This window comes from Citrobacter sp. C6_1 (genome assembly GCF_014596835.2).
Lineage (GTDB): Bacteria > Pseudomonadota > Gammaproteobacteria > Enterobacterales > Enterobacteriaceae > Citrobacter > Citrobacter pasteurii.
Genome location: NZ_CP115031.1, coordinates 4,027,996 through 4,085,666, shown reverse-complemented (window position 1 = coordinate 4,085,666; position 57,671 = coordinate 4,027,996). Strand labels below are relative to the sequence as shown.

General features: G+C 53.0%; 49 protein-coding genes, 1 tRNA gene and 3 pseudogenes (1 of these 53 running past the window's edge). 21 read left to right on the top strand and 32 right to left on the bottom strand.

What is annotated here, in order from left to right; genetic code table 11:
- Window positions 1-19: 19 nt before the first annotated feature.
- From nrdD to treR, 4 genes are all read right to left on the bottom strand, one after another.
- Window positions 20-2,158 carry an anaerobic ribonucleoside-triphosphate reductase gene (gene nrdD / locus IB196_RS19590; RefSeq protein ID WP_005134198.1) on the bottom strand — a complete coding sequence of 713 codons (2,139 nt, stop codon included), beginning with the start codon at window positions 2,156-2,158 and terminating at the stop codon, window positions 20-22.
- Window positions 2,159-2,566: 408 nt separating this feature from the next.
- Window positions 2,567-4,219 carry an alpha,alpha-phosphotrehalase gene (gene treC, locus IB196_RS19585; RefSeq protein WP_188232404.1) on the bottom strand — a complete coding sequence of 551 codons (1,653 nt, stop codon included), beginning with the start codon at window positions 4,217-4,219 and terminating at the stop codon, window positions 2,567-2,569.
- A 49-nt stretch (window positions 4,220-4,268) separates the two neighbouring features.
- Window positions 4,269-5,687, bottom strand: a complete 1,419-nt coding sequence (treB, locus tag IB196_RS19580; protein WP_005134195.1) for a PTS trehalose transporter subunit IIBC — start codon at window positions 5,685-5,687, stop codon at window positions 4,269-4,271.
- 156 nt (window positions 5,688-5,843) lie between these two features.
- Window positions 5,844-6,791, bottom strand: a complete 948-nt coding sequence (gene treR, locus IB196_RS19575; RefSeq protein ID WP_005134192.1) for a trehalose operon repressor TreR — start codon at window positions 6,789-6,791, stop codon at window positions 5,844-5,846.
- A gap of 401 nt (window positions 6,792-7,192) precedes the next feature.
- Between treR and mgtA the strand changes: the two genes are divergently transcribed.
- Complete coding sequence (mgtA, locus tag IB196_RS19570; protein WP_188092808.1) at window positions 7,193-9,889, top strand: magnesium-translocating P-type ATPase; 2,697 nt, start codon at window positions 7,193-7,195, stop codon at window positions 9,887-9,889.
- 217 nt (window positions 9,890-10,106) lie between these two features.
- Here mgtA and IB196_RS19565 read toward each other — a convergent pair whose 3' ends face one another.
- The 6 genes and pseudogenes from IB196_RS19565 to pyrL form a co-directional block, all read right to left on the bottom strand.
- Window positions 10,107-10,646, bottom strand: a complete 540-nt coding sequence (locus IB196_RS19565) for a DUF5384 family protein (protein WP_188232405.1) — start codon at window positions 10,644-10,646, stop codon at window positions 10,107-10,109.
- 15 nt (window positions 10,647-10,661) lie between these two features.
- Window positions 10,662-11,177: a YMGG-like glycine zipper-containing protein gene (locus IB196_RS19560; RefSeq protein WP_188232406.1), complete on the bottom strand. Its 516-nt coding sequence runs from the start codon at window positions 11,175-11,177 to the stop codon at window positions 10,662-10,664.
- Between the two features lie 395 nt (window positions 11,178-11,572).
- Window positions 11,573-11,959 (bottom strand): 2-iminobutanoate/2-iminopropanoate deaminase, encoded by a 387-nt coding sequence (ridA, locus tag IB196_RS19555; protein ID WP_000047544.1) that lies wholly within the window; start codon window positions 11,957-11,959, stop codon window positions 11,573-11,575.
- A 76-nt stretch (window positions 11,960-12,035) separates the two neighbouring features.
- Window positions 12,036-12,497, bottom strand: a complete 462-nt coding sequence (gene pyrI / locus IB196_RS19550; RefSeq protein WP_003025816.1) for an aspartate carbamoyltransferase regulatory subunit — start codon at window positions 12,495-12,497, stop codon at window positions 12,036-12,038.
- 13 nt (window positions 12,498-12,510) lie between these two features.
- Window positions 12,511-13,446: an aspartate carbamoyltransferase gene (pyrB, locus tag IB196_RS19545; protein WP_003025818.1), complete on the bottom strand. Its 936-nt coding sequence runs from the start codon at window positions 13,444-13,446 to the stop codon at window positions 12,511-12,513.
- A gap of 2 nt (window positions 13,447-13,448) precedes the next feature.
- Window positions 13,449-13,585: pseudogene (gene pyrL, locus IB196_RS19540) on the bottom strand (pyr operon leader peptide).
- Between pyrL and IB196_RS19535 the strand changes: the two are divergent.
- On the top strand, window positions 13,565-13,687 hold the full coding sequence (locus IB196_RS19535; RefSeq protein ID WP_085951582.1) for a hypothetical protein: 123 nt from the start codon (window positions 13,565-13,567) through the stop codon (window positions 13,685-13,687). The pseudogene pyrL and the gene IB196_RS19535 overlap by 21 nt on opposite strands.
- Here IB196_RS19535 and IB196_RS19530 read toward each other — a convergent pair.
- From IB196_RS19530 to arcA, 5 genes and pseudogenes are all read right to left on the bottom strand, one after another.
- The gene (locus IB196_RS19530) at window positions 13,684-14,163 is read right to left on the bottom strand and encodes an arginine repressor (RefSeq protein ID WP_003839609.1); all 480 of its coding nucleotides are present in this window, start codon (window positions 14,161-14,163) and stop codon (window positions 13,684-13,686) included. The genes IB196_RS19535 and IB196_RS19530 overlap by 4 nt on opposite strands.
- Before the next feature lie 144 nt (window positions 14,164-14,307).
- Window positions 14,308-15,711: a YfcC family protein gene (locus IB196_RS19525; RefSeq protein WP_005134184.1), complete on the bottom strand. Its 1,404-nt coding sequence runs from the start codon at window positions 15,709-15,711 to the stop codon at window positions 14,308-14,310.
- Between the two features lie 55 nt (window positions 15,712-15,766).
- A pseudogene (argF, locus tag IB196_RS19520) lies at window positions 15,767-16,767 on the bottom strand (ornithine carbamoyltransferase).
- A 59-nt stretch (window positions 16,768-16,826) separates the two neighbouring features.
- The gene (gene arcC, locus IB196_RS19515; protein ID WP_005134182.1) at window positions 16,827-17,759 is read right to left on the bottom strand and encodes a carbamate kinase; all 933 of its coding nucleotides are present in this window, start codon (window positions 17,757-17,759) and stop codon (window positions 16,827-16,829) included.
- Window positions 17,760-17,768: 9 nt separating this feature from the next.
- Window positions 17,769-18,989 carry an arginine deiminase gene (arcA, locus tag IB196_RS19510; protein ID WP_003025834.1) on the bottom strand — a complete coding sequence of 407 codons (1,221 nt, stop codon included), beginning with the start codon at window positions 18,987-18,989 and terminating at the stop codon, window positions 17,769-17,771.
- Between the two features lie 672 nt (window positions 18,990-19,661).
- On the opposite strand from arcA, the gene IB196_RS19505 reads away from it, so the two are divergent.
- Complete coding sequence (locus IB196_RS19505) at window positions 19,662-20,114, top strand: YhcH/YjgK/YiaL family protein (RefSeq protein ID WP_188232408.1); 453 nt, start codon at window positions 19,662-19,664, stop codon at window positions 20,112-20,114.
- Window positions 20,115-20,220: 106 nt separating this feature from the next.
- Here IB196_RS19505 and argF (IB196_RS19500) read toward each other — a convergent pair whose 3' ends face one another.
- Window positions 20,221-21,225, bottom strand: coding sequence for an ornithine carbamoyltransferase (gene argF / locus IB196_RS19500; protein WP_040230337.1), 1,005 nt, complete (start codon window positions 21,223-21,225; stop codon window positions 20,221-20,223).
- Between the two features lie 163 nt (window positions 21,226-21,388).
- Here argF (IB196_RS19500) and rraB point away from each other — a divergent pair, with 163 nt between their 5' ends.
- The 3 genes from rraB to IB196_RS19485 all read left to right on the top strand — a co-directional run bounded on the left by rraB (window position 21,389) and on the right by IB196_RS19485 (window position 23,619).
- The gene (gene rraB / locus IB196_RS19495) at window positions 21,389-21,814 is read left to right on the top strand and encodes a ribonuclease E inhibitor RraB (protein WP_005134179.1); all 426 of its coding nucleotides are present in this window, start codon (window positions 21,389-21,391) and stop codon (window positions 21,812-21,814) included.
- 51 nt (window positions 21,815-21,865) lie between these two features.
- A complete protein-coding gene (miaE, locus tag IB196_RS19490) occupies window positions 21,866-22,624 on the top strand; it encodes a tRNA isopentenyl-2-thiomethyl-A-37 hydroxylase MiaE (RefSeq protein ID WP_040230336.1) in 759 nt (252 codons plus the stop codon).
- 164 nt (window positions 22,625-22,788) lie between these two features.
- Window positions 22,789-23,619 (top strand): hypothetical protein, encoded by an 831-nt coding sequence (locus IB196_RS19485; protein ID WP_040230335.1) that lies wholly within the window; start codon window positions 22,789-22,791, stop codon window positions 23,617-23,619.
- Window positions 23,620-23,645: 26 nt separating this feature from the next.
- Here the strand turns inward: IB196_RS19485 and IB196_RS19480 are convergent, their stop codons facing one another.
- The 4 genes from IB196_RS19480 to pepA all read right to left on the bottom strand — a co-directional run bounded on the left by IB196_RS19480 (window position 23,646) and on the right by pepA (window position 29,338).
- On the bottom strand, window positions 23,646-24,149 hold the full coding sequence (locus tag IB196_RS19480; RefSeq protein ID WP_003025856.1) for a GNAT family N-acetyltransferase: 504 nt from the start codon (window positions 24,147-24,149) through the stop codon (window positions 23,646-23,648).
- A gap of 208 nt (window positions 24,150-24,357) precedes the next feature.
- Window positions 24,358-27,213 (bottom strand): valine--tRNA ligase, encoded by a 2,856-nt coding sequence (locus tag IB196_RS19475; RefSeq protein ID WP_188232409.1) that lies wholly within the window; start codon window positions 27,211-27,213, stop codon window positions 24,358-24,360.
- Window positions 27,213-27,656: a DNA polymerase III subunit chi gene (holC, locus tag IB196_RS19470; protein WP_005134173.1), complete on the bottom strand. Its 444-nt coding sequence runs from the start codon at window positions 27,654-27,656 to the stop codon at window positions 27,213-27,215. The genes IB196_RS19475 and holC overlap by 1 nt, the downstream gene beginning before the upstream one ends.
- 170 nt (window positions 27,657-27,826) lie before the next feature.
- Complete coding sequence (gene pepA / locus IB196_RS19465) at window positions 27,827-29,338, bottom strand: leucyl aminopeptidase (RefSeq protein WP_005134172.1); 1,512 nt, start codon at window positions 29,336-29,338, stop codon at window positions 27,827-27,829.
- Between the two features lie 153 nt (window positions 29,339-29,491).
- Here pepA and IB196_RS19460 point away from each other — a divergent pair, with 153 nt between their 5' ends.
- The 3 genes from IB196_RS19460 (at window position 29,492) to lptG (ending at window position 31,787) form a co-directional block, all read left to right on the top strand.
- A complete protein-coding gene (locus IB196_RS19460) occupies window positions 29,492-29,542 on the top strand; it encodes a hypothetical protein (protein ID WP_212723231.1) in 51 nt (16 codons plus the stop codon).
- Window positions 29,543-29,604: 62 nt separating this feature from the next.
- Entirely contained in the window at window positions 29,605-30,705 is a 1,101-nt protein-coding gene (lptF, locus tag IB196_RS19455) for an LPS export ABC transporter permease LptF (protein ID WP_182291079.1), read from the top strand.
- Entirely contained in the window at window positions 30,705-31,787 is a 1,083-nt protein-coding gene (gene lptG / locus IB196_RS19450) for an LPS export ABC transporter permease LptG (protein ID WP_005134170.1), read from the top strand. Before lptF ends, lptG begins: the two co-directional genes overlap by 1 nt.
- 104 nt (window positions 31,788-31,891) lie before the next feature.
- Here lptG and IB196_RS19445 read toward each other — a convergent pair whose 3' ends face one another.
- The 5 genes from IB196_RS19445 to idnD all read right to left on the bottom strand — a co-directional run bounded on the left by IB196_RS19445 (window position 31,892) and on the right by idnD (window position 37,767).
- The gene (locus tag IB196_RS19445; protein WP_188232410.1) at window positions 31,892-33,394 is read right to left on the bottom strand and encodes a helicase HerA-like C-terminal domain-containing protein; all 1,503 of its coding nucleotides are present in this window, start codon (window positions 33,392-33,394) and stop codon (window positions 31,892-31,894) included.
- A gap of 79 nt (window positions 33,395-33,473) precedes the next feature.
- A complete protein-coding gene (locus IB196_RS19440) occupies window positions 33,474-34,472 on the bottom strand; it encodes a LacI family DNA-binding transcriptional regulator (protein ID WP_040230325.1) in 999 nt (332 codons plus the stop codon).
- A gap of 51 nt (window positions 34,473-34,523) precedes the next feature.
- The gene (gene idnT / locus IB196_RS19435; protein ID WP_016155581.1) at window positions 34,524-35,843 is read right to left on the bottom strand and encodes a gnt-II system L-idonate transporter; all 1,320 of its coding nucleotides are present in this window, start codon (window positions 35,841-35,843) and stop codon (window positions 34,524-34,526) included.
- Between the two features lie 104 nt (window positions 35,844-35,947).
- Entirely contained in the window at window positions 35,948-36,712 is a 765-nt protein-coding gene (gene idnO, locus IB196_RS19430; protein ID WP_040230320.1) for a gluconate 5-dehydrogenase, read from the bottom strand.
- 11 nt (window positions 36,713-36,723) lie between these two features.
- Window positions 36,724-37,767: an L-idonate 5-dehydrogenase gene (idnD, locus tag IB196_RS19425; RefSeq protein WP_149691098.1), complete on the bottom strand. Its 1,044-nt coding sequence runs from the start codon at window positions 37,765-37,767 to the stop codon at window positions 36,724-36,726.
- 217 nt (window positions 37,768-37,984) lie between these two features.
- Here idnD and idnK point away from each other — a divergent pair, with 217 nt between their 5' ends.
- A complete protein-coding gene (idnK, locus tag IB196_RS19420; protein WP_040230318.1) occupies window positions 37,985-38,506 on the top strand; it encodes a gluconokinase in 522 nt (173 codons plus the stop codon).
- A 30-nt stretch (window positions 38,507-38,536) separates the two neighbouring features.
- Here the strand turns inward: idnK and IB196_RS19415 are convergent, their stop codons facing one another.
- Entirely contained in the window at window positions 38,537-39,556 is a 1,020-nt protein-coding gene (locus tag IB196_RS19415) for an NAD(P)-dependent alcohol dehydrogenase (RefSeq protein WP_188232411.1), read from the bottom strand.
- 230 nt (window positions 39,557-39,786) lie between these two features.
- Between IB196_RS19415 and IB196_RS19410 the strand changes: the two genes are divergently transcribed.
- A tRNA-Leu gene (locus IB196_RS19410) sits at window positions 39,787-39,871 on the top strand.
- 151 nt (window positions 39,872-40,022) lie between these two features.
- Window positions 40,023-40,394 (top strand): annotated as a pseudogene (locus IB196_RS19405) (Arm DNA-binding domain-containing protein); the annotation flags it as partial.
- A 126-nt stretch (window positions 40,395-40,520) separates the two neighbouring features.
- On the opposite strand, the gene dcm reads toward IB196_RS19405, so the two are convergent.
- From dcm to IB196_RS19390, 3 genes are all read right to left on the bottom strand, one after another.
- Window positions 40,521-41,753, bottom strand: coding sequence for a DNA (cytosine-5-)-methyltransferase (dcm, locus tag IB196_RS19400; RefSeq protein ID WP_188232412.1), 1,233 nt, complete (start codon window positions 41,751-41,753; stop codon window positions 40,521-40,523).
- Between the two features lie 80 nt (window positions 41,754-41,833).
- Window positions 41,834-42,553: an Eco47II family restriction endonuclease gene (locus tag IB196_RS19395; RefSeq protein WP_188232413.1), complete on the bottom strand. Its 720-nt coding sequence runs from the start codon at window positions 42,551-42,553 to the stop codon at window positions 41,834-41,836.
- Between the two features lie 98 nt (window positions 42,554-42,651).
- A complete protein-coding gene (locus IB196_RS19390; RefSeq protein WP_188232414.1) occupies window positions 42,652-43,524 on the bottom strand; it encodes a phosphorothioated DNA-binding restriction endonuclease in 873 nt (290 codons plus the stop codon).
- 140 nt (window positions 43,525-43,664) lie between these two features.
- Here IB196_RS19390 and IB196_RS19385 point away from each other — a divergent pair, with 140 nt between their 5' ends.
- Window positions 43,665-44,300, top strand: a complete 636-nt coding sequence (locus IB196_RS19385) for an HNH endonuclease (protein ID WP_188232415.1) — start codon at window positions 43,665-43,667, stop codon at window positions 44,298-44,300.
- Between the two features lie 51 nt (window positions 44,301-44,351).
- Here the strand turns inward: IB196_RS19385 and symE are convergent, their stop codons facing one another.
- Window positions 44,352-44,714, bottom strand: a complete 363-nt coding sequence (symE, locus tag IB196_RS19380) for an endoribonuclease SymE (RefSeq protein WP_005134143.1) — start codon at window positions 44,712-44,714, stop codon at window positions 44,352-44,354.
- A 779-nt stretch (window positions 44,715-45,493) separates the two neighbouring features.
- Here symE and IB196_RS19375 point away from each other — a divergent pair.
- The 3 genes from IB196_RS19375 to pdxY all read left to right on the top strand — a co-directional run bounded on the left by IB196_RS19375 (window position 45,494) and on the right by pdxY (window position 49,189).
- On the top strand, window positions 45,494-46,864 hold the full coding sequence (locus IB196_RS19375; RefSeq protein ID WP_003837154.1) for a tyrosine phenol-lyase: 1,371 nt from the start codon (window positions 45,494-45,496) through the stop codon (window positions 46,862-46,864).
- Between the two features lie 190 nt (window positions 46,865-47,054).
- Window positions 47,055-48,320: an aromatic amino acid transporter gene (locus IB196_RS19370; protein WP_155021491.1), complete on the top strand. Its 1,266-nt coding sequence runs from the start codon at window positions 47,055-47,057 to the stop codon at window positions 48,318-48,320.
- A gap of 11 nt (window positions 48,321-48,331) precedes the next feature.
- Window positions 48,332-49,189, top strand: a complete 858-nt coding sequence (gene pdxY, locus IB196_RS19365; protein ID WP_188232416.1) for a pyridoxal kinase PdxY — start codon at window positions 48,332-48,334, stop codon at window positions 49,187-49,189.
- A gap of 494 nt (window positions 49,190-49,683) precedes the next feature.
- Here pdxY and IB196_RS19360 read toward each other — a convergent pair whose 3' ends face one another.
- A complete protein-coding gene (locus IB196_RS19360) occupies window positions 49,684-51,237 on the bottom strand; it encodes an L-lactate permease (protein ID WP_040230247.1) in 1,554 nt (517 codons plus the stop codon).
- 556 nt (window positions 51,238-51,793) lie between these two features.
- On the opposite strand from IB196_RS19360, the gene IB196_RS19355 reads away from it, so the two are divergent.
- From IB196_RS19355 to IB196_RS19345, 3 genes are read left to right on the top strand one after another with little or no spacing between them, the layout of a single operon-like run.
- Entirely contained in the window at window positions 51,794-52,513 is a 720-nt protein-coding gene (locus IB196_RS19355) for a (Fe-S)-binding protein (protein WP_005134137.1), read from the top strand.
- A gap of 10 nt (window positions 52,514-52,523) precedes the next feature.
- Window positions 52,524-53,951, top strand: coding sequence for a LutB/LldF family L-lactate oxidation iron-sulfur protein (locus IB196_RS19350; protein ID WP_188232417.1), 1,428 nt, complete (start codon window positions 52,524-52,526; stop codon window positions 53,949-53,951).
- Window positions 53,944-54,636 (top strand): lactate utilization protein C, encoded by a 693-nt coding sequence (locus tag IB196_RS19345; protein ID WP_005134135.1) that lies wholly within the window; start codon window positions 53,944-53,946, stop codon window positions 54,634-54,636. Before IB196_RS19350 ends, IB196_RS19345 begins: the two co-directional genes overlap by 8 nt.
- Window positions 54,637-54,685: 49 nt before the next feature.
- Here IB196_RS19345 and gntP read toward each other — a convergent pair whose 3' ends face one another.
- On the bottom strand, window positions 54,686-56,029 hold the full coding sequence (gene gntP / locus IB196_RS19340; protein WP_003033260.1) for a gluconate permease GntP: 1,344 nt from the start codon (window positions 56,027-56,029) through the stop codon (window positions 54,686-54,688).
- A 259-nt stretch (window positions 56,030-56,288) separates the two neighbouring features.
- On the opposite strand from gntP, the gene uxuA reads away from it, so the two are divergent.
- Window positions 56,289-57,473 carry a mannonate dehydratase gene (uxuA, locus tag IB196_RS19335; RefSeq protein ID WP_188232418.1) on the top strand — a complete coding sequence of 395 codons (1,185 nt, stop codon included), beginning with the start codon at window positions 56,289-56,291 and terminating at the stop codon, window positions 57,471-57,473.
- A 79-nt stretch (window positions 57,474-57,552) separates the two neighbouring features.
- Window positions 57,553-57,671, top strand: partial view of a fructuronate reductase gene (locus IB196_RS19330; RefSeq protein ID WP_188232419.1) — the 5' end (the start) only. The gene runs 1,357 nt beyond the window's last position; 119 of the gene's 1,476 nt are visible here — the first part of the coding sequence; it begins with the start codon at window positions 57,553-57,555; the stop codon falls past the right edge of the window.

Sequence of the window (57,671 nt, the reverse complement as noted above, 5' to 3'; positions counted from 1 at the left end):
GCATTAACGTGGCAGCGGATTAACCTATCTGCCCATTACCTAAATGCTTAACGCGGCGCTTCACTTCTTCCTGCTTACCGGCGTTAAACGGACGGGCGTCCGGGCTGCCTAAATAACCGCAGACGCGGCGGGTGACCGACACGCGCGCGGCGTCGTGGTTACCACATTTCGGGCAGGTGAAGCCTTTGCTGGTGCATTCGAACTCACCGGTAAAGCCGCACTCGTAGCATTCATCGATTGGCGTGTTGGTCCCGTAATACGGCACGTGCTGGTAGCTGTAATCCCAGACGTCTTCCAGCGCTTTCAGGTTGTGCTGAATATTCGGGTATTCGCCGTAGCAAATGAAGCCTCCGCTTGCCAGCGGCGGGTACGGTGCTTCGAAATCGATCTTGTCGTACGGGTTAACCTTTTTCTCCACGTCGAGGTGGAAGCTGTTGGTGTAGTAACCTTTATCGGTCACTCCTGGCACCACGCCAAATTCGGCGGTATCGAGACGGCAGAAACGGTCGCACAGGTTTTCGCTCGGCGTGCTGTACAGGCTGAAACCGTAGCCGGTCTCGTCTTTCCACTGATCAACAGCCTGACGCAGACGTTCGACAATGGCGATACCTTTGGCGCGCAGCTCTTCGCTGTCATACAGGTGCTTATCACCAAATAGCGCGTTGATGGTCTCGTGAATGCCGATGTAACCCAGCGAGATAGACGCGCGGCCATTTTTAAAGATTTCAGACACATCATCGTCCGCTTTCAGACGCACGCCGCAGGCACCTTCCATATACAGGATTGGCGCAACGCGGGCTTTCACACCTTCCAGACGTGCGATACGGGTCATCAGCGCTTTACGTGCCAGAATCAGACGGTCGTCGAGCAGTTTCCAGAAGGTGGCTTCGTCACCATGGGCTTCCAGCGCGATACGCGGCAGGTTGAGGCTGATAACGCCGAGGTTGTTACGCCCGTCGTGAATCTGTTCGCCGTTCTCGTTTTCCCAGACGCCGAGGAAGCTACGGCAGCCCATTGGGGTTTTGAACGAACCGGTGACTTTCACTACCTGATCGTAGTTCAGGATATCCGGGTACATACGCTTGCTTGCGCATTCCAGCGCCAGCTGTTTGATGTCGTAGTTTGGATCGCCAAACTTGTGGTTCAGGCCGTCGCGAATGGCGAAAACCAGTTTCGGGAAGACGGCTGTTTTACGGTTTTTACCCAGTCCCGCGATGCGGTTACGCAGAATGGATTGCTGGATCAAACGTGATTCCCAGCTGGTCCCCAGGCCAAAACCAAAGGTGACGAATGGCGTCTGACCATTAGCGGTATGCAGGGTATTCACTTCATACTCAAGGGACTGGAATGCGTCGTAGCACTCTTTCTCGGTACGGGAATGCGCATAACCGTCAGCATCCGGGATCTGCCACTCTTCAGCGGTTTTACGGTGTTTATTAAAGCTCTCGGTCACGAATGGCGCGAGGACTTCATCAATACGGTTGATCGTGGTGCCGCCATAAATGTGGCTGGCAACCTGCGCGATAATTTGCGCGGTGACGGCGGTTGCGGTCGAGATGGATTTTGGCGGCTCAATCTCCGCGTTACCCATCTTAAAGCCCTGCGTCAGCATGCCTTTCAGGTCGATCAGCATGCAGTTGAACATTGGGAAGAACGGCGAGTAATCGAGGTCGTGATAGTGAATATCACCACGCTCGTGCGCCTGAACCACATCACGCGGCAGCAGGTGCTGACGTGCATAGTGTTTGGCAACGATACCAGCCAGCAGGTCACGCTGGGTCGGGATTACTTTGCTGTCTTTGTTGGCATTTTCATTCAGCAGAGCAGAGTTGGTTTGCTCAACCAGACCACGAATTTCCTGGTTCAGACGGCCACGTTTTTCACGCTGGATATCACGGTCGTGGCGATATTCGATGTACGCACGGGCGAGTTGTTTGTACGGACCAGACATCAGTTGGTTTTCTACCGCGGTCTGGATCTCGTTGATATCGACCTGGCTGCGCTCATTCATCTGACTGCTAACGACTTCTGCGACGGTGGCACAGTAATCTGCGTCATCGACTCCCGCTGCTTTAGCTGCACGCAGAATGGCTTCTTTGATGCGCTCTGATTTAAACGGCACTTTACAGCCATCTCGTTTCATCACATGCGGTGTCATGATCACTCCATATTTATAAGAACAGGTTATCCACAGAGGTTGGGGAAGCGGCCATGGGTTTATTCATCTATCAGGCCAATGACTTCCCGCAATCCTGACCCACTTTATCCACAATTCCACCGCTAACCGGGGAAATGTCGTTGTAGCAATTGTAGTCGATTAATACAACATATTGGGTCGGCGTGCATTTTAAGTTCTATATGTAGTGATTTGCATCAAGGATGTTTACGATTTATTTGATGTAGCGCAAAGTAAAAATCGGAGCGTACAGATGACGGGCAGTACAGCGATTGTAAATTGTGGGCAGAAAAATCTGATTGATTATTCAACAAAAACAGTAGGGTAAATGCTGTGTCAGCACTGAAGCCCGGCAACGCTACACCTGCCGGGCCTGACGCCAATTGCAAGCTACTTTTGTACCCACCAGACGGCTTCGAAAGGACGTAGCGTCATGTCTGCAGGTTGGCTGGCGACCTCGGCATAGTTGTGCATCAGCACCTGCCAGTTTCCCCCGGTATGGTGCGGCTGCCAGCTCTGGAAGGTATCGCTCAGATTGGCAATGACCAGCAGCCGCTGCCCTTGCCACTCGCGTTGGTAACACCACAGATGCGGGCTGTCCGGTAACAAATCCTGATAGTCGCCCCAGGTAATAACCGGCTCCCTTTTGCGCAGTGCGATCAGTCGCTGATAAGCATAGAACACCGAGTCGGCATCGCTCAGCGCTGCCGCCACGTTGATCTCCGCCGCGTTGTCACACAGATTGATCCATGGCTCGCCCTCGGTAAAGCCCGCGTGTTGGCTGGCATCCCACTGCATCGGCGTGCGGCTGTTATCGCGGGATTTACTGGCGAGGATCGCCAGCAATTCGTTGGCATCTCGCCCCTGACCGTTCAGTTCGGCAAACATATTATGGCTTTCCACATCGCGATAATCGGTAATCTGGCTGAAGTGCGGGTTGGTCATGCCGATCTCTTCACCCTGGTAGATATAGGGCGTGCCCTGCATACCGTGCAGCACCATCGCCAGCATTTTAGCGGCTGGAACGCGGTATTTACCTTCATCGCCAAAACGCGACACGATGCGCGGCTGGTCGTGGTTACACCAGAACAACGCGTTCCAGGCCTGATTATGCATGCCCTGCTGCCAGTGGCGGAACAGGGTTTTCAGCGCCACATAATCCGGTTTGGCTAATGTCCACTTCTCACCGTTGGGGTAATCCACTTTCAGGTGGTGAAAGTTAAAGGTCATCGACAGTTCGCTGCCATCGAGCGCGGCGTACTGCTGGCAGTTTTCCAGCGTGGTGGAAGACATCTCGCCGACCGTCATCAGGCCGCGTGGCGTGAAGACGTCGCGGTTCATCTCGCGCAAAAATTCATGTGCGCGCGGGCCGTCGGTATAAAAACGCCGCCCATCGCCGTCGGGATCGTTCGGGAAGTCCTGATCTTTAGAGATCAGATTCACCACGTCGAGACGCAGACCGTCCACGCCGCGATCGGCCCAGAACTCGCACACTTTTTTCAGCTCGGCGCGGACCGCCGGGTTCTCCCAGTTCAGGTCTGCCTGCTCCGGAGCGAAGAGGTGCAGATAGTACTGCTCGCTTGCGGCGTGCCAGCCCCAGGCGCTACCGCCAAATTTGGAGCGCCAGTTGTTCGGCGTGCTGTCTGGTGTGCCGTCGCGCCAGAGATAAAACTGACGATACGGACTGTCTTTATCCAGCGCCTCACGAAACCACGCGTGCTGGGTTGAGGTGTGATTAAACACCATATCGAGAATAATACGGATACCGCGCGCTTTTGCCTGCGCGACCAGTTCGTCAAAATCTTCCAGCGTACCGTAGGTCGGATCGACAGACAGGTAATCCGCGACGTCGTAGCCGTTATCAACCTGTGGCGAAATATAGAACGGCGTCAGCCAGATAGCATCGACGCCCAGCTTTTGCAGATAGTCGAGACGCTGCGTCACGCCGCGTAAATCGCCGGTGCCGCTGCCGGTGGTGTCCTGAAAACTCTTGGGGTAAACCTGATAGATAACGCCGTTTTGCCACCAGTGTGGAATAGTCATGGTTGTTTCCTGGAAATACGCTGGGGCGCAACTGCGCCCCGAAGAAAAGTTAGATGATTTGTAATGTGCCCAGACGATATTTTCTCTGGTAAACAAATGAGGTCAGTACCATTGGGATAACAATCGCAATAGCCATCGCCATACCAAAGACCTGCCAGTAGGTCGGCTGGATGGAGAGGATGCCCGGTAAACCGCCGACGCCGATCCCGTTCGCCAACACACCGTTCAGGCCGCACAGCAGCCCGGCGAGACCGGAACCGATCATCGCGCACAGCATCGGGAAACGGTATTTCAGGTTGATCCCGTACATTGCCGGTTCAGTGACCCCGAGATACGCGGAGATGGCGGCAGGGACTGAGATTTCACGTTCGTTGTGTTTGCGACTGGAGATAATAATGCCCACCACCGCAGAGGCCTGAGCGATATTCGACAGCGCGATCAGCGGCCATACCGGCGTGCCGCCCATGCTCTGGATCATCTGCATGTCGATGGCCAGCGTAGTCTGATGCACGCCGGTGATCACCAGTGGGGCGTACAGGAAGCCGAACAACGCCGCGCCGATCGGGGCAAAACTGCCGGTCAGCAGATGACGAACCGCAAACGCGACGCCGTCGCCGATCATGCGACCAAACGGACCGATGAAGGCGTGTGCGAGGAACACCGCAAGGATCAGCGAGCACACCGGGACGATCACCAGATACAGATAATCCGGCACGATGCGTTTCATCCGCGTTTCAATAAAGCCGAGCGCCAGTCCCGCCAGCAGCGCCGGAATAACCTGTGCCTGGTAGCCCACTTTCTCGATACTGAACAGGCCGAAGTTCCACACTTCCGGCACCTGCTGACCGAGCAAATAGGCGTTCATCAGTTGCGGTGAAACCAGGGTTACGCCCAGCACAATACCGAGGATCGGCGTACCGCCCATTTTTTTCACCGCCGACCAGCAGATCCCGACCGGCAGATAGAAGAAGATCGCTTCGCCAATCAGCCACAGGAAGTCGTAAAGGGTTTTCAGCGAAGGATGCATCTGTGCCAGCGTCTGGCCGTTGCTCATCGGCAGATCGCCGATCACGTTACGGAAACCTAAGATTAAGCCGCCGCTAATCAGCGCGGGCAGCAGCGGGAAGAAGATCTCCGCAAAATGAGAAATCAGCTGTTCATGCCATTTCATATTCTGCCGCGCCGCTTTTTTCGCCTGCTCTTTGTCGGCGCTGGCTTGTCCAGTCGTCGCCAGCAGCGCTTTGTAGTAATCGCCCACCTCGGTGCCAATCACCACCTGAAATTGCCCGGCGTTGGTGAAGCAGCCTTTGACCATCGGCAACTGTTCGATCTCTTTCGGCCTGGCGTTCGCAGGCTGATTCAGCACAAAACGCAGGCGAGTAATGCAGTGACTCACTGTGGCGATATTGTCGCGCCCGCCTACCAGCTCAATCAGCCGGTCGATGTCTGCTTGTTTTATTTTGCTCATGATGACGTGTGTTCCCCGTAGGCCGGATAAGACGCGTTAGGTCGCCATCCGGCAACTCTCGCGTTGTTGGCGCCAGAGTATATCGTCGATAAAAATTTAAAAATGGGAACGTTCCCGAAACGCAGCGAAGATCACAAATTAACGCTCAGAAAGCAATCAGGAGAGGCTGGAGGGAATAACGATTTGTCGTGGTTCGCTGCGGCCGTTGATCTGCTCGATCAGCTGTGAGGCCGCTTGTCGCCCGGCTTCGGCGTATCCTGGGTCGACGGTGATAATTTCCGGATGGAGGAATTTCATCAGCGGCGTGCTGCCCACGCTCGCCAACTGCAGGTTCTCAATTCGCTGCTCCTGCAGGTATTTGCTGACCCCAAGGGCGAGGGTGTCCGTCGCGCAGACTAATGCGGTGGTTTCCGGGGTGATGACACTGGCGGCCTGCTCATAGCCCTGCTTCATGGCCAGACCCGGCAGCGCGGCAACCGGATGCAGTTTGTGTTTCTTACAGAATGCCAGATAAGCTTCATGGCGGCGCTTGCCGGTGGTCACATCGCTATGGGGAACGCCAAGAAAACTGATCTGGCGGTGTTCACGATCGTACAGACGCTGCATCAGGGTATGAATAGCGCCTTCGTCGTCATAACAGACGGAGGCAAAGCCTTTGGCATCTCTTGCCAGCAGCACCAGAGAGTCCTGCCAGGAGGTGAGCATGGTTTCCGTTACGCCGGTAAAACCAAACAGCACCACGCCATCAATGTTGCGACGTTTGAGCATTCCCAGATGCTCCTCTACCAGCTCGGGCGAAAACTGGCTTTCCATCATGATCGGGTCGTAACCCTGCTCATAAAAGGCGGGAAGCATGGTTTGCACGGCGAGATTTTCCGAAAGCGAGTCCAGACGCGTAACGATAATCGCCACCACCTTGTCGCTTTGTCCGCGCATGGCGCGCGCGGAGCGGGAAGGGGAAAAACCGTGCTGATTCATCACGGCTTCAACGCGTTCGCGGGTGCGTTCGCTCACGCCGCTTTCGTTGTTAAGGACGCGGGAAACGGTTGATTTTCCCACGCCGCTTAAGCGGGCGATGTCTTTAATTGTCAGCCGGTTTTGCATCCTGTTTTCCCGTGTTGCGTGCGAAGTTATGCCAAATAGAGAATAACTTTACTCACGCGCAGTGCAATGGGCAAAGTCTGGTATACGTTTGGTTTAGTTTCCATGGTTTATCATACCGCCATAATTGTCACAAACCTTATGGTTTTCTGCGTATAATCCGCAGCGCAAATCATTCACTTACCGGAGGCTATATGGATCCCGATCCCACCCCTCTCCCGAAATGGAGAAACAACCTTTTCCGGTAAGCCTGTCTTTCACTGTCTTACCGGAACTGTAAGACAGTGACGTTCTGACGCCCCTGTTACGATTTTGAGATTGCCATCAGGCAAGGCTTTGCCACGCCTGAAGGATTTACTGCGCCTGTTGATACTGGTGCAGGGGGACTGCCTATGTTCAAAAATATGACTCGCCAGCTGTTTGCACGGCTGAACCGCCATTTACCGCATCGTCTGGTGCATCGCGATCCGCTACCCAATGCGCAGACCGTCGCCAGCACGCCGATCCCGCCTTCACTGAGCGAACATTGCCTGAAAATGGCGCTGATGGACGAAGAGGCGCTGTGGAAAACGTTCGGCGCGCACCCGGAAGGGTTGAACGCCGCAGAAGTGGAGAGCGCCCGCGAAAAGCATGGCGAAAACCAATTGCCGACGCAAAAGCCGTCGCCATGGTGGGTACATCTGTGGGTCTGCTACCGCAACCCGTTTAATATTCTGCTGACCATCCTCGGTGCGATTTCCTATGCCACCGAGGATCTGTTTGCCGCGGGCGTCATCGCGCTGATGGTCGCTATCTCCACGTTGCTGAATTTTGTGCAGGAGGCGCGTTCCACCAAAGCGGCGGATGCGTTGAAAGCAATGGTCAGCAACACCGCTACGGTGCTGCGCGTCATCAACGAGAAAGGAGAGAACGGCTGGGTTGAGCTGCCAATCGACCAGTTGGTTCCTGGCGATATTATCAAACTGGCGGCAGGGGATATGATCCCAGCCGATCTGCGCGTGGTGCAGGCGCGAGACCTGTTTGTGGCTCAGGCTTCACTGACCGGCGAATCGCTGCCGGTGGAGAAAGTCGCGACCAGCCGCGACCCGCAGCAAAACAACCCGCTGGAGTGCGATACCCTGTGCTTTATGGGCACCAACGTGGTGAGCGGCACGGCGCAGGCCATCGTGATTGCGACCGGAGCTAATACCTGGTTCGGGCAATTGGCGGGCCGCGTCAGTGAGCAGGAAAGCGAGCAGAATGCCTTCCAGAAAGGGATCAGCCGCGTCAGTATGCTGCTGATCCGCTTTATGCTGGTGATGGCGCCGATTGTGCTGATCATCAACGGTTATACCAAAGGTGACTGGTGGGAAGCGGCGCTGTTTGCGCTGTCTGTGGCGGTGGGACTGACCCCGGAAATGCTGCCGATGATCGTCACCTCAACGCTGGCGCGCGGGGCGGTGAAGCTGTCAAAACAAAAGGTCATCGTCAAACACCTCGACGCCATCCAGAACTTTGGCGCGATGGATATTCTGTGTACCGATAAAACCGGTACCCTGACTCAGGATAAAATTGTGCTGGAGAATCATACCGATATCTCCGGCAAGCCCAGCGAACATGTCCTGTATTCCGCGTGGCTGAACAGTCATTACCAGACCGGGTTGAAAAACCTGTTGGATACTGCGGTTCTCGAAGGTGTGGATGAAGAATCTGCCCGCCGGCTCTCTACCCGCTGGCAAAAAATCGATGAGATCCCGTTTGATTTCGAACGCCGCCGCATGTCGGTGGTGGTCGCTGAAGAAACCGATGTGCATCAACTGGTATGTAAAGGGGCGTTGCAGGAGATACTCAGTGTCTGTACCCAGGTGCGGCATAACGGTGAGATTGTCCCGTTAGATGACAACATGCTGCGTCGGGTGAAACGCGTTACCGATACGCTGAACCGCCAGGGGCTGCGCGTGGTGGCGGTGGCAACCAAATACCTGCCCGCGCGTGAAGGGGACTATCAACGTATTGATGAGTCAGACTTGATCCTCGAAGGCTATATCGCGTTCCTCGATCCGCCGAAAGAAACGACCGCCCCGGCGCTCAAAGCGCTGAAGGCCAGCGGTATAACGGTGAAAATTCTCACCGGCGATAGTGAGTTGGTGGCGGCGAAAGTGTGTCATGAAGTGGGGCTGGATGCGGGCGATGTGGTTATCGGCAGCAGTATTGAAGGGTTAAGCGACGATGAGCTGGCAAAACTGGCTCAGCGCACCACGCTGTTTGCCCGCCTGACGCCAATGCACAAAGAGCGCATTGTGACCCTGCTCAAGCGTGAAGGTCACGTAGTAGGCTTTATGGGCGATGGTATCAACGACGCCCCGGCGCTGCGCGCGGCGGACATTGGTATCTCCGTTGATGGTGCGGTTGATATTGCGCGTGAAGCGGCGGATATCATCCTGTTGGAAAAGAGCCTGATGGTGCTGGAAGAAGGGGTGATCGAAGGACGCCGTACTTTTTCTAACATGCTGAAGTACATTAAAATGACGGCCAGTTCTAACTTCGGTAACGTATTTAGCGTGCTGGTGGCGAGCGCATTTCTGCCGTTCCTGCCGATGTTGCCGCTGCACTTACTGATTCAGAACCTGCTGTACGATGTATCCCAGGTGGCGATTCCGTTTGATAACGTTGACGAAGAGCAGATCAAAAAGCCGCAGCGCTGGAATCCCGCCGAGTTGGGCCGCTTTATGATCTTCTTTGGACCGATCAGTTCGATCTTCGACATTCTGACATTTTGCCTGATGTGGTTCGTTTTCCATGCCAATACGCCAGAACATCAGACGTTGTTCCAGTCGGGCTGGTTCGTGGTCGGTCTGCTGTCGCAAACGCTGATTGTGCATATGATCCGTACCCGTCGCGTGCCGTTCATCCAGAGCCGCGCCGCATGGCCGCTGATGCTGATGACGCTGGTCGTGATGGTGGTGGGTATTGCGTTACCGTTCTCGCCGCTGGCCAGCTATCTGCAATTGCAGGCGCTGCCGCTGAGCTACTTCCCGTGGCTGATTGCGATTCTGGCAGGCTACATGACATTAACCCAGCTAGTGAAAGGTTTTTATAGCCGCCGCTACGGCTGGCAGTAATTGTTGCTATTTTGACCGACTGTCGTTGTGTTGATCGGATAGATCGCTTGCTGCGCCATCCGGTAAAGGAAATGTGGTTTTTGTAGTAAAAAACGCCTGATGATGCACATATCAGGCGTTTTTCGATAGCGGATTTCCAATCGTCATGTGTCTTTGTTAATGACACCATGAAAATCCTTCCCAGGAAACGAATCGCATTTTTGTACCCGGGAAAGCGTTAATCAAACCAGCTTTTGGTTTTGTTCTCTTCAGCTTTACCCGCGCTTTTCATCAGATCGCGCCCGCCTTCAGATATATTCCGGTTAGCGTCAGCTTCTGACTGCACTACATCGGTTTCAGCTGCTTTCTGTTTCAGCTCCTGATCGATGTACTCGTTTTCTCTTTTTACCCTGGCTTCTTCTCTCGCTAAAGCAAGTTTTTGTTTCTGAATTTCAAGACTACGCAATTCATCTTCATAGCCTTGATCGCGCTTTTTATCCTTGCTGGCTTCGGCATCCAGTTTATCCTGGCGAGCTTGCCGTTCGGCTGCTGCCGCAGCGGCTTTTTTATTTGCCGCTGCCGCCGCGTTGGCGCGTCGTTGTTTTTCTTTTTGAATCTCTCTGTCACGCTCCGCGGCCCAGTCATCGTACTGTTTCTTTTCTTCTTTTTTGCCTTGCTCTTCAGCTTGGGCAACTGCAGAAAGTTGATCCTGCAATGAGGAAGCAACAGAATTTGCGCTGATTACTGACAGAAAGGCACAGAGAAAAATTCGTTTCATAACGTCTCCTGATTTTTATTTTTTCTCAGGACATTTTGCGTTTGGCTGAATACGGGTTTCGTTATAGGTAGTAGAAATCACTACAGCCAGACCTGTTGTAAACTGGCATTCTTTGCCAACCTGAGTAGAGGTATAGACTTTTGTGCCTTCCTTGTAGGTTAATGACACACCCTCAACCAGCGTTTTATCGTTGACCATTGAGCCAGCGGCTGCACCTGCCGCAGCGCCAGTTGCTGCGCCTGCAGTGGTATTCAGATTGCTGCGAGAACCCACATTATGGCCAATAACGCCACCTGCTACCGCGCCAAGTACTGCGCCAGTCGCCTGCGCGGCACGTTTATTCTTGCTATTATCTACGGCAACTTTGGCAGGTAAGACAGAGATAATATTAACGGTTTTAGTTTCTTGCTTTGAGTTTAACTGATCCGTTTGATATACATCAGCCGCATGGTCATCGGCATTAGACTGGCAACCCGCCAAAGCAAAAGAAGAGAGGATGAACATCGGTAAAAGCGCTTTTTTAAAATTCATTACCATTCCTTGTTAAGTTAATTATAAAAGCAAGGCATTCTAAATCGAATTTAGAAAAAAAGTAAACCTACAAAGTTTTTATAGGAATATATAAAATAATGGGTCTGGTTTATAATTTCCCGTCTACATTAGGAAAAGAACATAAATGTAATGCGTGCATTCATATTGGAATTATAAAAAACCATCAACTGATTAGTAAATTATATTATTATGTCGATATTATAATGATGATGTTATTTATTAACGTGGGTTGATATATTTTTTGATTGTGATTTGGTGATTTAATTATCACTGTTAATTATAATTGGCGATGGCTCGGCGTACTTAGAAAAAAGCTGATCATCATTGATGACCAGCATTTATTGGATGGGTTCTTCCTTTATTGTCGCTAAAAACTAGCGACGAACGGCGATCGCTTCAATCTCGATTTTTACGTCTTTCGGCAGACGGGCCACTTCCACGCAAGAGCGTGCCGGGAAAGTCGCGTTATGCTCGGTGAAGAATGCTTCGTAGGTGGCGTTGACGGTAGCGAAATCGTTCAGGTCTTTAACGAAGACGGTCGTTTTTACGATATCGCCCACTTTCAGGCCTGCGGCTTCAACGATAGCTTTTACGTTTTCCAGCGACTGACGTGCCTGAGCGGATACGTCTTCCGCTACGGCACCGGTTTTCGGATCGACCGGAATCTGACCGGAAGTGATTACCATGCTACCCAGGTCAACGCCCTGAACGTATGGGCCGATTGCTGCTGGTGCATTTTCCGTCGCGATAGTCTTGCTCATGATTTCTCCTGAATTACAGCGGTAATAGAATGTTCCCGCTCATTATAGGGAGCCGGGATCTCATAACCAACCCCAATTAGTTGGCCAGCACCACATAATGCGAAAACTCTTTTTCACAGTATTTGCATTTGAGTGCGATGTCATCAGCGCGTTTTTTCACTGCAAAACTGGAAGAAACCGGCTCAGCATGACTGATGCAGTTGCTGTTCGGGCAAACCAGCACGTTATCGATACGCTCAGGCAGGCTCGGACGTGATTTACCCACCACGTCGTAATCGTCAATGCGGTTTACCGTTGCCTGCGGGGCGTACAGGGAGAGCTGGTTTACCTGCTCGTCGGTCAGGAACGTGTTTTCGATTTTAATCAGATCCTTACGGCCCATCTCGCCAGACGGCAGGTTCAGACCGATGGTGATACGTTGGTCGGTTTCCGTCAGTTTGAACAGCGTCAGCAGCTTAAAACCAACCTGTGCGGGAATGTGGTCAATCACGGTGCCACGTTTGATGGCTTCAACCTGCAGTTTGTTATCGTGTGTCATCTCTTTTTCTCCCTTACAGTGCCAGTTCGCTATTCAGTACCAGTGCCAGTAACGCCTGGCGGGCGAAGATGCCGTTGCCAGCCTGCTGGAAATACCAGGCGTGCGGCGTCTTATCGACGTCGGTGGTGATTTCATCGATGCGCGGCAGCGGATGCAGCACCTTCATGTTTGCTCTGGCACCGTTCAAATCGCTGGCGCGCAGGACAAACTGTGCTTTCACGTTGGCGTATTCGGACGGGTCCAGACGCTCTTTTTGTACGCGGGTCATGTAGAGGATATCGACCTCCGCCATCACCTCTTCGATAGTGCCGTGCAGGCTCCAGGCGATACCTTTTTCGTTCAACATATCCAGAATGTATTGCGGCATGGCCAGTGCGTCCGGGGCGATGAAGTAGAAACGGTTACCTTCGAACTTCGCCAGCGCCTGGGTCAGGGAGTGGACGGTACGGCCATATTTCAGGTCACCCACCATGGCGATGTGCAGATTGTCCAGGCGACCCTGCGTTTCCTGAATGGTAAACAGGTCCAGCAGCGTTTGGGTGGGATGTTGGTTGGAGCCGTCGCCGGCGTTCAGTACCGGAACGTTACCGGAGAACTCTGTAGCCAGACGTGCGGCGCCTTCCTGCGGATGACGCATGACGATGGCGTCGACATAGGTACTGATGACGGAAATGGTGTCGGCCAGCGTTTCGCCTTTTTTGCCAAGCGACGTGTTGCTGCTGTCAGAGAAACCTACCACGCTGGCGCCCAGGCGGTGCATGGAGGTTTCGAAGGATAAACGGGTGCGGGTTGACGCCTCAAAGAAGCAGCTGGCGATGACCTTATGCTTTAACAGCTCCGGCTGCGGGTTGGCTTTTAATTTCGCCGCCGTCGCGAGGACCAGATTGAGGTCATCGCGGCTGAGGTCGTTTATGGAAATGATGTGTTTTTGATAGAGCGGGTTAGCCATGTTTATCTCCTGACGCCTGGGCAAAAAAAAAAGCCCCTCAATTGAGGGGCTCGGAATGGATGATCAACGGAAAGCAAAACGGCAGGCCAGCGTCCTTTTTCAGACGCGGTAAGACAAAATGTCGTACACACTGAACCATACATCCTCCCGGCAAATTGTCCGCGATTATACTCAGCTCCGTTATGGGATCAAGCGGAAAATGCACAATTTATTCACCGCAAACGGTTCTTATGAATTTTAATTCATTTTAAATAGATAGTTAATCTGCTTGTGCACCAGCCCCGTGCGCTGCACAACTCGCGGCGCAACCCAGACAATACTGCTGCCAGCGATGACACCCAGAATCTCTGGTAACGCGTGGTAATCGAGGATTCTGGCAACGGCACGGCCATAACCTGCCGCCGTGTGGATGAGGATAAATTCGCTATTGTGCTCCACGCTGACCACCATTTCAGCAATCGATCGGGCAGCATCAGGAGCGGGGCGCGACTGCGGATTTACAGAATAAATTTTTTGCCCTTTTGTATTTCTTATTTTTATAGCCCCGAGCAGTTTCAGCAGACGGGATACCGTTGACTGGCTAATTCCGGTAAAACCATGGTGTTGGAGATCGCGGCGAAGCGCTTCCTGGGACAGGTAGCTTTTTTCGCTAATCAGGCGCTGACAAATCGCCAATTGTTTCTGCTCTTTGGTCGAGTAATCATCGAATTCCTTCATAAATACACCCTAAGTTTATCATTTGTATCAATGTGATGGCGAAATTCACCACATTTGCTATATCAATAACGGCTCAAACGGGCGGTTGTGCAGAAAAACGAGAGCACGCTCAAAAAAGCCGTCGGGATCCGACGGCCAAAACGGCTACAGCATCGCGCCGATACTCAGGACGACCATGTTCAGCACCGTCAGAATCAGCAGCAGCGGGGCGACCCATTTCAGGTAGCGCACATAAGGAACGCGAGCGATGGCCAACCCGCCCATCACGACGGCTGAAGTGGGGGTGATCAGATTCACAATGCCGGAAGCGGATTGGTACGCGGTGACGACCAGATCCCTTTGCACATGGGCGAAGTCGGCCAGCGGGGCCATAATGGGCATCGTCAGCACCGCCAGACCAGACGAGGAAGGGACCAGGAAGGAGAGCAATACTTCCAGCCAGTAGGTCACATTGATGAAAATGGTGGTGGAAAGACCGGAGACTAAATTTTCGGCGCTGTGCAAAATGGTGTGGGTAATCATGCCGTTGTCCATCACCACCACGATACCGCGCGCAATGCCGATAATCAGCGCCACGCCGAGCAGATCCCGCGCACCGTCAATGAAGGTACTGGTGAAGGCTTCTTCACTCATGCGGGCGATCACACCGACGATAATCGCGGAAGCCAGAAAGACTGCGGATATTTCTGCCATCCACCATCCGAGTACCGCGACGCCATAAATCATTACCGCAAAGGCGGCAGCGAATATCAGCAGGATCCACTTACGCGTGGCCGTGAATTCAAGATTGGCATTGCCGCGATTGCCGAGAAAATGCGCGCGGTTTTCCTCCATTTTATCCGCCACAATCGACAACTCCGGGTGATTGCGGACTTTGCGCGCATAACGCATGACCCACACCACGCAGATAACATAGCCGATGACCAGCAGCAGAATGCGCATCAGCATTCCCTGGGTGAAGGGGATCCCGGCGGCGTTTGCGGCGATAACCGTCGCGAAAGGGTTGATTGTCGAACCGAGCGTGCCGATGCCTGCGCCGAGTAGCACGGTCGCAGCAGCAACCAGTGGATCAAAGCGCGCGGCCATCATGACCGGAACTAATAAGGTGTAGAAAGGGAGTGATTCTTCCGCCATGCCGTAAATCGTGCCTCCGGCGGCGAAAAGCCCCATCAGGATGGGGATCATCCACTCTTCTTTGCCGTTCAGCCTGACCGTCACGCGTTCGATGCCTGCGTCGATGGCGCCCGTTTTGTTTACCACGCCGAGAAAACCACCGATGATCAGGACAAACAGCGCGACATCAATTGCACCTGCGGTGTAGGTTTCGTGGTTATAAAGCCCGTCAATCGGTGCCAGCAGAACAGCGGTTATGCCTTGTGGATGCGCCTCTGTCGGGGCATAAGTACCGGCAACCGGCACTTCTTTGCCGAGGGTAGCATTCATCGCCATCTGGTATTTCCCTGCCGGGACAATCCAGGTCATAACGGCGACGAGCGCAATGAGAATAAACAGGATGGTATACGCGCTGGGAAATTTGAATTTGCCCATGATGTTCTCCGGATAGCTTGGGCATATGCCGCCAGGCGACAGATGCCCGCTGGGGTTAGTCGCCGAGTGTCGCTACCATGACCGCTTTGATGGTATGCATCCGGTTTTCCGCTTCGTCGAAGACGATGGAATGCGCTGACTCGAATACCTCTTCCGTGACTTCAAGCCCTTTCAGGCCATAAGCCGCTTCAATTTCACGGCCCACTTTGGTGTGTTCGTTATGGAAGGCAGGCAGTGCATAAATTTCACGTTAGGATTGCCGGTCGCATTGATGACCTGCTGGTTAATCTGGTAGGGCGTCATCAGGCTGACGCGTTCTGCCCAGGCTTCTTTTGGTTCGCCCATCGAAACCCAGACATCGGTGTAGAGGAAATCGACGTCGTATACCCCTTCTGCAACATCGTCCGTGAGCGTAATGCGTGCGCCCGTTACGCTGGCGATTTCGCGGCATTCGGCAACCAGCGCCTCGTCCGGCCAGAAGGATTTCGGTGCGACCAGACGAATATCCATCCCCATTTTCGCCGCGCCGACCATCAGCGAATTACCCATGTTGTTGCGGGCGTCACCGAGGTAAGCGAAACTCAGTTCGGGTAAGGTTTTACCCGGAGCGTGTTCCAGCATGGTCATCAGATCCGCGAGGATCTGTGTAGGATGGAATTCATTCGTCAGCCCGTTCCAGACCGGGACGCCAGCAAATTTACCTAACTCTTCAACGATCTCCTGGCCGTAGCCGCGGTATTCGATGCCGTCATACATGCGACCCAACACGCGGGCGGTATCTTTCATCGACTCTTTATGACCGATCTGCGAGCCACTTGGGCCGAGGTAGGTCACCTGTGCGCCCTGATCGAAAGCACCGACTTCAAACGCGCAGCGGGTGCGAGTGGAGGTTTTTTCGAAGATCAGTGCGATGTTTTTACCGACCAGCGTTTGCCTTTCGCGCCCGGCTTTTTTTGCCGTTTTTAACTCGATAGCCAGATCGATCAGGTACTGGATTTCCGCCGGGGTGTAGTCCAGCAGTTTGAGAAAATTGCGATTTTTCAGGTTAACAGTCATGAAAATGTCCTTATGTAGGCCGGATAAGGCGGCGCAACCGCCATCCGGCAAAAAAAGCCCTAAGCGTGAGCGTCGGTGGTTTCGGGACGAATTAGCGTGCCTTTGTCGCCGGCGAGAATGGCCGAACCGTCGGCCAGTGAACCGATGCCAGCAATCCCACGACAGTGAGAGACGAATTCCGCGCAGGCGGTGACTTTGGGGCCCATTGAACCGGCGTCGAATTGCATTTCACCGAGCAGTTCCGGGGTGACCTGGGCCAGCGGGCGCTGGGTAGGTTTGCCCCAGTCGAGGTACACGGCGTCAGCATCGGTGAGGATCAGCAACGCATCGGCATGGAGTTGGCGGGCGAGCAGGGCGGCGGAGAGATCCTTGTCGATCACCGCTTCAATACCGTGGAAGCCATCGGCTTTTTCCACCACCGGTACGCCGCCTCCGCCGTTGCAAATCACCAGATGATCGCGGGCGATCAATGTGCGAATAGCGTCACTTTCAACGATACGTTTGGGTTGTGGAGAGGGCACAACGCGACGGAACGCTTTGCCATCGGCTTTGAAAATCCAGCCCTTTTCCGCGTGAAGCGTTTTAGCCTGAGCGTCGTCGTAAATCGGTCCGATATATTTGGTCGGATTGCTGAAGGCTGGATCGTGGGCATCGACTTCAACCTGAGTCAGCAGGACGCTAATTTCACGTTGTGGCAGCTGGTTTTTCAGCGCTTGTTGCAGCATATAGCCAATCATCCCCTGACTTTCCGCGCCGAGAATGTCGAGCGGATAGGGGGTAACGCTGGCATACGCACTGTTTTGCAACGCCAAAAGTCCAACCTGCGGGCCATTGCCGTGCACCAGAATCACGCGCCATTGCTGTGTGAGCTGAGCGATAGTCTTTGCCGCCAGCTCAATGTTCTTGCGCTGGATGTCAGCTTCCAGCGGTTCACCGCGTTTGAGCAGCGCATTGCCGCCCAACGCCACAACCAGAGTAGGTTTGTTTTCCATAACGTCTCCTTAAATACCGTCGCGTTCCAGTGGGCAGCTCATGCAGCGCGCGCCGCCGCGTCCGCGTCCCAGTTCGTCACCAGGAATGGGTAAAACGGTGATACCGGCTTTGTCGTATTTTTCGTTGGTCCAGATGTTGCGCTCGTAACCCACCACCACGCCGGGGCGCAGCGTCAGGACGTTGTTGGCGTCGTTCCACTGTTCGCGTTCAGCTTCGAAGGCGTCGCCCCCGGTGGTGATCAGCGTGATTTGGTCGAGGCCCAGCGCTTTTTCGAGGGCGTGTACCAGCGTACTTTCCTGGGTGCGTTTCAGGCCGCCGCGCCCGTCTGGCGTCAGGGTCCAGCACTGGACATCCGGGCGTACCACTTCCGGGTAGACGGAGAAGGTATCGATATCAATGTGGGTCATGACGGTATCGAGGTGCATACAGGAACGATGCTTCGGCAGTTCAACCGCGATGACACGTTCAGCCTGGCGATGCTTAAACAGGGACTGGGCAAGGAACTCAATGCCCTGCGGCGTGGTGCGTTCCGACATACCGATGAGTACCGCGCCGCGACCAATCACCAGCACATCGCCACCTTCTAATGTGGCGTGGTCGTAATTAATATTTTCATCGCCGAAGTATTTAATAAATTCACCATCGGCAAATTGTGGATGCCAACGGTAAATTGCTCGCAGGTTATTGGTTTCCCGCTGGCGTGCGGTTTTTGCCATCGGGTTAATGGATACGCCGTTATATATCCAGCAGGAGGTGTCGCGAGTAAATAAGTGGTTTGGCAATGGCTTCATAATAAAGTCATTAATATCGTGAGTATCGACCACCATATTTTTGATGGAAGCAGGAATTTCCCCGTAGGTTAGCCCGCCGCTTAAATGCCGGGCGAGCTCCCGGTGCTGCATATCTGCAAGCCATGCGCGAATATCGGTAGCGAAAGCGGGGCCAAGGCGATAATCAGAGATTTGTGTCTCCAGTAACCAGTCTTTGGCATCTTGGACATCTAAGGTTTGTGTCAATAAATCAGTGAGTAACAGAACCTCAATCCCTTGCTGACGTAACGTGTTGGCGAAAATGTCATGTTCTTCTCCTGCACGTTCTACCGAAAGAACATCATCAAAAAGCAGTTCCTGGCAATTTGATGGCGTCAGCCTTTTTAAGCTGAGATTAGGGCGATGTAGCATTACGCTACGTAATTGACCGATTTCAGACCCGACATAATGCTTTTCCATCATTATTCCTTTAATACTATTTTAAAAAATAAAGAGGATGTGCCTGCAAATAATATTTATTGCAGTCATGACTTTTCAGCTGATTTCGGAATCTATATTTAGATCTTATTTGATGAGGAAACGTGATTTATTTCACAGTCAGGTCGATATTTGACTTTTGATGTTTAATTTATGATATGGCTCGGAGAATTAATAAAATAAAAACATGAATAATTGAATTACTACGCGGGAATATGTCTTGTTATTTATCGGTGTTAATTTTATGTACACTTTTAGTGTGCTACAATATAAGTAATGCATTGATTTATTTGTGCTTTTTTCTGTGTTGTGAATTATTATGCGAATATATGATTTTATTATTTGCGCGGTAAAGTTTATTTCAAAATAAATATGACGATGAAGAAGGATAGCGAAGGAGAGGCGAACTGTGATCGATAGCTTGTTTTTCTAATAAAACTTTTAATAACAGTATGTTACTGATCAGGTTGAAAAAGGGTAGCCGAAAGTTATGCAAAGTTTATGCATAACCTGTTGCTGAGAGTTAGCAATTATTTAACACCATCAGCGATAAACATGCGTTGACGCAAAATATCGGCAAATAGCAGTAGTATGGCAGGTGGTTTTTTCGTATAACTATAAAAATGAAACGTTGTTTTAATTAAGAGGTTTGAGATGATTGTTGGCAATATTCACAACCTGGATGCCTGGCTGCCGGAAGAGCTGCGTCAGGCGATTGAACACATCAAAGCGCACGTGACGGATGCGACGGAAAAAGGTAAGCACGACATTGACGGCGATCGCCTGTTTTATCTGATTGCCGAAGATATGACGGAGCCGTTTGCCCAGCGTCGCGCCGAGTATCACGTCCGTTATCTGGATATCCAGATCCTGCTCAAAGGTCAGGAAGGCATGACTTTTAGCACGCAGCCTGCGGGCGCACCGGAAACCGACTGGCTGGCGGATAAAGACATCGCCTTTTTGCCGGAAGGGGCTGAAGAGAAAACGGTGGTGCTTAACGAGGGGGACTTCGTGGTGTTCTATCCGGGCGAAGTGCATAAACCGCTGTGCGCGGTCGGCGCTCCGGCGCTGGTACGTAAAGCCGTGGTGAAAATGCTGGTGGCATAAGTGTATTTGCCGGAGGCGGCTTCGCCTTGCCCGGCCTACGGGAGCGCGGTTGTAGGCCGGATAAGATGCTTAGCATCGCCATCCGGCATTCTTTTCATCCATGCCCTCACTTCGCCAGCGTCGCCACCATCACCGCTTTTATGGTGTGCATCCGGTTCTCCGCTTGATCAAACACGATGCTGGCGGGGGATTCAAAGACCTCATCGGTCACTTCCATCCCGCCGTGCAAACCATACTCTTGTGCCATTTGTTTACCCAGCGCGGTCTGATCGTCATGAAACGCTGGCAGGCAGTGCAGGAATTTCACCTGCGGATTACCGGTCAACGCCATCATCGCGCTATTAACCTGATATTTACGCAGCAGCGCAATACGCTCGGCCCACTTCTCTTTCGCTTCGCCCATCGATACCCAGACGTCGGTATAGATAAAGTCCGCACCTTTCACGCCCGCGGCGACATCTTCGGTCAGCGTAATATTGCCGCCGTTTTTCTGCGCTTGCGCTTTGCACTCCGCAACCAGGCTTTCCTCTGGCCAGCAGGCCTGCGGCGCAACCAGGCGCAGATCCAGCCCGGTTAACGCGGCGGCTTCCAGCATGGAGTTACCCATATTGTTACGTGCATCGCCTGCATAAACCAGCGTCATTTCATTGAACACTTTACCCGGCAGGTGTTCCTGCATTGTGAGCAAATCTGCCAGCAACTGGGTGGGGTGAAACTCGTTAGTTAATCCGTTCCATACCGGAACCCCGGCGTATTCCGCCAGCGTCTCGACAATTTCCTGGCCGTGGCCCCGATACTGAATACCGTCGTACATACGACCGAGCACGCGGGCGGTGTCTTTGATCGACTCTTTATGACCAATCTGGCTGCCGCTTGGCCCGAGATACGTGACGCGCGCGCCCTGATCGTATGCGGCAACTTCGAAAGAGCAACGGGTGCGGGTTGAGTCTTTTTCGAAGATGAGCGCGATGTTTTTACCGGTGAGTTGAGCGACCTCTGTGCCGTTTTTTTTATCCGCCTTCAACTGCGCGGCGAGCTGGAGCAGTGACGTGAGTTCAGCAGAGGTGAAATCGAGCAATTTCAAAAAGTGCTTCTGATAAAACGTAGACATGGTTCCCTCACATGGCTTAAGCCATTTATTGAATTAAAATTCAATTTATATGGATGTTTATTCATTTGCAACCTTGTTTAACAAATCTTTCCTGGAAAGGTGGAGGCAATGTCAGCGGTATGTGACAATAAGAGTATCGGCAGGACATTATGAGGAACGAGCTATGGCAAACCCGGAACTACTGGAAGAACAGCGTGAAGAAACGCGCTTGATTATTGAAGAGTTACTCGAAGATGGTAGCGATCCAGACGCGCTGTACACCATCGAACATCACCTTTCCGCGGATGACTTTGAAACCCTGGAAAAAGCGGCAGTAGAAGCCTTCAAACTGGGTTATGAAGTGACCGAGCCTGAAGAGCTGGAAGTGGAAGAAGGCGACACGGTTATTTGCTGTGACATTCTCAGCGAATGCGCCCTGAATGCCGAACTGATCGACGCTCAGGTTGAACAGCTGATGAATCTGGCTGAAAAATTTGAAGTGGAATACGACGGGTGGGGTACCTATTTCGAAGACCCTAACGGCGAAGAAGGTGAAGACGGCGACGATGAAGACTTCGTCGACGAAGATGATGACGGCGTGCGTCACTAAGTCATCTGCTGACCTACGGTGGCATCTGCTGCCGTAGGCCAAGGACAACGTATGGATTACCTGCAAATACTCTCCCCGATCCACAGCTTCCTGCACTGTAAAACGCCCCAGGCCTGGCTTGATAAAGCGCGAGACCCGGCGAATCTCCCTCTGTTACTGACCGATCACCTTGTCTGCGAACTGAAAGCGGCGCAAACGGCTATGCTGCTGGTGCGTAAATATGTCGCCGATAAACAGGGAGCGCAGGCGCTGCTGGACTGGCTGAAACCCTATGAGGCGTATGCTTTCAGAGAAGGGGATGAACCGGACTTTATCGCGCTGAATAAACAGATTAGCAAAAGCGTAATGCCGCAAACCGACGATCCGTGGGGGCGCAAGCTTATCGACAGCATGGTGTTGCTGATCAAAGAAGAACTTCACCACTTCTGGCAGGTGCGTGAGGCGATGATGAGTCGCAACATTCCCTATATTAAGATTACCGCCAGCCGTTACGCCAAAGGCATGCTCAAAGAGGTGCGCACCCACGAGCCGCTGACATTAATCGATAAACTGATTTGCGGGGCTTACATTGAGGCGCGTTCCTGTGAACGGTTCGCCGCGCTGGCACCGTATCTGGATGACGATCTGCAGGCATTTTATCTGTCACTGCTGCGTTCTGAGGCGCGGCACTATCAGGATTATCTGGCGTTGGCGCAGCAGGTTTCTGCTGACGATATCAGTAGCCGGGTGCGGTTCTTTGGCGAAGTAGAAGCCGCGCTGATTACTTCTCCCGACGATGAATTCCGTTTTCACAGCGGCGTGCCCGCTTAGCCTCCCTCTCTGACGCGCGGCAGACATTGCCGTGCGGTTTAACCCCCCTGTCCCCGTTAGCAAAATCTGGTGGCTGGCAATCGCTCGCTGCTGCCGTAATAATCAAAATACACGAAGGGGAAATATATCCCCGCAATAGCAACTGTTTGGCATAAGGATGGTTAATGAACTGGACACACGTATTGTTGGCGGGTTATATCGGGGCGGTGATTGCTATCGTCGTGGGAATGTTTCGCAAAAAAGGCTGGCTGGGCAAGCTCTCCGGCGTGGTGGTCTTTGTGGTGGCGATTATCGCGTGGAATCTGTTTGATGTGCACTACCTGATCCCACGCGAAAGCCCGGATTATGGTCTGACTGATGCGCAGAAATTTGAAAACGCGATGCTGTCCATGCCCGTTTATCAGGTGCTTAAGGAGCAGGAGCCAGCGCTGTGGCAGAACATCCTCACCCAGGCAACGCAGCTGAAAGAGGCGGGGAAAAGCGAGCAACAGATTATCGACGCTATTCAGCCGCAGATCCTGCAGGTACAGATGGCACGTTTGCAGCAGGCGCCTGATGCCAACGTGATCGAGTATATGAAGATTAATCTCGAACAGATTGCTGCGGTGGCAAAAGTGGGCAATGACGAATGTTTTCGCTTTTTGTTCCCGGCGGTGAAAGGCGGGATTAACCCGGTGCGTATTATTCCGCGCGAGCTCATGAACCGTCGTATGGCCAGCGATATGAGTATGATGCACGCGGCCTATGGCCCGAACAAACATACGGTTACGGCGGAAGAAAAACAGTTGGCGCTTCAGGATCTGCAATCCATCAGTCCGGGGCTGGTACAGCGCTTTGGACCGGATATCCAAATCATGGCCGATCCGAGTAAAGGCGTAGGCAAAGAGAAAGTCGTCTGTGAAATGGTGCAAGATTTATGGTCACAGGTGCTGAAACTGCCAACCGCGCGCGCGGCCGGCGTTATTCGACTAATGCTCTCAGCCGAGATGCAGTAACGCGGCTAAAGCCCCTCGGCGTAAGGTCAGAGGGGCTTTAACATCCGCACTTCACAATCTACGTGCCCGGTACAGCCCAGCGCTTCGCTGATGTGCTCAAAGCCTAAATGCTCATACAAGCGGATTGCCTCAGTCAGAAACGCCGTGGTTTCCAGATAGCACTGCTTAAAACCTTGCTCACGGGCATGTTCAAGCGCCATCAGCGCCAGTTTTTTCGCCAGCCCCTGACCGCGCGCGCTCGACAGGAAGTACATCTTTTGCAGCTCGCAAATGTCTGGTTCACTACATCCTAACGGTGCCACGCCACCGCCGCCCACGACTTCACCGTTTTGCTCAACCACCCAGTAGGCCGCGCCCGGCTGGCTGTAAACCTGGAACAATTCATCCAGATTAGGGTCGGCAACGGTGTAGCCTTTATCGGCGGTCAGGCCGTATTCAGCGGAAACTTTGCGGATAACGCGGGCAATTGCGGCGTTATCATCGGCAGAAATTCGGCGCAGCGTTGCCGCGACGGAGGTAATGGCACTCATAGCGAACTCATGACATAAAAGTGAGACATATGCAGTTAATACCACTGCGGTGAGGGGAAGCGCAAGCGAGGATAATTCAATAAAAAGCCTCTGAGCATATGCGTCAGAGGCTTTTATCGTCTGTGGTATCGGATGCGCTACGCTTATCCGACCTACGTTGACGGTGCCTGTAGGCCGGATAAGCGCAAGCGCCATCCGGCAAACGGCTTTACAGCGCGGCGATGACCGCCTGCTGCTCAATCAGCTTCGCTTTCGCTTCCGCATAGCCGTCCAGCTTCTCACGTTCTTTGGCGATCACCGCTTCCGGGGCGCGAGCAACGAAACCTTCGTTGGAGAGCTTGCCTTCGATACGGGCAATCTCACCTTCGATTTTCGCCACTTCTTTCGCCAGACGCGCCAGTTCATCTTCTTTGTTGATGAGACCCGCCATCGGGATCAGCAGCTCGGCGCCGTCGATGATTTTGGTTACGGAAACCGGACCTTTATCATCGGCTGGCAGCACGGTGATGCTTTCCAAACGCGCCAGGTTCAGCAGGAAGCTCTTGTTGTCGTTTACACGACGCATCGCATCCGCGCTGCAACCACGCAGCAGCAGCTCCAGCGGTTTGCCTGGGGCAATGTTCATTTCCGCGCGGATATTACGTACGGCAACGATCGCCTGCTTCAGCCATTCGGTATCGGCCAGCGCCGCTTCGTCTACCTGCGCCGCGTTATATTCCGGGAACGGCTGCAGCATGATGGTATCTGCGGTGTTGCCACAAATCACTTTCACGCGCTGCCAGATGGTTTCGGTGATGAACGGAATGATCGGATGCGCCAGGCGCAGCAGACCTTCCAGCACGGTCACCAGCGTATTGCGGGTGCCGCGCAGTTCAGCATCAGTTCCTCCGGTCATCACCGGCTTGGTCAGCTCCAGATACCAGTCGCAGAACTGGTTCCAGGTGAACTCGTACAGGATGCCCGCGGCGATATCGAAGCGGAAGTTATCCAGCGCTTCGCGGTACGCTTTGATGGTCTGATTGAATTCAGCGAGGATCCAGCGATCTGCCAGAGACAGGGTCATTTCGCCGCCGTTGAAGCCGCAGTCCTGATCTTCGGTGTTCATCAGCACAAAGCGGCTGGCGTTCCACAGCTTGTTACAGAAGTTACGATAACCTTCCAGACGCTTCATATCCCAGTTGATGTCGCGACCGGTAGAAGCCAGCGCCGCCAGGGTGAAACGCAGGGCGTCGGTACCGTGCGGTTCGATGCCGTTCGGGAACTGCTTCTCGGTACGTTTGGCAATCTTCTCAGCCAACTGCGGTTGCATCATGTTGCCGGTACGTTTTTCCAGCAGCTCCGGCAGCGAGATACCGTCGACCATATCCAGCGGGTCAATCACGTTGCCCTTGGATTTGGACATCTTCTGGCCTTCGTCGTCACGGATCAGACCGGTCATGTAGACGGTATGGAACGGAACCTGCGGCTTGCCGTTTTCATCTTTGATGAAGTGCATGGTCATCATGATCATGCGGGCAATCCAGAAGAAGATGATATCGAAGCCGGAAACCATCACGCTGGTTGGGTGGAACTGACGCAGCGCATCGGTGTTTTCCGGCCAGCCGAGGGTAGAGAAGGTCCACAGCGCGGAGGAGAACCAGGTATCCAGAACGTCTTCGTCCTGACGAAGCTGAACGTCAGCGCCGAGGTTGTTTTCCTGACGCACTTCGTCTTCGGTACGGCCAACGTAGACGTTGCCCGCTTCGTCGTACCATGCCGGGATACGGTGACCCCACCACAGTTGACGGGAAATACACCAGTCCTGAATATCGCGCATCCAGGAGAAGTACATGTTTTCGTACTGTTTCGGTACGAACTGAATGTCGCCGTTTTCAACCGCTTCAACCGCCGGTTTTGCCAGCACGTCGGCACGGACGTACCACTGGTCGGTCAGCATTGGCTCGATAACCACGCCGCCACGGTCGCCGTAAGGCACGGTCAGGTCGTGCGGTTTAATTTCTTCCAGCAGGCCGAGCGCATCAACGGCGGCAACCACCGCTTTACGCGCGGCAAAGCGTTCCAGCTTCTGGAATTCAGCCGGGATTTCATTGGAGTAGACGTCGGACTCTTCGCCTTTGGTATCGTACACTTCCGCGGTTTCGCGGATGTCGCCGTCAAAGGTCAGAATGTTGATCATCGGCAAGCCGTGACGTTTCCCGACTTCATAGTCGTTAAAGTCGTGCGCCGGGGTGATCTTCACGCAGCCGGTGCCTTTTTCCATATCGGCGTGTTCATCACCGACAATCGGAATACGGCGGTTGACCAGCGGCAGGACAACGTATTTGCCAATCAGGTCTTTATAACGCGGATCTTCCGGGTTGACCGCCACGCCGGTATCGCCCAACAGGGTTTCCGGACGAGTGGTCGCCACCACCAGGTAATCTTTACCGTCTGCGGTTTTCGCGCCGTCGGCCAGCGGATAACGGATGTGCCACATGGAGCCTTTAGACTCGCGGTTTTCCACTTCCAGGTCAGAGATGGCGGTGCGCAGTTTCGGGTCCCAGTTTACCAGGCGCTTGCCACGGTAAATCAGGTCTTCTTTATACAGGCGAACGAAGACTTCTTTCACGGCATTGGAAAGACCTTCGTCCATGGTGAAACGTTCGCGCTCCCAGTCAACGGAGTTGCCGAGACGGCGCATCTGACGGGTAATGGTGCCGCCGGATTCCGCTTTCCACTGCCAGATTTTATCGATAAACGCTTCGCGACCGTAGTCGTGACGGGTTTTACCTTCTTCAGCGGCAATCTTACGCTCAACCACCATTTGGGTGGCGATACCCGCGTGGTCGGTACCCGCCTGCCACAGGGTGTTTTTACCCTGCATGCGCTGGTAGCGAATCATGGTATCCATGATGGTTTGCTGGAAAGCATGACCCATATGCAAACTGCCGGTGACGTTCGGCGGCGGGATCATGATGCAGAAGGACTCTTTGCTTTCATCGCCGTTAGGTTTGAAATAGCCCTGCTTTTCCCAGTGCTCGTAAAGCGGCTGTTCGATATCTTGTGGGTTGTATGTCTTTTCCATTATTTCCAGGTTGCCGTATTCAGGTTAAAACCAGCCACGCGGTAAGCTTTGTAGCGATCGCGTGCCGATTGTTTCAAAGAATCTTCGTAAGGAACGAAGTCTATCACTTCTGTGAAAGCGGTGGCAAAATCTGCAAAGCCAACGCGCAAACTGATGAGCAGGTCGCGCGGGCTGCTGTTGCGTTTTTCCGGCCAGGCAATCTCTACCGGGGCGCCGCCTCTGGGGCCTTCACCCGCCAGATTATGTGGAACAAAGCTTTCTGCTGGTCTTGCCCACAGGGCTTCATCCAGTCGAAGAGCCTGCTTTTCGTTTTCACAGGCGATCAGCACGCGCTTGCCAGCCCGCCAACGTTCTGCGGCAATTTCACACACCAGTTGTTCAACGGCGCTTAAGCCATCTTGTTGCGTGTCATTGTCCAGAAGATAGAACGTTGCGTTTCTCATATATGGGGCTTCTTGTGATGAATTTAAATGCAGAGCCCGGCGAGCCGGGCCTGCAATTTATTGCCGTATGTAGGCCGGATAAGGCGTTTACGCCGCCATCCGGCGATTGTGCGTCAACGCCTGATGGCGCTGCGCTTATCAGGCCTACATGTTGCAGGCTCGATAGCGTATTACTCTTCGCCGTTAAACCCGGCGCGATTGAGCAGGAACTGCGACAGCAGTGCCACCGGACGGCCGGTAGCGCCTTTGGCTTTCCCGGAACGCCATGCGGTACCGGCGATGTCGAGGTGCGCCCAGTTGTATTTACGGGTAAAGCGCGACAGGAAGCAGCCTGCGGTAATGGCTCCGCCAGGGCGCCCGCCAATGTTTGCCATATCCGCAAAGTTGGACTCCAGCTGTTCCTGGAACTCATCACCCAACGGCAGACGCCATGCGCGATCGCCAGCCTGCTCGGACGCGCCGATCAGCTCATGCGCCAGCGGGTTATGGTTCGACATCAGGCCGGTGATGTGATGGCCCAGTGCAATCACGCACGCGCCGGTCAGGGTCGCGACATCAATCACCGCTTCCGGCTCAAAGCGCTCGACGTAGGTTAACACGTCGCACAGCACCAGACGGCCTTCGGCGTCGGTATTGAGCACTTCAACGGTCTGCCCGGACATGGTGGTCAGCACATCGCCTGGGCGATACGCGCGGCCACCCGGCATGTTTTCGCAGCCCGCCAGTACGCCGACGACATTGATGGGCAGTTGAAGCTCGGCCACCATGCGCATCACGCCGTACACTGCCGCCGCACCGCACATGTCGTACTTCATCTCATCCATGCCTTCGGCTGGTTTGATGGAGATACCGCCGGAGTCGAAGGTTAACCCTTTACCGACCAGCACAATCGGACGCGCGTCTTCGGACGGATTGCCTTTGTACTCGATGACCGACATCAGCGACTCATTTTGCGAACCGTGGCCGACGGCGAGGTAAGAGTGCATACCCAGCTCTTTCATCTGCTGTTCGCCGATCACGCGGGTCACAACATTCTTGCTGTAGCTGTCTGCCAGTTGACGCGCCTGGGAAGCCAGATAGGCGGCGTTACAAATATTTGGCGGCATGTTGCCGAGATCTTTCGCTGCTTTAATACCGGCGGCGATCGCCAGACCGTGCTGGATAGCACGCTCGCCGCTGGTCAGTTCACGGCGGGTAGGTACGTTGAAGACCATTTTACGCAGCGGGCGACGCGGCTCGCTTTTGTTGGTCTTCAACTGGTCAAAGCTGTACAGCGTTTCCTGGGCCGTCTCAACGGCCTGACGCACTTTCCAGTAGTTATTGCGCCCTTTGACGTGCAGCTCAGTCAGGAAGCAGACGGCTTCCATTGAGCCAGTATCATTCAGCGTATTGATGGTTTTCTGAATGACCTGCTTGTACTGGCGCTCATCAAGTTCACGCTCTTTGCCACAACCAATGAGGAGAATTCGCTCAGACAGAACGTTAGGAACATGGTGCAGCAACAGGGTTTGCCCCGGTTTGCCTTCCAGTTCGCCACGACGCAGCAGTGCGCTGATGTACCCGTCGCTGATCTTGTCGAGCTGCTCTGCAATCGGAGAGAGGCGGCGTGGTTCAAAGACACCCACGACGATGCACGCACTCCGCTGTTTCTCCGGGCTACCGCTTTTTACACTGAACTCCATGCACTACGCTCCTGAATCTTAAAGACAACAGCGGTGGCTACGGATAGAATTGCAAGCTTTCGTAACTCATACCCGCTGTTGCGGTGACTTCGTGTTAATCTTAACGTTATTACGGCATTGGCACGTCAGAACAATTTCTGAGAGGTGGATCCGTTGAGTATAATGATCTTAGCGACGATTTCGACGACTCAAGAGAATAAATGACGTTTAAGCCATGAAACAAGCTAAATTCCGGCAAAAGACGGGTTTTTACGGGCGTATTTAAAGTGATAATCATAAGATATCTGGTTCGGGAAACGCTCAAAAGCCAACTTGCGATCCTATTCATCCTGCTTTTGATCTTCTTTTGTCAAAAGTTAGTCAGGATCCTGGGTGCGGCTGTTGACGGTGATATCCCGGCGAATCTGGTGCTCTCGCTGCTGGGGCTGGGCGTGCCAGAAATGGCGCAACTAATCTTGCCCTTAAGCCTGTTCCTTGGGCTGCTGATGACGCTGGGCAAACTGTATACCGAAAGTGAAATTACGGTCATGCATGCCTGTGGGCTGAGCAAGGCTGTGCTTGTTAAAGCGGCGATGGTGTTGGCGTTGTTTACCAGTATTATTGCGGCGGTCAACGTGATGTGGGCCGGGCCATGGTCCTCCCGGCATCAGGACGAAGTGCTGGCGGAAGCGAAAGCGAACCCCGGCATGGCGGCGCTCGCTCAGGGGCAATTCCAGCAGGCAACGAACGGCAGTTCGGTGTTGTTTATCGAAAGTGTTGACGGTAGCAGCTTCAAAGATGTGTTCCTCGCACAAATCCGCCCGAAAGGCAACGCCCGTCCTTCGGTGGTGGTGGCTGATTCCGGACATCTGACTCAGTTGCGTGACGGCTCTCAGGTCGTGACGCTGAACCAGGGGACGCGCTTTGAAGGGACCGCGCTGCTGCGCGATTTCCGCATTACCGATTTCCAGGACTACCAGGCGATTATCGGTCATCAGGCGGTGGCGCTGGACCCCAACGATACCGACCAGATGACCATGCGTACGCTGTGGACGACCGACACCGATCGCGCCCGCGCGGAGCTGACCTGGCGTATCACGTTAGTATTCACCGTATTTATGATGGCGCTGATGGTTGTGCCGCTGAGCGTGGTAAACCCGCGTCAGGGGCGCGTACTGTCCATGCTGCCAGCCATGCTGCTTTATTTGCTGTTCTTCCTGGTGCAGACGTCGCTGAAGTCGAACGGTGGCAAAGGTAAGCTGGATCCGGTGTTCTGGATGTGGGTGGTAAACCTGGCTTATCTGGCGCTGGCGATTGTGCTTAACCTCTGGGATACGGTGCCGATGCGCCGCTTGCGTGCCCGTTTTATGCGTAAAGGAGCGGTATAATGCAGCCTTTTGGTGTACTTGACCGCTATATCGGTAAAACCATTTTCACCACCATCATGATGACGTTGTTCATGCTGGTGTCGCTCTCCGGGATCATCAAGTTTGTCGACCAGCTGAAAAAAGCCGGGCAGGGGAGCTACGACGCGATGGGCGCCGGGCTGTATACCCTGCTCAGCGCGCCGAAAGATATCCAAATCTTCTTCCCGATGGCGGCGCTGCTGGGTGCTTTGTTGGGGCTGGGCATGTTGGCCCAGCGCAGTGAACTGGTGGTGATGCAAGCTTCCGGCTTTACCCGTATGCAGGTAGCGTTGTCGGTGATGAAAACCGCGATTCCGCTGGTGCTGCTGACGATGGCCATCGGCGAATGGGTGGCACCGCAGGGTGAACAGATGGCGCGTAATTACCGTGCGCAGCAGATGTACGGCGGTTCGCTGCTCTCTACCCAGCAAGGGCTGTGGGCGAAAGACGGTGACAGCTTTGTTTACATCGAGCGGGTGAAAGGCGACGCTGAGCTAGGTGGAATCAGCATCTACGCCTTTAACGACAAGCGTCGTTTGCAGTCCGTTCGCTATGCCGCCAGCGCGACGTTTGACCCGGAGCAGAAGGTCTGGCGTTTGTCGCAGGTGGATGAGTCCAACCTGACCGACCCGAAACAAATCACCGGTTCGCAGACCGTGAGCGGCACCTGGAAAACCAACCTTACGCCCGACAAGCTCGGCGTCGTGGCGTTGGATCCTGACGCGCTGTCGATTAGTGGTCTGCATAATTACGTGAAGTACCTGAAGTCGAGCGGACAGGACGCCGGACGCTACCAGCTCAATATGTGGAGCAAAGTGTTCCAGCCGCTGTCAGTGGCGGTCATGATGCTGATGGCGCTGTCGTTTATCTTTGGTCCGCTGCGTAGCGTGCCGATGGGCGTGCGTGTGGTGACGGGGATTAGCTTCGGTTTTGTGTTCTATGTGCTGGACCAAATCTTTGGCCCGCTGACGCTGGTGTATGGTATTCCGCCGATTATCGGCGCGCTGCTGCCAAGCGCCAGCTTCTTCCTGATAAGTCTGTGGCTGATGCTGCGTAAGTCGTAATCACAGTCATCGTAGGCCTGATAGCGCTGCGCTTATCAGGCCTGCCCATGACCCGTAGGCCGGATAAGGCGTTCACGCCGCCATCCGGCAACGTAACGCGGGTGCTAGCGTTTTCTCCCGCCCATCAAGCTTCCCAACATTCCGCGGATTATCTGATTAGTGACCTGTCTCGCCGCGCTTTTCGCCACGCTCTGTACCACGCCATCGCGCTTGCCGCCGCGCGGCCCTGTGCTGCCAAACAAAATATCCTTCAACCCACCGAGAATACCGTCGTCAACCTCGACCGCTTTACCGTTGGCGGGAGGCGTATTTTGCTGCCCGGTGCTGGTCTGAACGCCTTGCTGTAAGCGCTCATAGGCGGACTCACGATCTACCTCTTCCTCATATTTTCCGTACAGCGAAGAGTGATTAATCAGCCCGTTGCGCTCATCGTCCGTCACCGATCCCATGCGGGAGCAGGGCGCAATCACCATTGCCCGCTCCACCACCGACGGGCTGCCTTTGGCATCCAGAAATGAAACCAGTGCTTCGCCGGTGCCCAGCTCCTGAATGGCTTTCTCGGTATCAAACGCCGGGTTGGCGCGCATGGTTTGCGCCGCGCTTTTCACTGCTTTCTGATCTTTCGGCGTGAACGCGCGCAGGGCGTGCTGCACGCGGTTACCCAACTGGCCAAGCACGTTGTCCGGAATATCCGACGGATTTTGCGAGACGAACCACACGCCGACCCCTTTCGAGCGGATCAGGCGGATCACCTGTTCGATTTTATCCAGCAGCACCTGCGGGGCGTCGTTGAACAGCAGATGCGCTTCATCAAAGAAGAACACCAGTTTTGGCTTCTCCAGATCGCCCGCTTCCGGCAGCTGTTCATACAGTTCGGAGAGCATCCACAGCAGGCTGGCGGCGTACAGTTTGGGCATCTGATAGAGCTTCTCGGCGCTGAGGATGTTGATCATCCCTTTGCCGCTGGCGTCGGTACGCATCCAGTCTTTGATATCCAGCATCGGTTCGCCAAAGAAGTGCGCTGCGCCCTGCTGCTCCAGCGACAGCAGCCCGCGCTGGATAGCCCCGACCGAAGCGCTGCTGATATTGCCGTACTGATTCTGGAAGGATTTAGCGTTATCGCCGATGTACTGAGTTATGGCCCGCAGGTCTTTGAAATCGAGCAGCAGCAGGCCCTGGTCATCGGCAATGCGGAAGATAATATCCAGCACGCCGGACTGAACGTCGTTGAGATTCAACAGACGAGCCAGCAGCAGCGGCCCGAGGTCAGATACCGTGGCTCGCACCGGGTGACCCTTTTCGCCAAAGATATCCCACACCGTGACCGGATTAGCATGTGGTTGCCAGTCGGTAATACCGATGTTTTTCAGGCGGGCGAGCAGCTTTTCAGAGGCCTGTCCTTCCTCGGCTACGCCGGTTAAGTCACCTTTCACATCGGCCATAAATACCGGCACGCCAATCCCGGACAGCGATTCGGCAAGCTTTTGTAACGTGACGGTTTTACCGGTCCCGGTCGCGCCGGTAATCAGCCCGTGGCGGTTGGCCATGCCTGGCAGTAAAAACAGTTCAGTGTCCGGCGTGCGGGCAATTAGCAGGGGTGCGCTCATTGAGATTTCCTCCATTTATCCTGCCTGGAGTATAGGCAATGTCCATCAAAGAGAGTATGCGATGGCGAGAGAAAATGACTTAAAGCGTATTGCCGTGATAAATCTGATACCCGAGATCGACGGTGTTGTGGTTATGGTCGTTGTTCTTGATTTTGCTCAGCAACATCTGCGCCGCCATACGGCCAATGTCAAAACGCGGGGTGATCACGCTGGCGAGACTTGGGATCATCTGCCGGCCCATTTCCAGCCCGTGAAAACCGGCAATTGAGATCTGTTCCGGAACGGCCAGCTCGCGCTCGCGGCACAGCAGCAGCGCGCCCATCGCAATATCGTCGTTAGTGCAAAACACGCCGTCTAAATCCGGATGCGCAGCCAGCGCGTCCCGCATCATCTGGGTGCCGAGATGAATGGACGAAATAGCGCGCGGATTGACGCGCAGCGGCACCAGACCACGACGCGTCATGGCATCGCAGTAGCCGCGATAGCGTTGTTCATCGCGAACGTCGTCTTTCGAACCGAGATAAAGGATTTTGCGCCGCTGGCGTTTATCCAGCATGGTGCTGACCATATCAAACGCCGCCTGACGGTTATCGAAACCTACTTCCATGTCCAGACGGTCGCCCTGAATATCCATCAGCTCGACCACCGGAATGTTGGCTGAACGCAGAAATTTAACCGTGCGCAGGGTGTGATATTTCTCGGAAAGGATAATGCCGTCGATGTTGTACGACAGCAGGTTGATCACCGACTCTTCCTCGGATTCCCGGTCATAATTGTAGTTGGCGATCAGCGTCTGATAGTTATGGTCCGAGGTGACTGACTCGATACCGGCCAGAATGTCAGCGAACAGCTGGTTTTGAAACGAGGGGATCAGCACGCCGAGCGTGTAGCTTTGCGCGTTAAGCAGCATCGCGGGCGCGCGGTTGGGGATGTAATTAATTTCCTCCATAATCTGCGCGATGCGTTCACCGGTTTCCTTTGCGACCTTTTTCGGCGAGCGAATGTAGCGACTCACCGTCATTTTGGTCACGCCCGCCAGTGTGGCGATGTCTTGCAAAGAAATTCTGTGGTTCCTCATTTTCTCTCCAGTGCCGGGGAGCGCAGACCTGTGCTCCCCGGTAATACCGTCTTAATGCAGGATGGCGTTCAGCGCCAGAACCCCCAACAGCCCCATAATGGAAATCAGCGTTTCCATTACCGTCCATGTGCGCAACGTTTCGCCCACGCTGAGATTAAAATAGCCTTTAAACAGCCAGAATCCCGGATCGTTAACGTGGGACGCAATCACGCTGCCCGCGCCGGTAGCCAGCACCATCAGCGCCGGGTCAGCATGGGTGACGTTGATAATCGGCAGCACCACGCCTGCGGTGGTGATCGCCGCCACGGTGGCTGAACCGAGCGCGATGCGCAGCAAGGCGGCAACCGTCCAGCACATCAGCAACGGAGAAAGCGACGTGCCGGTCATCAGGTGCGAAATATATTGCCCCACGCCGCTGTCGACCAGAACCTGCTTAAACGCGCCGCCCCCGGCGATGATAAACACAATCATCGCAATTGCGCCGATAGAGTCGCCAATGATATCCATAATTTGCTCGATCGTACGTCCGTTACGTCGACCAAGGGTAAAAATGGCGAGTACGATAGCGATAAACAACGCGACCGCAGGGTTGCCGATAAACTCAAAGAACACCCGCACGCTGTTGGTTTTCGGCAGCGTAATTTCGCACACGGCGGCGACCGCCATCAGTATGACCGGGATTACCGCCGCAAAGATACTGTTCCAGAACGATGGCATCTCTTCTTCGGTGAACAGATGCGGGTTGAACAACCCTTCCGGCGGTGCTTTCTCAAAGCGGGTCAGCAGCTTAGAAAACAGCGGCCCGGCAACAATCACCGTCGGGATAGTAATAATAAATCCGTACAGCAGGGTGGTACCGAGATTGGCCTCGAAAATGGTAGCAATCGCGGTCGGCCCCGGGTGAGGCGGCAGAAAACAGTGGGTCACGGACAGCGCGGCGACCATCGGTACGCCGACATACAGCAGCGGCAGGCCGGACGAGGCCACCACCGTAAACACCAGCGGCAGCAGCAGAACAAAGCCGACTTCAAAAAACATCGCCAGACCGACCACCAGACCGGTGATCACCAGCGCCCACTGCACGCGTTTTTTACCGAACGTGCCAATCAGCGTGGTGGCGATGCGCTGGGCCGCACCGGTATCGGAAATCAGTTTGCCGAGCATTGCGCCGAAGCCGAGGATCATCGCCAGCCCGCCGAGCGTGCCACCGATCCCGTTTTGTATTGAGTGCAGAACGGCCTGTGCATCCATCCCTTCGGCAAAACCAACGACCGCCGCCACCAGGACCAGAGCAATAAAGCCGTTAACTTTAAAGCCAATCATCAGGACCAGGAGCAGCGCGACGCCTGCCGCAATTATTATTAATGGCATAATCGTTTCTCTTATATCCCCGTCATCCTGCAACTCGAATGATTTAGGGTGTCTGTGCCAAAAAGGCAGCGCCTGGGCGCTGCGTGATGTTGCGTTGTGTGGTATCAGACGGCGACCAGCATGCCGCCATCGACAAACAACAGGTGCCCGTTTACAAAATCGGATGCTTTAGAAGAGAGGAATACCGCCGCGCCGATCAGCTCCTGCGGATCGCCCCAGCGCGCGGCTGGCGTACGTTTGCAAAGCCAGGAGGTGAAGGCTTCATCCTCGACCAGCGCTTTGGTCATCTCGGTTTTGAAGTAGCCCGGTGCGATCCCGTTGACCTGGATATTGTGGCGCGCCAGCTCAACGCACATTCCGCGGGTAAGCATTTTTACCGCGCCTTTCGAGGCGGCGTACGGCGTGATGGTATCGCGGCCCAGTTCGCTCTGCATGGAGCAGATGTTGATGACCTTCCCGGCCTGACGTTCCACCATGCGACGCGTTACCGCCTGCGAGACCAGGAATACCGCCGTCTGGTTCACGGCAATCACATCGTTCCAGTCCTGCTCCGGGAACTCGGTAAACGGATGGCGGCGCTGGATCCCGGCGTTATTCACCAGCACATCGATCGGGCCAATGTCTTTTTCGATATGGTCGATGGCGGCGTCAATGTCTTGTTTATGCGTAACATTGAACGGCGCGGCCACGGCGCGGATCCCTTCCTGCTGCAATTTGGCGACGGCGGCCTCCGCACGCTCCGGCGTAATGTCATTAACGATAATCTGTGCGCCATATTTACCCAGCCCGGTCGCCAGTAAATAACCAATACCCTGGGCTGAACCGGTGATCAGAATGTTTTTGCCGTCCAGTGAAAAAAGATCGTTCATCATGTTATTCCTTATTTTATGTCTTCGAAAACGAGCTGGACTTTCGCCGCCTGGGTTTTATCCCCGGCGAATATCAGCGCCTGTTCAAGCTCGGTAAACGGATATTCAGCGCTGAGTAACGGCAGCGGATCGATAACGTTATTCGCCAGCCACGACACCGCGGTGTTGAACTCGGTGGTAAAGCGGAACGAGCCTTTGAGCGCGATCTCTTTGCCGATCAGCATCATCATCGGGAAGTCCGGCACCGCGCCGCCCATGCCGACCTGCACCATCACGCCTTTCGCGCGGGTCACTTCCAGACAGGTGGTGATTGAGGACGGATGACCAGAGACTTCAAAGCTGACGTCGAAGTAGCCTTTCTCTTTTTTCCACGCGTCGAGCGAGTCCTGCTGCGGGTTAATCAGCGTATCGGCACCCATCTGTTGCGCCAGCGAGAGCGAGCGCGGGCTGATATCCGCACAGACGATTTCTGCCGCGCCGAGCGTTTTTACCGCGCTGACAATCAGACAGCCGATAGGCCCGACGCCGGAGATAAACACGCGCTTGCCCTGCAGGTCGCCCGCTTCATGCGCGGCGTGGATCGCGACCGCCAACGGTTCGGCAAAGGCCATGACTTTTTCATCGGCCTCTTGAGGGTAGGGGATGCACTGCGCAGTATCGACAGTTTTAAACTGAGTAAAGCCGCCGTCGACGTGGGGAAAATACATGGCGCTGCCAAAAAAGCGCATTTCCGTGCACTGGTTTTCTTCATGCTGCAGACAGTATTTACAGTGGCCGCAGGGCTTCGACGGATTAATCGCCACCGACTGACCTTCATGTAATTCTGTTGAATCGCTGTGCACTACTTTACCAATAACTTCATGGCCTAAAATCATCGGCGCTTTAACGGTAAAATTACCGACTTTGCCTTCCTGATAATAATGTAAATCGGAACCACAAATTCCCCCGCGGGTAATTTGTACCAACGTTCCTTTATTATTCCATTCTATATTTTGGTCGGTAATGGCAACAGTTTTCTTACCCGCGACAACGCAGGATTGGGTTTTGACTTGCATAAATTCCTCACTGGTCAGGTAGTAACCTCGGCAGCATTTAAACGGTTTTAATTGTTATTATTTGTGATACAGATCACGCTGAGAAATTGTTACACTACAATGTTACGCATAACGTGATGCGCCCTGTAAATCTGCTCAGTCGCGGCAAAAAAAGGTGAGTTCTGCAATGTGGAAGGCGTAGTATCGCGCCATAGAATATGAATCTGGAGTTTTTTCAATGGCTGGGGAAAGTTATATTTTGATGGGCGTTTCGGGTAGCGGTAAATCTTTAATTGGCAGTAAAATTGCCGCTGTATTATCGGCTAAATTCATTGATGGCGACGATCTCCATCCCGCTAAAAATATTGATAAAATGTCTGAAGGTATTCCATTAACCGATGAAGACCGACTGCCGTGGCTGGCGCGATTAAATGACGCGTCATACAGTTTATTTAAAAAGAATGAGACCGGATTTATTGTCTGCTCGTCATTAAAAAAACAGTATCGCGATATATTGCGTCAGGGTAGCCCGAATGTGCATTTTCTGTGGCTGGACGGCGACTACGAGACCATTCTGGCACGCATGCAGCGTCGGGCAGGCCATTTTATGCCGGTGGGACTACTCAAAAGTCAGTTCGACGCGCTGGAATGTCCGCAGGACGATGAGAAAGATATTGCCCGCATCGACGTGAACCATGATATTGAGCATGTGACGGAACAGTGCCGCCAGGCGGTGCTCGCGTTTCGTAACGGGCAATAAGCCCAGCCCCTTGCGGGACTGAGCCCGGCATCAGAAGTCGGCTTTCAGCACCACGCGGTAGCGGGCCTTGCCATCACGCACGTGCTGGATTGCTTCGTTTATTTGCGACATCGGGTACAGCTCGGTGGTAGGCGACACCTTGCTGCGCCCGGCAAACTTCATCAGCTTGCGCAGCTCGAATGGCGTCCCGGTCGCCGAACCGGAGATGCTGCGATCCCCGGCAATTAAGGTAAATGCCGGTACCGGCAGCGGCTTCAGCACTGCGCCGACGGTATGGAAGTTACCGCCGTAGGCCAACGCTTCAAAATAGGGCTGCCAGTCGAGATCGACGTTAACCGTGTTAATGATGAGATCGAACTGGCCCGCCAGCGCTTTTAGCGCATCCGGATCGCGGCTGTTGACCACCTTATCCGCTCCCATCGCCAGCACCTCCTGTTCTTTCGCCGGGTTGGAACTGAATGCGGTCACTTCACAACCCATCGCGTGTAACAGCTTAATGGCGATATGTCCCAGGCCGCCGATACCGATCACCCCGACGCGGCTGGTGGCGGTGATATGGTGCATCAGCAGCGGTTTGAACACGGTGATACCGCCGCACAGCAAGGGGCCAGCTGCCGCCAGATCGATACTCTCCGGCAGCGGGGTCACCCACTGCCAGTCGGCTCGCAGCTTCTCGGCAAAGCCGCCGCGATTGAGAATAGTGGGAACGGAGCCTTCCAGGCAGTTAATCTGATTGCCGCTGATACAGGCGTCGCAATGCCCGCAACTGCGCGCCGTCCAGCCAATGCCGACGCGCTGACCAACCTTCAGACCCTTATCCTGCGCCGCGCTGCCGAGCGCTGCCACGCGACCAATCACCTCATGCCCGGCAACCAGCGGATACTGAGAGAATCCCCATTCGTTGTCGATCATCGACAAATCGGAATGGCAGATACCGCAGTAATCGACCTGGACTTCGACATCTTCCGGCTTAAGCTCGCCCGCATCATATTCATAGAGTTCGAGCTCGCTGCCCGCCGCTTTTGCGGCGTAGCTTTTTATCATCGACATCGTGTTTCCCTCAGTGTGGTGTTGAACTGGAAGTGTAGAGCATGGGGAAACGGGATGCTTCGCAGAAGGGGGGATTAAGGTGGTTGTTGCGGGGGATAAACTGTGATGGTGATTGCACGTGTGCAATGTAATGCTGAAATTTTCAACACTTAGCAGGCCAGACACACGCTGGCGCTTGCATGGCGGCGCACGACAGGTATAATCCACAACGTTTTCCGCATCCCTTCCGTGCCGGAGTGGCGAAATCGGTAGACGCAGTTGATTCAAAATCAACCGTAGAAATACGTGCCGGTTCGAGTCCGGCCTTCGGCACCATTAGTACTTCCAAGGCCATCCGAGAAAGTTCAATTATTCCTTAAAAATCAATGCTTGCAGCGATTTCTACGTCCTGAGTCGTCCGAGGTTGTCCGTTGAAATCCGGATGTCATTGGGGGCATCTTAACTTCGATTAGAAATGTGCCCCCAAATGAAGCTCAACGCCAGACAAGTCGAGACTGCAAAGCCAAAAGACAAAAGCTACAAAATGGCCGATGGCGGCGGTTTGTATCTCGAGGTTTCGGCCAAGGGGTCTAAATACTGGCGCATGAAATACCGACGCCCCTCTGACAAAAAAGAGGATCGCCTCGCTTTTGGTGTTTGGCCTACAGTGACTCTTGCTCAGGCAAGAGCAAAGCGCGACGAAGCTAAAAAGCTGTTAGTTCAGGGCATTGACCCAAAAGCCGAACAGAAAGAAGCTCAGGCCGAGAATTCGGGAGCATATACGTTCGAAATCATTGCTCGTGAATGGCATGCAAGTAACAAGCGCTGGAGTGAAGACCACCGAGCCCGAAGTCTGCGGGCATGGTTTTAGGACGATGGCGCGTGGCGCGCTCGGTGAGGCAGGGTTATGCGGGATACTTACACAAATACCTAAATAAAAAAAGAAGCTGGTCACTTTAAGTGACCAGCATTAATCTGGGTATGATTATCCTTTATTTATTTTATTTAAAAGATGTACAACAGATTTGCCAACAGCAAATGACAGATTCACAGGAACAGCGTTTCCTATCTGCTTATATTTCGCTGACATCGAGCCCTCAAACACCCAGTCGTCGGGGAAAGTCTGTATTCTGGCATATTCACGGACCGTTAATGGTCTTGTTTCATCAGGGTGGCAACGCTCTGTTTGTTTCTGTGCAGGGGCACATGTTAATGTTAAGCTTGGTTCATCCCAAGACAAGCGACGAGCCATACCGGTTTTCCCTCCGCCTAAGTAAAAACTTTTAAGCATATATTCTTTCTGAATATCTTCTGGAAGGTCTCTCCAGTAGCCACCGGGAGGAACCATGTTTAGAATCTCTGCTTTTCTTTTTGGGTATTTTTGTCCTTCAGATTCTGGAACATCGCTATCGTACAACTCACCCTTTTTTAAAGCATCTTTAAGAGTTAATACTTTATTATAAGAAGAAGGCCACTCATAATCGACGCCATCAGCAAGATCATTCCTTAGAGCTACTATAATCAAACGCTCGCGTTTTTGTGGCACTTTGTAGAATATAGCCTTAAGTACCCTAGGCTCAAATAAAGTGTAACCCAAATCAGTGATAATGTTTTTTATTGTTTCTAATGTACGCCCATCATCATGATTTAGTAATCCTCGAACGTTCTCTGCTAAAAGAACCTTCGGATTGATTTCTTTAACTGCTCTAGCGAACTCGAAGAATAGAGTACCACGAGTATCTTCAAAACCAAGTTTTTTTCCTGCGTACGAAAATGCTTGGCAAGGGAAACCACCAGCCAATACATCAACAGTATCTCTATAATGGGTGAAGTCTAACTGGCTAACATCGCCTTCTACTACATTCCATTCAGGTCTATTTTTTCTTAATGTCTTACAGGCATGGGAATCAATTTCATTCAATAGAACAGATTTTAAACCTGCTTTCTCTAAACCTAAAGCCATTCCCCCTGCACCAGCAAATAATTCTAATACAGTGTAAACGTTATTGCTGGTTTTAGGATCATCAGACCATTGACTTTTAAACAAAAACTGAGCTTGTTCAAAACTTTTAAGCTGTTCTTTTCTATAGAATCGGTAGTTATTCTCATCATTTCGTTGGGAAACTAATTTTCCAGCAGTGTCCCAACGCCTTAAAGTCTCTTTTGACACACCCAAAATGTCTGCAACTTCTGAAAGTGAAAATTCTTCCTTTAACATACTTAGTAACCATGTCAACATTAGTCATGGTTACTACTGTATGGTTTTACATGGGCTTTGTCAAACGTTGATCATGGTTATTAGCCATAAGCGAGACTAAAATACTTAATAAAACTTTCTTTATCAGGGATAGAGAAGTCTTTATGTCCAAGACGCTCATTCAAAACATACTCAATTGCATACGGAAGAGCACTATAGAGTTCTTCCAGAGCATTCGGTCTTCCAGTGACAAGTTCATAGAAGCTCGCGCCATCAATGATTCGGATGTTAGGATTCGAAGGACATTGAGTACCGCTACCTTTATTGGAGGGAGTAAAAGGGATGTCAAATCTGACAGGCTTACGAGGAATTATATTAACAAAGTAAGCGCAGTAATCCTTAAATCGGCTATGTTTCGGCGAAACAAGCTCATCTAAGCCTTTATATTTATCGGCTAAGTCCCCGCCAGTAACCGTTGAGTATTTATTTTTCACCTCAGCAATAATTTTTCTCTCTTCGTTAAGAAGATCAACGATGCCACCAATCCCCATATCCTGCCATCCACTCACGTGGCCGAGGATTTTTTGATGAAAGGTACCGACATGATTTTGGATGGTCTTCTGACGTTGTCGCGCAAGTTCGGAATTTCGCCACTCTTCATGGGATGAAAATCCCGGCGCCTCAAAAAGTGCACCAAAAGGATCTATCACATTGCTGTTAAAAGTTTTCTCAGCGGCGTCTTTTTTCTTTTTAGCTTTAGTTAATAAGGTTTCAACTTCATTAAAAAGATCTTCATCACTGATGTATGCAAGTAAAACCATGTTTTTTTCTCCAACATTTTATAATCCAATAACTTAATAATATTTTGAAACTATTTAAGTTAATTAACCCCGTGCCGGTTCGAGTCCGGCCTTCGCACTCACCCTCTAAACACCTCCTTCCTGTGCCACTCCACAAACCCATCTTTTGGATAATTCTCTCGCATCATCGGCAGCGCTATCGATTTACCGTCGAAATCCCAGAACAGCCTGCCCACCATGCCGCTGCCATTCACTGCGGGTGACACCTGAATTCGCATACTCTCATCCAGCCCAATCGAACCTTTATCAAAGGCTTTATGGTGGATTGCACACAACGCCAGGCCGTTTGAAATCTCACACGGGCCGCCGTGCTGTTTCCATTTGATATGGGCGGCTTCCAGGGCGACTGAGGTGCTGTCGTGGCGCATATTGAAGCCACAAATGGCGCATTCATAGTTATACGCACGCAGAACCTGCTGGCGGAACAACGGGTCTCGCTGTTTACGGATTTGCAGGATATCAAATCCCAGTTCATCCGCGATCTCTTCCTGGATGCTTTCGGTGAAGTGCGCCTCGAGGATTTGCTGGGCCAGGGCGTTGATGAGGCTCTTGCTCTTTTTCAGCAGGGCAAAATGCTGTTCATCAAAACCTCCGGCAACGTTGTGCGTTACCAGTTCCCCGGCAGGGGGCTGTTTGCTGCTACCGGATGTTGAACAGTGCTCGGCGTTTTGTAGCTCCCAGAACCCATCTCCCTGTAAGCGCCAGAAAGGCATATCCGGGCGGTATTGCGCGCGCTGTGGTCCAAATCGCTCCAGCAGACTATGCAATGGGTCGCGAACTTCCGAACCGTAGTCAAACAGGCGACCGTGACCCTGCTGATAACCTGCCAGCACATGAAGCAGCAGCAGGGGCTTGTGCGGCGCACGCTGCTCGCCTTTACGCCAGATGGTGATGTTGGCAATCGCCTGTTGCAGGGTTTTACTGGAAGTCATTGATTTCGTTATCAGGTAAATAATTGCGATGATGCTCGCAAAATATCACCTGATCAAGAGGAGTGAGGCCGATACACTATCGACGTCACTTTATCGCTTGCCGTTATTTCTGAAAGCCTTTAGTTAAAGGAACCAGCCCCATGAATGAACTACCTGACACGCTGCCGCGCGAGTACATCATCAAGGCCATTCACGCCTATGACTCGGGCTTCTCGCATCGTTTCAAAGAGGCTCGGCTTTACGAGCTGGAATTTCAGGGGCGTCGCTATCCGTCAAAAGCCATTGCCGGAATTGCGGCGACGCTTTTGACGGGCAAAGCGTTTACCCCTCAGGATTTCTCCGGCGGTATCAGTTCGAAATGCGTCAGATTATTGACTGAGCAAGGTTTTCATATTGTTCAGGATAAAAAGTGCGCTGCGGCGGTGAGCGACACGATCTTTCCTGAAGAACTCGAAGCGCAAACTGAATATATAGAAGGAGCAGCGACTCAGGTGACCGTGAATCGCTATGAGCGCGACCGCAACGCCCGACAGGCAGCTCTTCGCCATCACGGTTGTCAGTGCAAAGTCTGTGGCATCGATATGTCAAAGGTCTACGGTAAGATTGCCGAAGGGTTTATCCATGTTCATCACCTAGTACCCTTATCGGCAATTAAAGAAGACTACCGCCTTGATCCCATCAATGACCTGATCCCCGTATGTCCAAATTGTCATGCTATGCTGCATCGGCGCATACCGCTATATACCCCAGAAGAACTGAAAAATATGCTGTGCTAAACGCTCAAAAAGGCGCCCGCAGGCGCCTCAATGACAATCACAATTACAATCTCACCCCTTCAACGCTTTCCCCGCAATCACCCCGATAAACTCCAGTACCTGCTTTTGCTTACGCGCGGAGAGCTTTTCCACGGCGCGCAGGGATTTCATCAGTTCTGACTCTTCGGGTTCGGCGGCGCGGGCGGTTAATACGATGCAGCCTTGCATCACCCGCACATCAACGTCGGTGCCGGTGTCGAATCCGGCGGCTTTCAGCCACTGGCCCTTCATCACAATGGACGGAAACCGGACGTACTTCACCGGAATACGGCTGTAATCAGGATAACGGCTCGCATAACCCACCTTCAGGCGACGGTTATCTGCGGCGTGGACTTCTGGATCAAATGAAACTGCAATACAATGCGTATCAGTCATGGCTGCTATTCTCTATTAATAGTTGCTGTGATTAGCGACGCGGAGGTGTTGGTAGCACCTTCGCATCGCGCTAAAAAAACCCCTGTAAATGACCCCAGTGTCCTGGGGGAAGTCCAGATGTAAATAAGATGAAATAAGCGCGAATAGCACGCTTTCGGAATAAATAGAAAACTCCGCCATCCCAATAAATCCGGTATTATTCACCGTATAAATTCATTCCCATCCAGTCCGCCAAACACCTGCCATTTCCAGAAAATAACGCTCCTCTGCGTCAGGCCAAAAATGCGATCTCACTCACTGAAGCAAATAGCAAACTATGAAACTTCATTGTTTTGTACACTTTGGTTTACACTTTTGGTGATGTGAATCACAAATATAAGCCCGTGAAGTGATCCGACTCTCACAAAATGGCGTGTACTCATTCACGAATACATTATGAGAACAGCCTGGAAAGTTATGTTTTCAGTATTTCCACTCTCCGCAGACACACTACGACGAATGGCAAATCGAAACGCAAAAAAAAACTTGTTGAATATTAACGGGTAAAAAAATGACGTGTGATTTGCATCACCCACATTTACAGCTTTTTAAATTATTGCCAGTAATTAATGTTGACCGGGCTATTTCCATAATCAATCAAATCTTGCATAGTGCCTCCACATTATTTCTCCCCCTGACTCAGGAGGCGAATAGTTATATTTCATCAGGATTTGTTGATGAACCAGGTATGATTCACTTCACATTAATACGTACATGACCACTGTTACTGGAGAAACAAAATGAATTATCCGGCAGAACCCTTCCGTATTAAAAGCGTTGAAACTGTATCTATGATCCCGCGTGATGAACGTCTCAAGAAAATGCAGGAAGCGGGTTACAATACTTTCCTGTTAAATTCGAAAGATATTTATATTGACCTGCTGACAGACAGTGGCACTAACGCAATGAGCGACAAGCAGTGGGCCGGAATGATGATGGGTGATGAAGCTTACGCGGGTAGCGAAAACTTCTATCATCTGGAAAGAACCGTACAGGAACTGTTTGGCTTTAAACATATTGTTCCTACTCACCAGGGGCGCGGCGCAGAAAACCTGTTATCGCAACTGGCTATTAAACCGGGGCAATATGTTGCCGGGAATATGTATTTCACCACCACCCGTTATCATCAGGAAAAGAATGGCGCGGTGTTTGTCGATATCGTTCGTGACGAAGCACACGATGCCGGTCTGAATATTGCTTTTAAAGGTGATATCGATCTTAAAAAATTACAAAAGCTGATTGATGAAAAAGGCGCAGAGAATATTGCGTATATCTGCCTGGCAGTCACGGTTAACCTCGCAGGTGGGCAGCCGGTCTCGATGGCCAACATGCGTGCAGTACGTGAACTGACGGAAGCGCACGGCATTAAAGTGTTCTACGACGCTACCCGCTGCGTAGAAAACGCCTACTTTATCAAAGAGCAAGAGCAGGGCTTTGAGAACAAGAGCATCGCCGAGATCGTGCATGAGATGTTCAGCTACGCCGACGGTTGTACCATGAGTGGTAAAAAAGACTGTCTGGTGAACATCGGCGGCTTCCTGTGCATGAACGATGACGAAATGTTCTCTTCTGCCAAAGAGTTAGTCGTGGTGTACGAAGGTATGCCATCCTACGGCGGCCTGGCCGGACGTGATATGGAAGCGATGGCGATTGGCCTGCGCGAAGCCATGCAGTATGAGTACATTGAGCACCGCGTGAAGCAAGTTCGCTACCTGGGCGACAAACTGAAGGCCGCTGGCGTGCCGATTGTTGAACCGGTAGGTGGTCACGCGGTATTCCTCGATGCGCGTCGCTTCTGCGAGCATCTGACCCAGGACGAGTTCCCGGCGCAAAGTCTGGCGGCGAGCATCTATGTGGAAACTGGCGTGCGCAGTATGGAACGCGGAATTATCTCTGCGGGCCGTAATAACGTGACCGGTGAACACCACCGACCGAAACTGGAAACCGTGCGTCTGACTATTCCACGCCGCGTTTATACCTACGCGCATATGGATGTTGTGGCTGACGGTATTATTAAACTTTACCAGCACAAAGAAGATATTCGCGGGCTGAAGTTTATTTACGAGCCGAAGCAGTTGCGTTTCTTTACTGCACGCTTTGATTACATCTAAACAATCATTATGGCCCCATCTCAGGATGGGGCTTTTTTGTATTCCTTTTCTATGAACAGGAAGCCTTTGCGGTGCTCGTTACCGTGACATAACTAAAAAAAAGTAAACCCTGACTCCGACATTTTTATTATCCGCATGATGTACAAATGACAGCTGTAATTATAACGAATAGTCTACAGGAACATTTATCATGGATATTAATGCCATTGAGCGACAGAGTAGTACCCCCGGACTGATTAGCGGAACCATGCTGGTTATCGCAACCGTCGTGGGCGGCGGAATGTTTTCCCTGCCGATTGCGATGGCCGGTGTATGGTTTCCCGGTGCCTCTGTTATTCTTCTGTTTATCGCCATCATGATGTTATTAACCGGTCTGATGCTGGTCGAAGTTAACCTGCATTATGGCGCCGGTGCCAGTTTTAATACCTTTACTCAGGATTTATTAGGCCGAAAGTGGAATATCGTGGTCGGTATCGCTTTTGGTTTTGTGCTGTATATTCTGACCTATGCCTATATCTCCGGTTCGTCGGCGGTAATGGCACAAACGGTATTCAAATATAGCGGCGTGCGCTTTCCGGCGAATATCTCGGTGGTGATCGTCAGTATGCTGGTTGGGGCGATTGCCTGGTACAGCTCCCTGCTGGTTGGACGCATCACTACCGTACTGATTATCGGTAAGTTTGTGGCGTTCTTTGCCACGTTCTCCGGGCTGATTGGCCATATCGAAGTGGCAAAACTCATCGACAGCGTGGCGGTGGCGTTGCCCAATTCGCAGTATCTGCCGTATATCCTGATGACGCTGCCGTTCTGTATTATCTCGTTTGGTTTTCACGGTAACGTGCCGAGCCTGGTCAAACTGTATGGCACAAGCGGAGTCTCGAATATTACGCGTTCGATTATCATCGGTACGCTGTTTGCTCTGCTGCTGTATATTTTCTGGCTGGGCGTGACGATGGGTAACATCAGCCGTTCCTCATTCCCGCCGATTATCGCCAAAGGCGGCAATATCGACGTCTTTGTCGAGGCCATCAGCGGGCTGTTCACCAGCCGGTATATGGATCTGATCCTGACCTTCTTCGGCAACTTCGCGGTAGCCAGTTCCCTGCTGGCGGCGACGCTTGGCCTGTTCGATTACATCGCCGACCTGTTTCACTTCCCGGACGACGGCATGGGCCGCCTGAAAACCGCGCTGGTGACCTACTTCCCGCCAGCCGCCGTGTGCTTCTTCTTCCCGAATGGGTTTGTGCATGCGATTGGCTACGCCGGTCTGGCCTTTACCATCTGGAGCGTGATCCTGCCGCCGTTCCTGGTGAAAGCCGCGCGGAAACGTTTTCCGACCAGCAACTATACCGCGCCCTGTAATAACACCGTGCTCAATCTGGTGATCGTCTGCGGGGCGGTTGTCTATCTGACGGTTGTTCTGGACGTATTTGGTCTGCTGCCGACGTTTCGTTAGACGGAGTCAAAATGAAAAACGTGTTGTCTGTTCAGTCGTCGGTTGTTTATGGCTATGCCGGAAATAAAGCCGCTGTGTTGCCGATGCAGCTCTCGGGGATCGATGTCTGGCCGTTTTACACCGTACAGTTTTCCAACCACACCCAATATGGGATGTGGCAGGGCATGGCGATGCCGCACGGCGAGCTGAGCGCGATCATCAGAGGGCTGGATGACCTGCAAAAGCTGGCGCAATGCGATGCCGTATTGTCCGGGTATCTTGGAGATAAACGCCATTGTGAAGAGGTGAAGCACGCGGTCACCACCATTCGTCAGCGTAATCCGCAGGCGCTCTATTTTTGCGATCCGGTAATGGGCGACCCGCAAAAAGGCTGCATTGTCGCGCAGGGCGTGGAGTCATTTTTTGTCGATGACGCCATTCAACTGGCCGACATGATGGGACCGAATCTCTATGAGCTGGGCGTGCTGACGGGCAGACAACTGCGTAGTTTTGACGAGGTGGTGGAAGCGGCGCGGCAGCTGGTGTCGTGGGGCGTAAAGAAGGTGCTGGTGAAGCATCTCGGCGACTGTTCGCGGGACAAACAGGCGTTTGAAATGCTGCTGGTGACGCCGGAACAGACGTTACACATTGCCCGGCCGCTGTATACCTTTGCCAAAATGCCGGTCGGCGTTGGGGATCTGATTTGCAGCGTGATGCTGGCCTCACTGCTCAATGGTTACGAGGACAAGCAGGCACTGGAGCGGACCACCAGTGTTGTTGACGCGGTAATGCGGCTGACGAAAGAGCATGATTCGTATGAACTGCGGCTGATAGACGCGCGCCACCAGATTATGGACCCACAGGTTCGCTATCAGGCAACGGTGATCTGACGCCGCAAGGGGGCTCTGTGTTTCTGACATTGCTGAGGTTTCAGCATCCGCTGGTCTACCGTTTTGCGTGGCTTCGTATTTGGGTTGTGATGTTAAGAGCGTGCGGACTGCGTAAGAGAAAGGGGTGAACATTTTACGCTGCTGCCGGATGCGGCTAGCGCCTTATCCGGCCTACAAATGAGCGTGAAACGCAGGCCTACAAATGAGTGCGAAACGTAGGCCTGATAAGCGAAGCGCCATCAGGCATAAGTGCCCAGTATTACACGCGGAAGTAGCGTGGTGGAATCAACGCGGAAAAGGCGTCGAACTTCTTCACCATCTTTTTCCAGAACAACATAACAACAATCCTCGATTTGAAACATCGGCGCTATTTTAGTCAGCGCCGACAAATCGTAAAGTCTGTCGCCTCGTTCCGTTCCCGGGGAGGTGTAAACCTTTTTGGTCACCGCGTCGTCAAATACGGTTGCCGCAAATTTGACGGGGTTGACAATGGTTTACGCCATAAACCAGTAATAAAAGAGGCCAACCTTTAAGCCGAGGATCACGATGTAGGCACAGCAGTATTTCATGGTGCCAGACATAATCTGGTTGGCCTGACCGTCCATTTTAGTGGCTGAAACCGCAATGGCGATACTCTGCGGCGAAATCATTTTTCCGCCCGTTGCGCCAGAAGTGTTGGCCGCCGCCAGCCAGTTGGGATCGATATGCAGTTTGCTGGCGGCAATGGTTTGCAGTTTTCCGAACAAAATGTTCGAGTTGGTATCGCTGCCGGTAACGAACGTGCCCAGCGCGCCAATCACCGGGGCGAGGAAGACGTACGAGCTGCCGGTCAGATCGACAATCGACTGCGCCAGCGTGGAGATAATCCCGCTGAGATCCATCACCGTGGCCAGCGCGACGATCGCCATAATTGCGACGATAGAGTTTTTAAGCTGGAAAATGGTTTTGATAAACACTTCCAGCATCCCGCGTGCGGACGCTCCCTGAATAAAACCACCGATAATGGTCGCAAAGATGATCAGCATCCCCGGCGTGGTCACCCATTCAACCTTCAGCGCCAGCGTTTTGCCGTCGGCAAGCGTGAAATGCAGCACCGAGGCCAGTTGCGAGGCTGCGCCTTTTATCGTCGGGAACAGCGGCGAACACATCAGGATAAAGACAAAAATGAACAGATAGATAGAACCCACGCGGAACAACACTTTTGCCGAACGCGGCGTGGTTTCGCGGTTATGGCTGACTTCAATGCGCCACTCGGGATCGGTTTTCCCTTTGCGCAGGCGGCTGACCATCGCCACGGCAAACAGGCTGACCAGGCTACCGGCAAAGGCGGGTAATTCAGCACCGAGATGAATAGCGACAAAATACTGCGGAACCAGCGTGGTAATACCGCAAATCAACGTGATCAGAAATACGCCGCGAATGGCTTTCAGGCCACCGCCAATAATGCAGATAATCACAAATGGCAGCAGAATATTAAACAGCGCAAGCTGCAGAATAATGGTTCCGCCCAGGGTATAAACCGGCAGGTTAACCTGTTCCGCCAGAATTGAAACCGGGATCCCGACTGCGCCGAATGCGGTAGGAACGGTATTTGCCACCAGAGAGGCTATCGCCGCCTTCAGCGGGTTGAAACCCAGTGCGATAAGAATACCGATCGGAATGGCGACCGCTGTACCATAACCCGCCGCGGCTTCAAGAAATCCACCGAAACACCATGAAATCAGCAGCACCTGAATACGCTTATCTTCGCTAATGCTGGCGAGAATATCGCGCAGAATATCCAGCGCTTTGGTCGCCTGCATGACGTTATAACTGAAGATAGCGCCAAGGATCACAATCACAATCGGCCATAATCCCTTCAGTGCGCCATAGCCTATCGCGGCTTTTAGATTCTGTACGGGCATCTCCCAGAACACAGCCGACAGCGCCGCGGTGAATACTAAAGAGATCAGCACGGAATAATGGATAGGCATTTTCAATTTCAATATTAAAAATACCATCAGTAGTAACGGAGAGAGTGCCAGGGCAAACATAAAATATTCGTTCATTGCTATTCCTGATTGGTTTATTAAACCTGATTTATATTTATGGTGGGAAGGCTATATTGCCGGGTAAATAAAAGATGCAAACTGAATCGCTTCAGTGAATAAAGTAATTATGATTAATGGTTTTGTAACTATTGTAATCTTTTAATTAAAGATCAATGCCAGGTAAATATACTTAAGAGCAGGCTAAGTACCTATAAATAGTTATTTAATAAACTTTTTATTAATGGTAGTGACAGGAATGGTTATCACCTGAAACTATTTTTGATCGACTCATGACGCGGTGGTTTTCAATATAAAAATGTGAGCGAGGCCGAAAGAAATAAACCAGGGTATTGCATGTACGAGTTGATTGGAGGATTATTTGATTTTGTCATACAAATGAAAATACAGGCATTTAGGATGGTCCTGATATAAGAAGCGGAAATCGGCCATCTCAGGAGCATGATCCAACAAACACCATGAACCCAGACATCGGCAAAACCAGCAAACAGAAGACTGGGCGTGATATAGCGGTATCAAGCGCAATAAACAGAAATGAAGCAATGGAGTAGTTATTGTGAATGTAAATTTCTTTGTTACCTGTATTGGTGACGCCCTGAAATCACGGATGGCAAGAGACTCCGTATTGCTGCTGGAAAAACTGGGCTGTCACGTTAATTTCCCCGAGAAGCAAGGGTGTTGCGGTCAGCCAGCCATCAACAGCGGTTACATCAAAGAGGCGATCCCCGGAATGAAAAACCTGATCGCCGCCCTGGAAGACAACGACGATCCGATTATCTCCCCGGCAGGCTCCTGCACCTACGCGGTAAAAAGCTACCCGACGTATCTGGCGGATGAGCCTGAATGGGCGCTGCGCGCCGAGAAGGTTGCCGGACGCATGCAGGATCTCACCTCTTTTATCGTCAACAAACTGGGCGTGGTGGATGTCGGCGCCAGCCTGCAGGGCCGCGCGGTATATCATCCTTCCTGTAGCCTGACCCGCAAGCTGGGAGTGAAGGAAGAGCCGCTGACGCTGCTGAAAAACGTGCGCGGGCTGGAACTGATGACGTTTGCCGATCAGGACACCTGCTGCGGCTTTGGCGGGACGTTCTCGGTCAAGATGGCCGAGATATCTGGTGAGATGGTGAAAGAGAAAGTCTTACATCTGATGGATGCGAAGCCGGAGTTTTTGATCGGCGCTGACGTCAGCTGCCTGTTGAACATTGGCGGCCGACTGCAACGCGAAGGCCAGCCGGTCAAAGTGATGCATATTGCTGAAGTGCTGATGAGCCGCTGAGGGGAAAGAGATGTCGATAAAAACCAGCGATGTAGAGTTTAAACTGCGCATTCGTCAGCAGATCGAAGATCCGATCATGCGCAAAGCCGTGGCCAACGCGCAGGAGCGTATAGGTGCGAATCGGCAGAAAATGGTTGATGAGCTAGGCCACTGGGAAGACTGGCGCGATCGTGCCAGTCAGATCCGCGATCACGTTCTGAGCAACCTCGATGCTTACCTGTATCAACTCTCCGAGAAAGTGACGCAAAACGGCGGCCACGTTTATTTCGCAAAGACCAAAGAAGACGCTACCCGCTACATTTTGCAGGTCGCGCAGCGTAAAAATGCGAAGAAGGTGGTGAAGTCCAAGTCGATGGTGACCGAAGAAATCGGCGTCAACCATGTGCTGCAGGATGCCGGAATTCAGGTGATCGAAACCGATCTCGGCGAATATATCCTGCAGCTGGATCAGGATCCGCCTTCGCACGTTGTGGTCCCGGCGATTCATAAAGATCGCTATCAGATCCGCCGCGTGCTGCACGAGCGTCTGGGTTACGACGGCCCGGAAACCCCGGAGGCGATGACCTTATTCATCCGCCAGAAGATCCGCGAGGATTTCCTCAGTGCCGAAATCGGTATTACCGGCTGTAACTTCGCGGTGGCGGAAACCGGCTCTGTATGCCTGGTGACCAACGAAGGCAATGCGCGGATGTGCACCACGCTGCCGAAAACGCACATTGCGGTGATGGGCATGGAACGTATCGCGCCGACCTTTGCCGATGTGGATGTGCTGATCACCATGCTGGCGCGCAGCGCCGTGGGCGCGCGTCTGACGGGCTACAACACCTGGCTGACCGGCCCACGCGAGGCGGATAACGTCGACGGACCGGAAGAGTTCCACCTGGTGATTGTCGATAATGGCCGCTCGCAAGTGCTGGGTTCGGCGTTTCGCGATGTGCTGCGCTGCATCCGCTGCGGGGCCTGTATGAACACCTGCCCGGCGTACCGTCACATTGGCGGACACGGCTATGGTTCTATCTACCCCGGCCCTATCGGCGCGGTGATCTCTCCGCTGCTCGGCGGCTATAAAGATTTTAAAGATCTGCCATACGCCTGTTCATTATGCACGGCCTGCGACAGCGTTTGTCCGGTTAAGATCCCGCTGTCAAAACTAATCCTGCGGCATCGTCGGGTGATGGCCGAGGAGGGCATTACCCCGAAAGCCGAGCGGCGAGCGATAAAAATGTTCGCGTATGCCAATAGTCATCCGGGGCTGTGGAAAGTCGGGATGATGGCGGGCGCACATGCGGCGAGCTGGTTTATCAACGGCGGCAAAACCCCGCTCAAGGTTTGCGCGATTGGCGACTGGATGGAGGCGCGCGATCTTCCTGATGCCGACGGCGAGAGCTTCCGCAGCTGGTTTAAGAAACATCAGGCGCAGGAGAAAAAGAATGGATAACCGTACCGCGTTTTTAAACACCATCGCCCAGGCGCTGGGGCGCCCGCTGCGTTTTGAGCCGCAAGCGGATGCCGCGCCGGTGAACAACTATGCCAACGAGCGCCTGACCGAGCTTAGCCCGCAGCAGCGCTGCGATGCGTTTATCCAGTTTGCCAGCGAGGTGATGCTGGCCCGCTGCGAACTGACCCGCGAGGAACAGGCCGCAGAAGCCGCGCAACGCCTGTGCGAAGAGTTGGGGCAGCCGGTGGTCATCAGCGGCGACGGTCGGCTGGTGGAACTGGGCATCACCGAACGTCTGCAGCAGGAATGTAACGCCGTGGTCTGGGACCCGGCGCGAGGCAGCGAAAATATTACCCAGGCCGAGCAGGCGAAAGTGGGCGTGGTGTATGCCGAGTATGGCCTGACCGAGTCCGGCGGTGTGGTGCTGTTTTCCGCGCCGGAACGCGGGCGTTCAATCAGCCTGCTGCCGGAGTCCTCGATTTTCGTGCTGCGCAAAAGCACTATCCTGCCGCGCGTGGCGCAACTGGCAGAAAAACTGCATCAGAAGGCGCAGGCCGGTGAGCGTATGCCATCGTGCATTAACATCATCAGTGGACCCAGCTCGACGGCGGATATTGAGCTTATTAAGGTGGTTGGGGTGCATGGCCCGGTGAAGGCGGTGTATCTGATTATTGAGGATTGTTGAGGCAGGATGGAAAACCGCTCTGGCGCTGCGGGCCAGAGCGGTATCGACGTTATGCAATCATGCTGATGATCAATACGATAATCAGGCCAACCACGGAGTTCACCAGCTCCAGCAGACCCCAGGTTTTCAGCGTATCCTTCACCGACAGATCAAAGTAGCCTTTGAACAGCCAGAACGAGGCATCGTTGATATGGGTCAGGGTGTTGGAGCCCGCCGCCGTTGCCAGTACCAGTAACGCCGGATCGACGCCCACCAGTTGACCGGTTGCCGGGTCGAGGATGGCGGCGCTGATAATCCCTGCCGCCGTCATGGCGGAGACCACGCCCTGTCCGGTTGCCAGACGAATAAGCACGGTTATCAACCACGCCATGATGTACGGAGAGATATTGCCGTGTGACATCAGCATGCCGATGGTATCGCCAATGCCGGTATCAATAATGGTCTGCTTCAGCACGCCACCTGCGCCGATGATCAGGATCACCATGGCGATGCTTTTCACCGCATTTTCAAAGGCGTTCATCACCCACTGCATGTCGTGACCACGCGCGGTACCAAACAGCACGAAGGCGACAACCATGGCGATAAACATCGCAATCGGCGATGAGCCTAAGAAGTTGACCACTTCCCACGCCTGCGTCCCTTTCACCAGCCAGATGTTGGCGATGGTGGTGGAGATCATGATGATTGCCGGGATCAGCGGCACCAGAATAGACACGCCGAAGGAGGGCAGATTGTTCTGGTCAACCGGTACGTCGGCCTTCATGAATGACGGTGTAGGGCGATCGAGGTTGCCGAGGAACTTCGGCAGGATAAGCCCGGCGCAGATCACGCTCGGAATGGTCACCAGAATACCGTAGATGTAGACCATGCCCATGTCTGCGCCGTAAGCGTTAACCAGCGCAACCGGACCCGGCTGTGGTGGGAACAGCGAGTGAGCGGTGGTGGCGGCGGCAACGGCAGGGATCGCCAGCTTGAGGAACGGGATCTTCGCCTCCGCGGCAATGACGATCACCAGCGGCGCCAGCATAATAAATGCCACTTCATAGAACATCGCCAGGCCGAAGATCAGACCAATAATGATCACTGACAGTTGCACATAGCGCAGGCCGAGTCGCGCCAGCAGCGTATGGGCAATCTGGTGCGCCGCCCCGGAATCAACCATCAGCTTACCGATGACCGCCCCGAATACCACGATAATCGCCAGCTCACCCAGCGTGCTGCCAAAACCGGATTTCATGGTGTGCAGCAGCTCCATTAAATCCATACCCGCCAGCATGCCGACCGAGAGCGCCGCCAGCAGCAGGGCGACCATCGAGTTTATTTTGAATCTTAGATTGAGCACCAGCATCAGACCGATGCCGAATACGACCCACAGAATATTGAGAACGTGCATATAACGTCTACCTTTATTGGTTGAACCATTATGATTTTGGTTGAGATGTTACATGTATTGGTTAACCATTGATGCGATGAATGTCACATTGCGTTACATGTTTACAGTCTTACCGGGCTGCATGGCCGTAAAATGGCGATCTCATCAGCATAAATCGTGATGTGGTTAACCAATTTTGAGTCTTAGGTTGACATGTCATACCAAAAGGAGGAATTTATGTGCCATATCGTCGAGTCCATAACGTAACGAGGAATAAAACATGGAACAGACATGGCGCTGGTATGGTCCTAACGATCCGGTCACCTTAGCGGATGTACGTCAGGCGGGTGCCACAGGCGTTGTCACCGCCTTACACCATATCCCGAACGGGGAAGTGTGGACGGTTGATGAGATCCTAAAACGCAAAGCCATTATTGAGCAGGCTGGCCTGGTCTGGTCGGTCGTCGAAAGCGTGCCGATCCACGAAGACATTAAAACCCGTTCCGGCAACTATCTGCGGTGGATCGCCAACTACCAGCAAAGCCTGCGTAACCTGGCTCAGTGCGGTATTCGTACCGTGTGCTACAACTTCATGCCGGTTCTCGACTGGACCCGTACCGACCTGGAATACGTCCTGCCGGACGGCTCCAAAGCGCTGCGTTTTGACCAGATCGAGTTTGCCGCCTTTGAGCTGCATATCCTCCAGCGTCCGGGCGCGGAAGCGGATTACACCGCCGAAGAGATTGCTCAGGCGAATGAACGCTTCGCTACCATGAGCGATGAAGACAAAGTACGTCTGACCCGCAACATCATCGCCGGTCTGCCGGGCGCGGAAGAGGGCTACACCCTCGACCAGTTCCGCCAGCATCTGGCGCGCTATAAAGATATCGATAAAGCCGCGCTGCGTGAGAATTTCGCCGTCTTCCTGAAGGCGATTATTCCGGTGGCGGAAGAAGCTGGCGTACGTATGGCGGTACACCCGGACGATCCGCCGCGCCCGATCCTTGGCCTGCCGCGCATTGTTTCCACCGTGGAAGATATGCAGTGGATGGTCGATACGGTCAACAGCATGGCGAACGGTTTCACCATGTGTACCGGCTCCTACGGCGTTCGGGCGGATAACGATCTGGTCGACATGATCAAACAATTTGGCCCCCGCATTTACTTCACCCATCTGCGCTCCACGCTGCGTGAAGATAACCCGAAAACCTTCCATGAGGCGGCGCATCTGAATGGCGATGTCGACATGTACGAAGTGGTGAAAGCGATCGTTGAAGAAGAGCAACGCCGTAAGGCCGAGGGTAAAGAGGATCTGATCCCGATGCGTCCGGACCATGGCCACCAGATGCTGGACGATCTGAAAAAGAAAACCAACCCAGGCTACTCCGCGATTGGTCGCCTGAAAGGGCTGGCGGAAGTGCGCGGCGTTGAGATGGCTATCCAGCGCGCTTTCTTCAGCCGCTAAAGCGAGTTGCCGGCCACCTGTCTGGCCGGCGTTTTTCTTTTCTCATCCGTTGGCCTTTCAACGGGTTCTGGAGTTCACGATGACAACGACAATTGCCAATAGCGACCTGCCGGTTGCGCGCCCTGCATGGGACCGCTCGCGCCTGCAATCCCGCATTGTTCACCTGGGATGTGGCGCTTTTCACCGCGCGCATCAGGC

What these genes read in the sequence shown, in the direction of transcription:
- nrdD (WP_005134198.1), bottom strand. Translation starts at nt 2,158, where the DNA reads ATGACACCGCATGTGATGAAACGAGATGGCTGTAAAGTGCCGTTTAAA.
- treC (WP_188232404.1), bottom strand. Translation starts at nt 4,219, where the DNA reads ATGACTATTCCACACTGGTGGCAAAACGGCGTTATCTATCAGGTTTAC.
- treB (WP_005134195.1), bottom strand. Translation starts at nt 5,687, where the DNA reads ATGAGCAAAATAAAACAAGCAGACATCGACCGGCTGATTGAGCTGGTA.
- treR (WP_005134192.1), bottom strand. Translation starts at nt 6,791, where the DNA reads ATGCAAAACCGGCTGACAATTAAAGACATCGCCCGCTTAAGCGGCGTG.
- mgtA (WP_188092808.1), top strand. Translation starts at nt 7,193, where the DNA reads ATGACTCGCCAGCTGTTTGCACGGCTGAACCGCCATTTACCGCATCGT.
- IB196_RS19565 (WP_188232405.1), bottom strand. Translation starts at nt 10,646, where the DNA reads ATGAAACGAATTTTTCTCTGTGCCTTTCTGTCAGTAATCAGCGCAAAT.
- IB196_RS19560 (WP_188232406.1), bottom strand. Translation starts at nt 11,177, where the DNA reads ATGAATTTTAAAAAAGCGCTTTTACCGATGTTCATCCTCTCTTCTTTT.
- ridA (WP_000047544.1), bottom strand. Translation starts at nt 11,959, where the DNA reads ATGAGCAAGACTATCGCGACGGAAAATGCACCAGCAGCAATCGGCCCA.
- pyrI (WP_003025816.1), bottom strand. Translation starts at nt 12,497, where the DNA reads ATGACACACGATAACAAACTGCAGGTTGAAGCCATCAAACGTGGCACC.
- pyrB (WP_003025818.1), bottom strand. Translation starts at nt 13,446, where the DNA reads ATGGCTAACCCGCTCTATCAAAAACACATCATTTCCATAAACGACCTC.
- IB196_RS19535 (WP_085951582.1), top strand. Translation starts at nt 13,565, where the DNA reads ATGTCGTACACACTGAACCATACATCCTCCCGGCAAATTGTCCGCGAT.
- IB196_RS19530 (WP_003839609.1), bottom strand. Translation starts at nt 14,163, where the DNA reads ATGAAGGAATTCGATGATTACTCGACCAAAGAGCAGAAACAATTGGCG.
- IB196_RS19525 (WP_005134184.1), bottom strand. Translation starts at nt 15,711, where the DNA reads ATGGGCAAATTCAAATTTCCCAGCGCGTATACCATCCTGTTTATTCTC.
- arcC (WP_005134182.1), bottom strand. Translation starts at nt 17,759, where the DNA reads ATGGAAAACAAACCTACTCTGGTTGTGGCGTTGGGCGGCAATGCGCTG.
- arcA (WP_003025834.1), bottom strand. Translation starts at nt 18,989, where the DNA reads ATGGAAAAGCATTATGTCGGGTCTGAAATCGGTCAATTACGTAGCGTA.
- IB196_RS19505 (WP_188232408.1), top strand. Translation starts at nt 19,662, where the DNA reads ATGATTGTTGGCAATATTCACAACCTGGATGCCTGGCTGCCGGAAGAG.
- argF (WP_040230337.1), bottom strand. Translation starts at nt 21,225, where the DNA reads ATGTCTACGTTTTATCAGAAGCACTTTTTGAAATTGCTCGATTTCACC.
- rraB (WP_005134179.1), top strand. Translation starts at nt 21,389, where the DNA reads ATGGCAAACCCGGAACTACTGGAAGAACAGCGTGAAGAAACGCGCTTG.
- miaE (WP_040230336.1), top strand. Translation starts at nt 21,866, where the DNA reads ATGGATTACCTGCAAATACTCTCCCCGATCCACAGCTTCCTGCACTGT.
- IB196_RS19485 (WP_040230335.1), top strand. Translation starts at nt 22,789, where the DNA reads ATGAACTGGACACACGTATTGTTGGCGGGTTATATCGGGGCGGTGATT.
- IB196_RS19480 (WP_003025856.1), bottom strand. Translation starts at nt 24,149, where the DNA reads ATGAGTGCCATTACCTCCGTCGCGGCAACGCTGCGCCGAATTTCTGCC.
- IB196_RS19475 (WP_188232409.1), bottom strand. Translation starts at nt 27,213, where the DNA reads ATGGAAAAGACATACAACCCACAAGATATCGAACAGCCGCTTTACGAG.
- holC (WP_005134173.1), bottom strand. Translation starts at nt 27,656, where the DNA reads ATGAGAAACGCAACGTTCTATCTTCTGGACAATGACACGCAACAAGAT.
- pepA (WP_005134172.1), bottom strand. Translation starts at nt 29,338, where the DNA reads ATGGAGTTCAGTGTAAAAAGCGGTAGCCCGGAGAAACAGCGGAGTGCG.
- lptG (WP_005134170.1), top strand. Translation starts at nt 30,705, where the DNA reads ATGCAGCCTTTTGGTGTACTTGACCGCTATATCGGTAAAACCATTTTC.
- IB196_RS19445 (WP_188232410.1), bottom strand. Translation starts at nt 33,394, where the DNA reads ATGAGCGCACCCCTGCTAATTGCCCGCACGCCGGACACTGAACTGTTT.
- IB196_RS19440 (WP_040230325.1), bottom strand. Translation starts at nt 34,472, where the DNA reads ATGAGGAACCACAGAATTTCTTTGCAAGACATCGCCACACTGGCGGGC.
- idnT (WP_016155581.1), bottom strand. Translation starts at nt 35,843, where the DNA reads ATGCCATTAATAATAATTGCGGCAGGCGTCGCGCTGCTCCTGGTCCTG.
- idnO (WP_040230320.1), bottom strand. Translation starts at nt 36,712, where the DNA reads ATGAACGATCTTTTTTCACTGGACGGCAAAAACATTCTGATCACCGGT.
- idnD (WP_149691098.1), bottom strand. Translation starts at nt 37,767, where the DNA reads ATGCAAGTCAAAACCCAATCCTGCGTTGTCGCGGGTAAGAAAACTGTT.
- idnK (WP_040230318.1), top strand. Translation starts at nt 37,985, where the DNA reads ATGGCTGGGGAAAGTTATATTTTGATGGGCGTTTCGGGTAGCGGTAAA.
- IB196_RS19415 (WP_188232411.1), bottom strand. Translation starts at nt 39,556, where the DNA reads ATGTCGATGATAAAAAGCTACGCCGCAAAAGCGGCGGGCAGCGAGCTC.
- dcm (WP_188232412.1), bottom strand. Translation starts at nt 41,753, where the DNA reads ATGTTAAAGGAAGAATTTTCACTTTCAGAAGTTGCAGACATTTTGGGT.
- IB196_RS19395 (WP_188232413.1), bottom strand. Translation starts at nt 42,553, where the DNA reads ATGGTTTTACTTGCATACATCAGTGATGAAGATCTTTTTAATGAAGTT.
- IB196_RS19390 (WP_188232414.1), bottom strand. Translation starts at nt 43,524, where the DNA reads ATGACTTCCAGTAAAACCCTGCAACAGGCGATTGCCAACATCACCATC.
- IB196_RS19385 (WP_188232415.1), top strand. Translation starts at nt 43,665, where the DNA reads ATGAATGAACTACCTGACACGCTGCCGCGCGAGTACATCATCAAGGCC.
- symE (WP_005134143.1), bottom strand. Translation starts at nt 44,714, where the DNA reads ATGACTGATACGCATTGTATTGCAGTTTCATTTGATCCAGAAGTCCAC.
- IB196_RS19375 (WP_003837154.1), top strand. Translation starts at nt 45,494, where the DNA reads ATGAATTATCCGGCAGAACCCTTCCGTATTAAAAGCGTTGAAACTGTA.
- IB196_RS19370 (WP_155021491.1), top strand. Translation starts at nt 47,055, where the DNA reads ATGGATATTAATGCCATTGAGCGACAGAGTAGTACCCCCGGACTGATT.
- pdxY (WP_188232416.1), top strand. Translation starts at nt 48,332, where the DNA reads ATGAAAAACGTGTTGTCTGTTCAGTCGTCGGTTGTTTATGGCTATGCC.
- IB196_RS19360 (WP_040230247.1), bottom strand. Translation starts at nt 51,237, where the DNA reads ATGAACGAATATTTTATGTTTGCCCTGGCACTCTCTCCGTTACTACTG.
- IB196_RS19350 (WP_188232417.1), top strand. Translation starts at nt 52,524, where the DNA reads ATGTCGATAAAAACCAGCGATGTAGAGTTTAAACTGCGCATTCGTCAG.
- IB196_RS19345 (WP_005134135.1), top strand. Translation starts at nt 53,944, where the DNA reads ATGGATAACCGTACCGCGTTTTTAAACACCATCGCCCAGGCGCTGGGG.
- gntP (WP_003033260.1), bottom strand. Translation starts at nt 56,029, where the DNA reads ATGCACGTTCTCAATATTCTGTGGGTCGTATTCGGCATCGGTCTGATG.
- uxuA (WP_188232418.1), top strand. Translation starts at nt 56,289, where the DNA reads ATGGAACAGACATGGCGCTGGTATGGTCCTAACGATCCGGTCACCTTA.